Below are 57,671 nucleotides of genomic sequence, written 5' to 3'. Positions count from 1 at the left end.
CCACCACCGCGGCCGCGGCCAGTCCGGTCCACACCGTCGGCGAGGCGACGTACACGACGACCAGCCGTGCTCCCTGTCTGCGGGCGAGACCGGCCGCGTAGGACGCCGCGCGCATCCCGGTCGGCGAGGTGTCCACCCCGGCCAGGATGACCCGCGGTCCGTCGGTGCCCCGCTCGTACGGCCCCGGCTCCCAGCGGGGGCCGTACTCCTCGACCAGTTGCTCCACCCGGTCAGTATCCCCGGCCGGCCCGGCCGCGCGCAGCGTCCCCGTCCGCTCGGCACCGCGCCCCGCGGGGAAGTTCCACCAGGTTGGACGGCCGCTCGTCAGGAGTACCCCCGATCCGCCGTTTGCTGGTAGCGTGCCCCGGAACCTGAACACGCGTCCGGTAGGTACCGGGGAGCCCGACACGCGTGCGGCGGTGAGGCGGATCGCGATGCGAGACGATGTGGTCGAGGCGACTTCGGTCATCGGGCACCCACCCGGACAGGTGTGGCAGATCGTCGGAACACCCGAGCTGTACCCGAGATTCGTACCGGCGATCAGCTGGTGCGAGGTGACCGAGGCGGCTGTGCGCGGCCGCGGGCCGCGCTGTCTCGTCCGGTTGGCCCCGGACGAGAACACCCTGGTGGAAGGCACCGTGCACGCGGTGGTCTACCGCCCCGGCGAGCACGTGGTGTGGTGCGGCCTGCCGGACGAGCGCAACTGGGTGTCGCTCGAACTGCGCCCGGCCGCCCGCGGCGGCACCGAGCTGACCCTGCGGATGATGCTCCCGTCGCTGAGCGACGAGCACGCCGGCCTGCTCACCCGCAGTGCGGTCAAGAGCCTGCTCCGCCAGCTGTGCATGCGCATCGGACAGCAGCTGTCCGGCGTCCCCGCCGAACCTCCGGAACAGGACCGCGCGACCACACTGCGCGTCGCGAACATCCTGGTCCGGGCGGGCGTGCTGACCGCCGGACGGCCGGACCGGATGATCCGGCAGCTCAACTCGATCACGCAGTGGGGTGCCACGGTCGCGGGCGGCTACCTGGCGGCCACTGCCCGCGGCGCCGACGACCTCGCGGTGCACGACGAGCGGGGCAGCCGCACCTTCGGCGAGATCGATCAGCGCAGCAACCAGCTCGCGAACGCGCTCGCCTCGCTCGGGGTCGAGGCAGGGCAGCCGGTCGCGGTGATGTGCCGCAATCACGCGGCAATGATCGAGGCGTTCGTCGGCTGCAGCAAACTCGGCACCGACCTGGTCCTGCTCAACACCGGCCTCTCCCCCTCCGCGGTCGGGGAGGTGCTCGCCGAGCACCGGCCCGCCGCGGTACTGGCCGACGACGAGTTCGCCTCGACCATCGCGGGCGTGCGCGGCGATTTCCCGCGGGTGAGCACCTGGGACGACGCCGACGAGGGCTACCGCACGCTCGACGAGCTGATCCGCGAAGCCCCGCGGACCCGGCCGAAACCGAGCGCGCGGCCGGGCCGGATCGTGGTGCTCACCTCCGGCACCACCGGCACGCCGAAGGGTGCCCGGCGGCCGACCCCCAAGGGGCTCAGTACTTCGGCCAGCATCCTCGCGCGGATCCCGTTGCACGCAAGGGACAAGATCGCGGTCGCCGCCCCGCTGTTCCACAGCTGGGGGCTGGCCGCGATGCAGGTCGGCATGGCGGTGCGGGCGGAGCTGTCGCTGATCCGCCGGTTCGACGCGGAGGAGACCCTGCGGACCATCGCCGAGCACCGGTGCGACGCGCTGTTCGCGGTGCCGATCATGCTGCAGCGGATCCTCGATCTGCCCGAACGCGTGCGCAGCCGGTACGACCTGTCCTCGCTGCGGATCGTGGCCAGCAGCGGATCGGCGATGCCGGGTGCGTTCGTGACCGCGTTCATGGACACCTTCGGCGACATCCTCTACAACTTCTACGGCTCCACCGAGGTGTCCTGGGCGAGCATCGCCGATCCGGCGGACCTGCGGTGCGCGCCGACCACCGCCGGGCGGTGCCCGCCCGGCACCCGGGTCTCGGTCCTCGACGACGAGGGGCGCCGGGTGCCGCCCGGCGACGAGGGGCAGATCTTCGTCGGCAACGACATGCTGTTCGACGGTTACACCAACGGCAGCACGGTGTCGCGCGCGGAGGATCTGATGGCCACCGGCGACGTGGGCTACCAGGACGCCTCCGGACGATTGTTCGTGACCGGCCGGGCGGACGAGATGATCGTGTCCGGCGGGGAGAACGTGTTCCCGCGCCCGGTCGAGGAGGCACTGGTCGCACTGCCGGGGGTGTCCGAAGCGGCCGTGGTGGGCGTCCCGGACGACGAGTTCGGCCAGCGGCTGGCCGCCTACCTGGTGCTGGACCGCGGTGCCCGGATACACGCCGAGGACGTGCGCCACTACATCCACCAGCGGCTCGCCCGCTTCGCGGTACCCCGTGAGGTGTACTTCGTGCCGGAACTGCCGCGCAACGCCACCGGCAAGATCGTGAAGCGGCTGCTGGGCGACGAGCTCTGGCCGCTGCCGCAGTCCTGATCAGCGGGTGAGCTCGCGGGCCGCCGCGCGGGACACCGCAGCGGCCACCGCGGCCAGTGGCGGCGAGTCCAGCTTCCACTGCTGCCAGTACAACGGCACGTCGACCGGACGGGCCGGGGCCAGGTCGGTGAGCCCGCGGCCGGTCAGCTGCCGCTGCGGCACCATGCCCCAGCCGAGCCCGGCCACCACCGCGTCCACAAAGGACACCGAGGCCGGCACGTAGTGCCGCACCGGCTCCGGCAGCCGGCGCCGGGTGAGCCTGCGCAGGAACCGGTCCTGCAGATCGTCCTTGCGGTCGAACGACACCGCAGGCGCCGCCGGCAGCCGCTCGGCGAGCGGGCCGCCGGCCAGCCACCGCGCGGTGAACCCCGGCGAGGCGACCGCCCGGTAGCGCATGGTGCCGAGCCGGGTCACCGTGCAGCCCTGCACCGGATGCGGGGCCGAGGTCACCGCCGCCATCACCAGGCCCTCGCGCAGCAGTCCGGCGGTGTGGTCCTGATCGTCGCTGCGCAGGTCGAACGAGATCGGCGGCGCCGCGGGTACCTCCGCGAGCGCGCCGAGGAACCAGGTGGCCAGTGAATCCGCGTTGACCGCGATCGGCAGGGTGGCCGCGCGGGCGGACGGATCGTCGCCGAGGCCGAGTTCCGCCCTGGTGTCCGCCTCCAGCCGGGTGAGCTGCCGGGCGAAGCGCACCAGCACCTGCCCGGATTCGGTCAGCCGCACGGGTTTCGACCGCAGCACGAGCACCCGGCCGACGCGTTGTTCGAGTGCCTTCACCCGCTGGCTCACCGCGGGCGGGGTCACGTGCAGCACCGCCGCGGCCCGGTCGAAGGACTGCTCGTCGACCACCGCGAGCAGCGTGCGCACCTGGTCGAGCGGAAGATCGGACATCACGATCGCTTATCTTAGGTCAGGATCTTTACCTGGAGTAATTGCCGAAGGCGGCCGTAGCGTCGGCGGCGTGATCGCTGCACTCGCCGCCGGATTCGGCACCGGCCTGTCGCTCATCGTCGCCATCGGCGCGCAGAACGCCTTCGTGCTGCGCCAGGGGCTGCACGGCGGGCTCGTCGCGCCGGTGGTGCTGGTCTGCACGGTGTCGGACGTGCTGCTGATCGCGGCCGGCGTGAGCGGTATCGGCGTGCTGCTGCAGCGGTGGCCGGCCGCGCTCGGGGTGCTCAGCGTGCTCGGCGGGCTCTTCCTGCTCGGCTACGGCTGCCTGGCCGCCCGCCGGGTGTTCCGCCCCGCCTCGCTCGTCGCCGGACCGGATGCGCTCACCTCGCCACGGCGCGCGTTGCTCACCTGCCTCGCACTGACCTGGCTCAACCCGCACGTGTACCTCGACACCGTGCTGCTGCTCGGTTCCGTGGCCGGCAGTCACCACGGCGAACGCTGGATCTTCGGCATCGGCGCGGTCTTCGCGAGTGCCGTGTGGTTCTGCACGCTCGGATTCGGCGCACGCAGGCTGTCCGGGGTCTTCGCCCGCCCGGCCGCGTGGCGCGTACTGGACGCGGTGATCGCGGTGACCATGACCGTCCTCGGTGTCCGGATGCTGGCTGCCGCGGGATGAACCGGAAGGCATCGGGCGAACGGGACATTCGACGTTGCCCATAACTCTGACTAAGAGCTAAATTGCCGGTATGCCCCGCGCCGGATCCGCCCTCGCCGAAGACCTGATGAGCACCGTGCTGCGGATCCGCCGGGTGGTGCGCCGTCGGCTGCGCAGCGAACTGCCCGGTCCGCACCTGCCCGGCTCGCACGTCGAACTGCTGCGCGTGGTGCACCGCGATCCGGGTATCGGCGTCGCCGCCGCGGCCCGCGAGCTGCAGCTGGCCGGCAATTCGGTGAGCACCCTGGTGAACCTGCTCACCGAAGCCGGATTGCTGCGCCGTGAGGTCGACCCGGCCGATCGGCGGGCGGCCCGGCTGCACCTCACCGCAGCCGCGCGGCAGCGGCTGGAGAACTGGGGGCGGGCCAGGGCGGGCCTGGTCTCCGAGGCGCTGACCCGGCTGTCCGAAGAGGACATTTCGGCGATCACCGCCGCGCTGCCCGCGCTCGACCGGCTCACCGGGATGCTGAAGGAGGACGACAGATGAGCGAACCCGGACCCGTCCCCGAACCCCGGCCCGCAGCCGAAGCGGCCGTGCGGTGCACCGGCCTGCGGCATTCGTTCGGCGGCACCCGCGCGGTCGACGGGGTCGACCTGGAGATCCGGCCCGGCGAGGTGTTCGGGCTGCTCGGCCCCAACGGCGCGGGCAAGACCACCACGATCCGGATGATCACCACGCTGCTGCCCGCCGGAGCCGGGCACGTCACCGTGTTCGGGCTCGACGTCGCCCGGCGGCGGATGGCCGTGCGGCGGCTGATCGGATACGTGCCACAGCAGCTGTCCGCGGACGGCGCGCTGACCGGCCGCGAGAACGTGGCACTGTTCGCCCGGCTCTTCGACGTGCCGCGGGCCCGGCGTACCGGGCAGGTGCGCGGGGCGCTGGAGCTCGTCGGGCTGCTGGACGACGCGGACCGGCCGGCCGGGCGGTATTCCGGCGGTATGATCCGGCGGCTGGAACTGGCCCAGGCGCTGGTCAGCTCGCCCCGGCTGCTGGTGCTCGACGAGCCGACCATCGGACTCGACCCGGTGGCCCGTTCGGCGGTGTGGGACCGGATCTCCGAGATCCGCGAACGCACCGGCATGACGGTGCTCGTGACGACCCACTACATGGACGAGGCCGAGCAGTACTGCGACCGCGTCGCGCTGATGCACGCCGGACGGCTGCGCGCACTGGGCACCCCGGCCGAACTCGAGACCGGGCTCGGCGACGGCTCCACTTTGGACGACGTCTTCCGGTCGGTCACCGGCGACGTGCTCGAGACCGGAACAGGAGGGATCCGCGATGTCCGCGCCACTCGCCGCACCGCCCGCCGCCTCGGCTGACCCCGGCCCGTTCGGGCAGCTGCGCCTGCTGGCCGCACGGGTCGGCGCGATGTGCCTGGTGGAGCTGCAGAAGCTGCGCCGCGATCAGACCGAACTGCTGACCCGCGCCATCCAACCGGCGCTGTGGCTGCTGATCTTCGGCGAGACCTTCACCCGGCTGCGCGCGATCCCGACCGGATCGGTGCCGTACCTGGACTACCTCGCGCCGGGCATCCTCGCCCAGTCCGCACTGTTCATCGCGATCTTCTACGGCATCCAGATCATCTGGGAACGCGACGCGGGAGTGCTCGCCAAACTGCTCGTCACGCCGACCCCGCGGGCTGCGCTGGTGGCGGGCAAGGCATTCGCCGCCGGCGTGCGCGCACTCGTGCAGGCGGTCATGGTGGTGGTCCTCGCGCTGATCCTCGGTGTCGGGCTGACCGCGAACCCGCTGCGGTTGCTGGGCACCGCGGTGATCGTGGTGCTCGGTTCGGCGTTCTTCTGCTGCCTGTCCATCGTGATCGCCGGGCTCGTGCTGTCCAGGGAACGGCTGATGGGCATCGGGCAGGCCATCACCATGCCGCTGTTCTTCGGATCCAATGCACTCTATCCGGTGACTCTGATGCCCTCGTGGCTCAAGGTGCTCAGCCACGTGAACCCGTTGAGCTATCAGGTCGACGCGCTGCGCGGGCTGCTCATCGGCACCCCCGCCGACCTCGGAACCGACTTCGGTGTCCTGATCGGCGCGAGCGCGCTCGCGATCGCGGTCGCTTCGGCATTGCTGGGCAGGCTGGCCCGATGACACTTCTGTCACATCCCCGCGTGCACACAGCCGTCTCACCGGAATCGGCCTAACGTGGCGACCGTGGCTCGTCGCAGGGGGATCGCCCCGTTCTTCGGATTGTGTGTGCTGGCGGGGGTTCTCGTCGCCGGCACGATGGCGCCGGTGGCCATCGGCGCCGGGGTGCTGTCCAATCAGGTCAGTGACTCGGTCGACACCATCTCGGCCGATCTCGCGCATGCGGATCCGCCCCTGGTCACCACCGTGACCGACCGCAACGGTGCGGCGATCGCGACTTTGTACTCGCAGTACCGCATTCCGGCCACTCCGGCACAGATCGCTCAAACCATGAAGGCCGCGATCATCGACGTCGAGGACCGGCGGTTCTACTCCGAGGGCGGCGTCGACGTGAAGGGCATGCTGCGCGCGGCGGTCAACGACAGCTCCGGCGGCGATCTGCAGGGCGCTTCGACGATCACCCAGCAGTACGTGAAGAACTACCTCGTGAACGTGGTCGACCGCGGAAGCCAGACCGCGCAGCAGAAGGACCGCGAGGACTCACTGGCGCGCAAGCTGCGCGAGGCCAAGATGGCCGTGCAGCTGAACCAGACCGTGCCGAAGGAGGACATCCTCGCCGACTACCTGAACGTGGTCGAGTTCAGCGGCACGGTGTACGGCGTCGGCGCCGCGGCGAAGGCGTATTTCGGGACGACTGCGGACAAATTGACCGTTCCGCAGGCCGCATTGCTGGCCGGCATGGTGAACAACCCCAGTCTCTACAACCCGTACACGCATCCGGACAAAGCTCTCCAGCGGCGCAATGTCGTGCTCGACACGATGGTGTCCGCCGGCTCGATCCCGGCCTCCTACGCCGCTACCGCGAAGGCCTCGCCACTCGGCGTCGTCGGCACGAAGCCGCAGACGCCGTCGAGCACCTGCCTCGGCGCGGCACCGGATGCCGGGTTCTTCTGCGCTTACGCGGTGCGTTACCTCGCGCAGTCCGGGCTGACCGCGGACCAGATCGACACCGGCGGCTACACCGTGAAGACGAGCATGGACCCGCACGTGAGCCAAGTGGTGAAGGACTCGGTCGACGCGAACGTGCCGACCACCCAGGACGGTGTGGCCAACACCTTCGCCGTGGTGCAGCCGGGCAGCGACGGGCACCAGATCCTGGCGATGGTCGCGAACCGCAATTACGGCACCGATCCCGACCAGGGCGAGACGTCCACGAACATCGTGGCCGACGCGAGCAACAAATTCGGCGCGGGCTCGTCGTTCAAGATCTTCACCTCGGCCGCCGCGATGGCCGCGGGCAAGGCGGGGTTGAACACACCGTTGACGAACCCGTTCAGCGACTGCTTCACCCCGCCGAACGCGAACCAGTACACGCACTGCTACCCGGTGAGCAACGACGGCACGAGCTACCCGAACCCGATCTCGCTGTCCGACGGACTGGCGACGTCGCCGAACGTCGCGTTCGTCGGGCTGGAGGCACAGGTCGGCATGCCCGCGGTGCTGGACATGGCGAGCAAGCTGGGGCTGCGCAGCACGCTGGCCACCAACGACGCGGGCTCGGCGCCGATCACCGATCCGGCCGATCCGCGGTCGAAGAACCCGCAGTACGACGAGCCGCAGTCGAAGTACTTCCAGAACCTGCTGTCGTTCACCCTCGGCAACAGCCCGGTGAGCCCGCTGGAGATGGCGAACGTCTCCGCGACGCTGATGAGCGGCGGCACCTGGTGCCCGCCGGACCCGATCCTGTCGATCACCGACCGGTCCGGGAAACCGGTGCCGCTCAAGCAACAGGCGTGCGAACAGGTGGTACCGCCCGGCGTGGCGAACACCCTGGAAGCCGGACTGAGCCGGGACACCACCGCGGGCACGTCCGCGGCCGCGGCACGGGCCGCGGGCTGGACCCGGCCGGACATCGGCAAGACCGGAACCACCCAGCAGAGCGAGTCGGTCGCGTTCGTCGGCGGGGTGGACCACTACGCGGTGTCCTCCATGGTCTTCGCGGACGGCCCCCGTCCGCAGGAGATCTGCCCCGGCACCCCGGTCCACCTCGGCAACTGCGGGCACGGCGCGTTCGGCGGCACGGTCGCCGCGCCGCCGTACTTCCGCGCGATGGGCACCCTGCTGGCCGGACAGCCGGACGTGCCGATCCCGCCACCGGACCCGCAGTACCTGAACGCGCACTCCTGACCCGCCGAGAGCACACCCGCCGCCGGGCCGCGCCGGCCCCGGCACACCGGAGCCGGACCGACTCGATCCTTGTTGCGTCTTCCTGACGGTCGTAATGCGTATTACAGTAGCGGTCTCAGGACGGGCGTCGCCAGGAATGAGGTCAATCGTGCGGTTGCAGCCGAGTGCGCATGTGGACACCTTCTGCCGGGACCACCTGCCGCCCTTCGGGCAGTGGCCCGGCCTGCGGTTCGAGCTGCCCGAGCTGCAGTATCCGGACCGGCTCAACGCGGCCACCCGGCTGATCGACGGTGCCGTCACACGGTGGGGCGCGCAGCGGCGTGCGGTGCTGTCGCCCGGCACTTCCTGGACCTACGGCGAGCTGCTCGCCCGCGCGAACCAGGTGGCCGGTGAGCTGACCGCGCTCGGCGTGGTGCCCGGCAACCGGGTGCTGCTGCGCGGGCCGAACACGCCGTGGCTGGCGGCGTGCTGGCTGGGCGTGCTCAAGGCCGGTGCGGTCGCGGTCACCACCATGCCGATGCTGCGCGCGCACGAACTGGCCAAGATCGTCGAAGCCTGCGCACCGACGCTGGCGCTGTCCGACCACCGGTACCCCGCCGAACTGCGTGCCTTCGACCTCCCGATCGTCACCTACGGCGGCGACGGGCCGGACGACCTCGCCGCGCGCTGCCGGGCCCGGCCGGCGGTCTTCGAAGACGTGGACACCGCGGCCGACGACGTCGCGATCCTCGCGTTCACCTCCGGCACCACCGGAGCGCCCAAGGCGACCATGCACTTCCACCGCGATCTGCTCGCCGTCGCCGACACCTTCTCGCGGCACCTGGTGAAACCCGAGCCGGAGGACCTGTTCTGCGGTACTCCCCCGCTGGCGTTCACCTTCGGGCTCGGCGGGCTGCTGGTGTTCCCGCTGCACGCCGGAGCGGCGACGTTGCTCGTCGAACGCGCCACTCCGGCGGAACTCGCCGATCTGGTGGCCGAGCACGGGGTGAGCGTGCTGTTCACCGCACCCACCGCGTACCGGGCGATCCTCACCTCGGACCGGCGGCCGCTGCTGGCCGGACTGCGCCGCGCCGTCTCGGCCGGGGAGGCGCTGCCCGCTTCGGTGGCCACCGACTTCCACGATGCCACCGGCCACTGGCTCATCGACGGCATCGGCAGCACCGAGATGCTGCACGTGTTCATCTCCGCCGCCGACGAGGACGTCCGCCCCGGCGCCACCGGCCGGGTCGTCCCCGGTTACCACGCGCGGATCGTCGACGCCGAGGGCAAGCCGGTCCCGGACGGCACCGCAGGCAGGCTCGCCGTACAGGGCCCCACCGGTTGCCGGTACCTCGCCGACGACCGGCAGACGGTGTTCGTCGAGGACGGCTGGAACCTCACCGGCGACACCTACGTGCGCGACACCGAGGGCTATTTCCACTACCGCGCACGCAGTGACGACATGATCGTGTCGTCCGGGTACAACATCTCCGGGCCGGAGGTGGAAGAGGTACTGCTGCGCCACCCGGCCGTGCTGGACTGCGCCGTGGTCGCCGCACCGGACGAGGCGCGCGGCTCGGTGGTGGCCGCGTACGTGGTGCTCGCCGAGGGCGCCGAAACCGGTCCCGCCACCGTGACCGAACTCCAGGATTTCGCGAAATCCCTTGCCGCGCCGTACAAATACCCGCGGCGGGTGGAGTTCGTCACCGACCTGCCCCGCAATCCGAGCGGAAAGGTGCAGCGCTACCTGCTGCGCCGGCGCGCGGCAGGCGAACCGGAGCCGGCCGGCCCCGCCCCGGCCTGACCATCACCCCCGGCCCGCCCGGGGCACTCAGCCCCGGACCGGCTCCAGGTCCCAGCGCAGCGTGACCACGGTGCCGTCCGCGCCGGTGCGCACGTCCGTGTGGTCGGCGCTCGCGCGCAGCAGCAGAAGACCCCGGCCGCGGACCGGGATCGTGGCCTCCTCGTCCTCCCGGGGACGCCAGTGGCCGTGGTCGGTGATCACCACCTCGACCCGGTTCTCCCGCAGTGCGGCGTCCAGGTCGACCCGGCCGGGTTCGCCGTCCCGGTAGGCGTGATCGGCGACGTTCGCCAGTGCCTCGTAGCCGGCGAGCACGATGTCGTGTGCGCGGTCGCCGGGGACGCCCGCGTCCAGCGCCCAGGCCAGCAGACGGTGCCGCAGCGTGCGCAGCGCAGCCGGTTCGGCGGGCACGCCGTGGCAGCGCAGCCGTTCGGCGCCGGGATCGGCCGGCACCGCTCAGCCGTCCGTTCCGGCGACTCCGGCCAGTGCCCCTTCGACCGAAGGGAACAAGCCGATCCACTCGTCGAGGCCGGTCGTGGTGAACGGCCGCGACGTGACCGCCGACGTGCTCACCACGCGCAGCGCGCCCGCGTCCATCCGCCGGTGCGCGCCCGCCAGCACCTGCAGGCCGGGCGAGCTGAGGAAGCCGACCTCGCGCAGGTCCACGACGAGCACGCCGGGCCGCCCGTCGAGCACCCCGCCGACCACCTCGTCCAGCTCCGGCGCGGTGACCAGGTCGAGTTCCCCGCCCACGGTCACCACCGCGGCCCGTCCACGCCACCGCACGGTGACCGCGAGGTCGCCCGTCTCTTCACCGGTACCCGTCACAAGACCCGATGGTGCCCCACTCCTGCAGTGCACCGCCAGATTTCACGCCGGCAGGCCGAACCGGTCCGGGTCCGCCGCGGCCCAGTCGGGCGCCCAGTCCGGCGGCGGTTCCGCCAGCAACTGACCGGGTTCGAGCCATTCGCACCACTGCGCGTAGGACAGCACGGTCCGCGCGTCCAGCCGACGGCGCAGCATCGCCGGGGTGAGCCGAGCCGGATCGTCCACACCCATCGCGGCCATGATCCGGAGCGCGCTGGCCACCGTCGCCTGCTGGTACCGCCACACCCGCTCGGTCTTGTCGCCGACGTCGAGCGCCCGCGCCCGGCGTGCGTCCTGGGTGGCGACACCGACCGGGCACTTGTTGGTGTGGCAGCGCTGGGCCTGGATGCAGCCGAGGGCGAACATCATCGCGCGCGCCGCGTTCGTGTAATCCGCGCCCTGCACGAGCCGCTTCACCAGATCCGCACCGGTGGCCACCTTTCCGCTCGCACCGATCCGGATCCGGTCCCGCAGCCCGGTGCCGACGAGTGCGTTGTGCACGACGTGCAGCCCTTCGGTGAGCGGCGTGCCGAGGTGGTCGGCGAACTCCAGCGGCGCGGCCCCGGTCCCGCCCTCCGCGCCGTCGACCACGATGAAATCCGGCGTGACGTCCTCGTCCAGCATCGCCTTGCACACCGCGAGCACCTGCTGCCGCGAGCCGACGCACAGTTTGAACCCGGTGGGCTTGCCATCCGCCAGCTCCCGCATCCGCGCCACGAACCGGACCAGCTCGCGAGGGGTGCGGAAAACCCGGTGGTACGGCGGGGAAATCACCGTCTCGCCGATCGGTACCTCCCGCACCCGCGCGATCTCGGCGTTGACCTTGCCGCCCGGCAGCACCCCGCCGATCCCGGGTTTGGCGCCCTGCGACAGTTTCAGCGAAACCGCCTTCACCGCCTCGTGCGCTGCCTGGCGGGCGAACTCGTCCGGGTCGAAGCCGCCGTCCGGCGTCCGGCAGCCGAAGTACCCGGTGCCGATCTCCCAGACCAGGTCCCCGCCGCCACGCAGGTGGTAGCCGGAAAGCCCGCCTTCCCCGGTGTCGTGCGCGAATCCGCCGCGCGCCGCACCCCGGTTCAGCGCGAGGATCGCATTCGCCGACAGCGCGCCGAAACTCATTGCGGACACGTTCAGCAGCGCCATGTCGTACGGCCGGGTGCAGCCGGGGCCGCCGAGCCGCACCCGTGGCGGCGTTTGCGGCTCCGGCACCGGGCTGAGCGAGGGCACGAAGAACTCGTACCCGACGACGTTCACGTCCCGTTCGGTGCCGAAGGGCTCTTCCGCTGCGGTGCCCTTCGCCCGCTGGTAGACCAGCGTACGCACGTCGCGGTCGTAGGGACGGCCGTCGAAGTTGCGCTCCACGAAGTACTGCTGCAGCTCCGGCCGCAGGCTCTCCAGCAGGAACCGCAGGTGCCCGAGCACCGGGTAGTTGCGCAGCACCGAATGCCGCCGCTGGCCGAGGTCGTGGACCCCGGTCACGGCGAGCGCGAGCACCGGCCCGGCGAGCAACCACCACCACGGCGACAGCACGGCCGCGAGCACCACCGCCCCCGCCGCGAGAAGCACGAACACCGCGACCACGCCGAACCGGACCGCATTGATTCTCACCACGGCGTCGAAACTAACCGCCGCGCCCGGACCACGCAGGTCCAGGCCGCGGGGCAGGTCAGGCGAGAACGGCTCGGCTCGGGCGGCGGACCGGGTCGGGCGGCGGGTCGGGTCGGGCGGTCGGTCGGGTCGGGCGGTCGGGTCGGGTCGGGCGGCGGGTCGGGTCGGGTCGGGTCAGTATGCGAGGTTCGGCCGCAGCCAGCGCTCCACCTCGGCCAGGTCGAGGCCGCGCCGGCGGGCGTAGTCCTCGACCTGGTCGCGGCCGAGCCGCCCGACGGTGAAGTAGCGCGCCGCCGGGTGCGCGAAGATCAGGCCGCTCACCGCCGCGGCCGGGGTCATCGCGTAGGACTCGGTGAGACCGATGCCGAGCGTGTCCGCGTCGAGCAGGGTGAACAGGTCCTTCTTCTCGCTGTGGTCCGGGCTCGCCGGGTAGCCGAGTGCGGGGCGGATACCGCGGAAGCGTTCGGCGTGCAGGTCCGCCAGCACCGGCTCGACGTCCGGCTCGAACCAGCGCCGGCGCGCTTCCAGGTGGATGTACTCGGCGAACGCCTCGGCCAGCCGGTCGGCCAGCGCCTTCACCATGATCGCGCGGTAGTCGTCGTTCTCCGCCTCGTAGTGGGCGGCCAGGTCCTCCGCGCCGTGGATGGCGACCGCGAACCCGCCGAGGTGGTCGCCCTCGGGCGCGATGTAGTCGGCGAGGCTGCGGTTGGCCCGGCCTTCCGGCTTCTTCGTCTGCTGGCGCAGCATCGGGAACGAGAAATCCGCGTACTCGCCTTCGAGCAGGATGTCGTCCCCCTCGGCGTGCGCAGGCCAGTACCCGTAACCACCGCGGGCGTGGAACGAGTCGTTCGCGATGATCTCGTCGAGCAGCTGGTTCGCGTCGTCGAACAGCTCGCGGGCCACCGGCTGGTCGAGGATCGCCGGGTACTTGCCCTTGAGTTCCCAGGCCAGGAAAAGGAACTGCCAGTCGACCATCTCGCGCAGCTGTGCGATCGAAGGCTCCAGCACCCGCACCCCGGTGAACTCCGGCACCGGCAGTTCCCCGAACGACACCTGCTCCGCGTTCGCCCGCGCCTGCGCCACGGTCAGCAACGGCGTCGCGTGCCGGTTTTCGTGCTGCTCGCGCAACCGCTGCTGCTCGGCGCGGTTCTCCGCGTCCAGCAGGTCGGACCGGTCGGTGTCGAGCAGCTTGGAGACCACACCGACGACTCGCGAAGCGTCGAGCACGTGCACCGTGGTGTGGTCGTACTCCGGCGCGATCTTCACCGCGGTGTGCTGCTTCGACGTGGTCGCCCCGCCGATGAGCAGCGGCAGTTTGAGCCCGCGCCGCTGCATTTCGGTGGCCACCGAGACCATTTCGTCCAGCGACGGCGTGATGAGCCCGGACAGCCCGACCACGTCCGCGTGCTCGGCCACCGCGGTGTCGAGGATCTTCGCCGCGGGCACCATCACGCCGAGGTCGATCACCTCGTAGTTGTTGCAGCCGAGCACGACGCCGACGATGTTCTTCCCGATGTCGTGCACGTCGCCCTTGACCGTGGCGAGCACGACCTTGCCCTGGCCGCGGGCGGTGTCGATGCGGCCTTCCAGGCGCATCTTCTCCTTCTCCGCCTCCATGTACGGCTCCAGGTAGGCGACCGAGCGCTTCATCACGCGCGCGCTCTTGACCACCTGCGGGAGGAACATCTTCCCGGAGCCGAACAGGTCGCCGACGATCTTCATACCGTCCATCAGCGGGCCCTCGATCACCTCCAGCGGCCGCGCGAACGACTGCCGCGCCTGCTCGGTGTCGTCCTCGATGAAGTCGACGATGCCGTGCACCAGTGCGTGCGAAAGCCGTTCGGCGACCGGCGCCTCGCGCCAGGACAGGTCGACCACGCGCTTGGTCCCGCTGCCCTTCACCGTCTCGGCGAACTCGACCAGCCGGTCGGTCGCGTCCGCCCGGCGGTCGAAGAGCACGTCCTCGACCAGCTCGAGCAGATCGGCCGGGATGTCCTCGTACACCGCGAGCTGGCCTGCGTTGACGATGCCCATGTCCAGTCCCGCGCGCACCGCATGGAACAGGAACGCCGAGTGCATGGCTTCGCGCACGACGTTGTTGCCGCGGAAGGAGAACGACAGGTTCGAGATGCCGCCGGAGGTGTGCGCGCCGGGACAGCGCTGCTTGATCAGCGGCAGCGCCTCGAGGAACGCCTTGGCGTAGCCGTTGTGCTCGCTGATGCCGGTGCCGACGGCGAGCACGTTGGGGTCGAAGATGATGTCCTCGCCGGGAAAACCCGCCTGGCGGGTGAGCAGATCGTAGGCGCGGGCGCAGATCTCCACCTTGCGCTCGGCGGTGTCGGCCTGGCCCAGCTCGTCGAAGGCCATCACCACCACGCCCGCACCGTAGTCGCGGATGCGCCGGGCCTGCTCGAGGAACGGGCCCTCGCCCTCCTTGAGGCTGATCGAGTTGACCACGCCCTTGCCCTGCACACAGCGCAGCCCGGCCTCGAGCACGCTCCAGCGCGAGCTGTCCACCATCACCGGGATGCGCGCGACCTCGGGTTCGGTCGCGATCAGGTTGAGGAAGGTGGTCATCGCCTGTTCGGACTCGAGCAGATCGGCGTCGAAGTTCACGTCGAGCAGGTTGGCGCCGCCGCGGACCTGCTCCAGTGCGACGTCGACGGCCGCCTGGTGGTCGTCGGCCTCGATCAGCTTGCGGAACTTCGCCGATCCGGTCACGTTGGTGCGCTCGCCGATCATCACGAAACCGGTGTCCGGGCCGAGGACGAACGGCTCCAGCCCGGAGAACCGGCTGGCGGGCTCGCGCGTGGGCACCGTCCGCGGGGCGAGTCCCTCGACCGCCTCGGCGATCTTCGCGATGTGCTCGGGCGTGGTGCCGCAACAGCCGCCGACGATGTTGACCATCCCGGCGCCGGCGAACTCGCCGAGCATGCCGCCGGTCTCCTCGGGCGTCTGGTCGTAGCCGCCGAATGCGTTGGGCAGGCCCGCGTTCGGGTAGCAGGCGGTGTAGGTGCCCGCCAGCCGGGACAGCTCCGCCACGTGCGGGCGCATCTCGGCCGCGCCGAGTGAGCAGTTCACGCCCACGATCAGCGGTTCGGCGTGCGCGATGGAACTCCAGAACGCTTCCACGGTCTGCCCGGACAGCGTGCGCCCGGACAGGTCCACGATGGTCACCGAAATCCACAGCGGCAGGTGTGGCGCGACCTCGCGCGCCGCGGTGATCGCTGCCTTGCAGTTGAGCGTGTCGAAGATCGTCTCGATCATCAGCACGTCCACACCGCCGTCGGCGAGCGCCTGGATCTGCTCCGCGTAGGCCGCCTTCACCTGCTCGTAGGTGACCGCTCGGTAGGCCGGGTCCTCGACCCGGGGGGACAGCGAGAGGGTGACGTTCAGCGGGCCGATCGAGCCCGCCACGAACCGGCCGCCGAACTCGTCCGCGGCCCGGCGCGCCAGCTCGGCCGCGCGCAGGTTCATCTCGCGCACATGGTCCTGGAGGCCGTAGTCGGCCTGGCCGATGGAGGTGGCGGTGAACGTGTTGGTGGTGGTGATGTCCGCACCCGCGGCCAGGTACTGCCGGTGCACGTCGAGCACCACGTCCGGGCGGGTGAGGTTGAGCAGGTCGGGGTCGCCGGTGACGTCCTGGGGGTGGCCCTCGAGCCAGCCTGCGCGGTAGTCCTCGGGGGTGAGGCCTGCACCCTGCAGCATCGTGCCCCATGCACCGTCGAGCACGACGACACGCTGGTCGAGCAGGGCCCGCAGATTCTCGGTCATGCCACCTCCGCAGCTGAAGTCACGGAGGCGCCCTTCGGATCGTGCTGCGACCGGCCGAGCGTGGCGGACCGCCGGGTCCGTTGCAGCGCCTCTCGACCTGGCCACCGAGGCTACCGGATGTGACCGTCCGGTGGGCAGGCGTGTTCACTCCGCGGGACGGATAACGGCGTTACGGACGCGTTCTCGAGCTGTCCTCGAGCGGCTCTCCATGCCAGGCCCATTCCCCGCGCCGGGGACGGCCCGGCAACGCGATCCGGCCGGTGCACCAGCGCAGCGCGTCCCAGGCAGTGGCTGCACCGCGCAGCGCCGGTTCCTGCTCCGGGAACAACCGTGCGACGACCCGGGCGCAGACCTCGCCCGGCGCGTCGAGCACCGTCTCCTGACCGCGCTGACCCCGTGCGATGTCTTCGGCGTGCATCAGGAGTTCGGCACAGCCCATGGCCGCGAAGCCGGCCGGATCGGCCGACCCGCTCGGATGGTAAGCCCGCGCCTGCGGCCCGGCGGTGCGCACGGCCGATGCGAGCAGCCGTCCGGCGGCGACCACGAACTCGAGCAGATCCGCGGGCGACGCCCCGGCATCGGCAGTGGCGAGGAACCGCACGTAGTGGTCGGCCGGACCGCTGACCACCTGGCTCGCGTACGACAACAGAACGTCACCGAGGTGTTCGGCGGTCGCCCGGCAGTCCCAGTCCAGCTCGCCTGCCGGACGCGTCCAGTCACCGTCCCCGAGCGGCCCGAGCGTCGCCGCCGCGAATCCGATCGCCTCGTCCAGGTCGGCTGCGGTCACCGTCATGGCGTCACTGTGGCAGACCACCCGCGGAAGGACCCGCAGCCACCGGCCCGGGGCCGAGGGGCGCGGGCGCTCGGCGGCCGTCACGATCGGGCAGCCCAGAACCCGCACTGGTGATGGTGGGTGAAACCGGTGAGCGGACGGGCGCCCTCCTGGCGGTAGGACACCGCGGTCCCGCCGGCCCGGCCGCGCACGAACGCGGTCCAGTCGTCCACCATCCGGTCCGCCAGCCGTTGCTGGGCCGGGGTGAACGCGGGCGGCTTGCCGTCGAAGTCGAACAGGTACGGCAATTCGGCAGTGTGCGGTGCACCGAGCGGGAACGGCGCGGAGACCGCCTTCGCGGCCGGCGAGGTGGGATCGGCGAACTCGTAAGTGGACACCGACGGCAACGAGCCCGCCATCCGGGCGGCGGGGCAGGCGAACCCCCAGTCGGTGACCGCCGCGGCGTAGGCCAGCGAAGCGTTCCCGCTGAACGCGTCCACCGGGTACGTCGCGGCGACCGCGGCGGCGTCCGGGAAGACCTTGGCGAGTGCCGCGGGATAACTGTGCCGGGTGACCGCCTTCCCGGAGGCGGTTTGCTGGGCGAGGAAGTAGGTGAACTCGTCGTGCGTGGTGCCCAGCAGTACCGGCACCGGCACCGCGGATCCGCCGCGGGCCCCGTCCGGCGGCGACACCGGGATCACCGACCCGCCGGTGACCGGACCGGGCATTTCGATGCCGGCGACGGACACGTAGGCGGGCGAGTCGAGGAGTTTCGCCGCGGGCAGCGCCCGCAGACAGGCGGCTGCGGTGGCCCGGTCCCGGCAGCCGAGCGCGGCCGCGTAACGCACACTGGTCTCTTCCGCCGCGACCATGCTCGCCTGCGCCTGGCAAGGTCCACTTTGGATGATGGCAGCGCGGAACAGCCCGCGTGAGCCGGGTGCCACCAGGTGGTCGCACACCGACATGCCACCCGCGGACTCACCTGCGATCGTCACCGCCGCCGGGTCCCCGCCGAAGGCCGCGATGTTGTCCCGCACCCAGCGCAATGCCTGCTGCTGGTCGAGGAATCCGTAGTTGCCCGGCTGCGCGCCGAGTGCCGGATCGGCGAGGAATCCCAGCGTGCCGAGCCGGTAGTTGAGGGTGACCACGATCTCGTCGCCGCGGGACACCAGCCGCTCGGCTCCGTAGCGGTCGCCGCCGCCGTTGACGAACGCGCCGCCGTGCAGCCACACCAGCACCGGACGGCCGGTGGCCCCTGCCGTCGGGGTCCAGACGTTGAGGGTCAGGCAGTCCTCGCTCGTCGCCGCGCCACCGGCGGGCGCCTGGGGACAGCGCGGCCCCGGTTTCGTCGCGTCCCGCTCCCCCGGCCACGATCCGGCAGCCGCCGGCGGCTGCCAGCGCCGCTCGCCGACCGGCGCGGCGGCGTACGGAATGCCTTGGAACAGCCGGTGATCCGGGGTGGACGTGCCGCGCACGAGACCCGACGCCGTGCGCACGACGTCCCCGGCCCGGCCGACCGCCGCATCCGAGGCCACGCACGCCGAGGTCACCAGCGTCAGCGCGAGCACCAGCACACCGGGCCAGCACCGCCGCGCCGCACCGAAGACCGCCTCCACCACCGGCCGGACGATACCGGGCAGGCACACTCTGGGTGGTGCCGGACCACCACCACCGGGCACCCCGCCCACCACCTGGCCGAACGACCCCAGCGCACCCCGGAAGACACCCGCACCTGCGGTACCCGATCGCACGCCCGGGTGAACAGGCAGCTGTGCCCCCGAGCCGCCACCCCGAAGCCCGAACGCGGGTCACGCCCACCCCCACCGGCACCGATCACGCCCCGACGCACCGGCCACATCCACCCCCACCGGCACCGGGTCACGTCCGACGCCCACGGGGTACCAGCCGGCCGCCTCCGGCTTCCGCGGATCGGCTCGGTTCTCCTCCGGTCACGGCAGTGCGCGGCCGAGCCGGGCGGCTGCGGCGGGCCATCCCTCCAGCGTGCCGGCTCGGGTGCGGGCCGCGGTGCGCAGCCGGTTCCGGAGGCCGGGTTGCTTCGTCCAGCGCCGGAGCGCGCCGGCCAGCTCCGCCACGTCGCCGGGCGGCACGAGCAGGCCGGGCACCTCTCCGCCGGGCGCGTGGCCGAGCGCACCCGCCACGCCGCCCACGTCCGAAGCCAGCACGGGGATCCCGCGGGCGAGCGCTTCGGTCACGACCATGCCGTAGGTCTCCGCGCGCGAGGGCAGCACGAGCAGATCGGCCCGTTCGTAGGCCGCATCGAGCCCGGGGCCGGTCCGCGGTCCGGTGAACCGGATCCGGTTCCCGGGCCCGGCCGTCCCGCGCAGCCGCTCGACATACGCCGGGGCACGGGTGAGCGAACCGACGAGATCCACCGTCAAACCGTCCACTTCAGACAGTGCGGACAGCAGGACGTCCTGTCCCTTGCGGGGAATCACCGCAGCGACGCACAGCAGCCGCGACACCCCATCGGTGCCCGCGGCCGGCCGCGCCGAATCCACCCCCGGCGGCACGACGTAGACCGAACCGGCGGCAAGATCGTGGCGTGCACGCAGGTCGTCGGCGGCCGCCGGGCTCGTGACGACGATCCGGTCGGCGAGCCGCAGCGTTTCGCGCTCGCGCTTGTCCAGGACGGCGGCCTGCCGCGGGGCGAGCCCGGTTTCGTCGGCCAGCGGCAGGTGCACGAGCACCACAAGCCGCAGCCTGCGTGCGTGCGGCGCCAGTACGTCCGGCACCCCGCAGGCGACCAGGCCGTCGAGCAGCACCACGGACCCGGCCGGGACAGCAGCGAGCACGCGGCCGAGCCGGGCGCGGGCCGCCGGGTCCGGCTCCGGCCAGTCCCCAGCCACGGAGACCGGACGCGCCGGCAGGTGCTGCGCCATGCGGTGGTCGTAGGTGTCGCCCCCGCTGGGCGCGGCCCGATCGGCCACTGGCACCACGAACACCGGCGGTTCCGGATTTCCTCGCACACCATCGACACGCAGCAGGACGCCGTCCGGTTCACCGCGGTGCCGACCGGGTAACCGGACGGCGGCAGAAAGGAGCTTGTCATGCCCCAGCGAAGCTGGTCTTCGAAACGGGAACGCCAGTACGAGCACATCAAGGGCGCCGAACGGGAACAGGGCGCGAACGAGGGCCGCGCGGAGGAGATCGCCGCCCGCACGGTCAACAAGAACCGCGCCCGCTCCGGGGAATCCCGGCAGGCGAGCCGCACCTCCACCCAGGACGTCTCGCCCCAGCACCGCGGCGGCAAACGCTCCGGGAACCGGCTGGGGCCTGGCGGCCCGACGAAGGAACAGCTGTACAACGAAGCGAAACAGCGCAACGTGCACGGCCGCTCGGCGATGACCAAGAAGGAACTCGAGAAAGCACTGGGCCGCTGAGCCGGATTGCGAAAACACCGCTGAAGACCAATCACACAAAACCCGGCGGACCACCGGATTCCGGTGGTCCGCCGGGTTTCTGTCACGAGATGTGCGGTGCGGTTTCCCTGCGCGCAGCCCGGCTGCGAAATCCCGCTCAGGACGCCGAATACGGCGCGCGATTCTCCAAGGACGGGCTCACGTCCGGATTCCGGCCGTCCTGGCCGGGTACCGGAGTGACGGTGGTCGTGGGCATCCGGTCGGCTTCCCGCGCGGAGATCCGGCGGTTCGCCACCGCCGCCTCGCCCACCTGTTCGCCGCGCATCCGGCCGAGCAGCGCCAGCGTGATCGCGTGCACGAGGGCCAGCACCAGCAGCAGCACGCCGAGCCTGCCGACCACTCCGGGCAGGTCGCCGTCACCGAGCGGGATGGTGGACAGCAGCGCCAGCAGGCCCAGTGTCACCAGGTGGAACAGCACGGTGACCAGCCTCGTCATGGAGGCACCGGCTGCCGCGTCGCCGTAGGAGTTTTCCAGGTAGCCGCGCCCGCTTCGGTAGATGATCTGCCCATCGATCAGGACCAGCGCGATCCCCACCGCGAGAAACGCGAGGTAGGCTTCGGTCGTCATCCGACGCTCCTTCCAGGCTTGTCCCTGCCTGCCGGATACCCGTGCGGGCCCGGCGGAAACCAGGTCAGCCGCGGAAGGTGGCCGGATCGGGGCCGAAGTGCCTGCCTGCCTCCAGCCCGCCGATCGCGGCCAGGTCGGCGTCCGCGAGCTCGAAGTCGAACACCGCGATGTTCTCGCGGACCCGCTCCGGCGTGACCGACTTCGGGAACACGATGTTCCCGATCTGCAGGTGCCAGCGCAGCACGATCTGTGCCGCGGTCTTACCGTATTTGCCTGCCAGCTCGCTCAGCAGCGGATCGGCCAGCAGCTCGCCCTGCCCCAGCGGGCTCCACGCCTCCGTCGCGATTCCCCGCGACTGGTGGTAGGCGCGCAGTTCCGCCTGCTGCAGTGCGGGATGCAGTTCGATCTGGTTCACCGCAGGCACCACCGACGATTCGCCGGCAAGCCGTTCCAGCTGCTCGACCTCGAAGTTCGACACCCCGATCGCGCGGGTCTTGCCGGCCCGCAGCAGCTCCTCGAATCCCTGCCAGGTCAGCACGTACTTGTCCTGGTTGGGCAGCGGCCAGTGGATCAGGTACAGGTCGACGTAATCCAGCTCGAGCCGCTGGAGGCTGCCCTCCAGTGCGGTGATCGCGTTGTCGTGCCCGTGCGCGTCGTTGGCCAGCTTCGTGGTGACGAAGATTTCTTCGCGGGGCACCCCGGACTGCCGGATCCCTTCACCGACGCCTTCCTCGTTCTCGTACGCCTGCGCCGTGTCGAAATGCCGGTAGCCCGCTTCCACTGCGGTGCGCACCGCCGCCGCGGTGTCCGCCGCCGGGATGGTGAAGACCCCGAAGCCGAACTGCGGAATGCGCACCCCGTTGTTGAGCTCGATCTGCGGGACATGAGACGTCTGAGAAGTCATATCCACGGAATTACCCGAGCGGATCAACGCCGAAACGGACCGGCCGTTGGTTCAGGGGGTCAGCATCGTCCGGTCGAGGGATTCCCGCACCGGAAGCAGGTCTGCGGCGCCGGAGAGCTCGACGCACCGGCGCACCCCGGGCGCCGAACCGAGGAACACCGTCAGCGACGGCATCCGCTCATATGCGACGAGCAGCGCGCGAATGCCCGCGCAGCTGAGGAATTCGACCGAGGACAAGTCGACGAGCACCGGCTCGCGCACTGCCCGCAGTGCCTCTTCCAGTGCTGGCGTGGTGGCCGAGTCGACCTCGCCGACCGGGGCGACAACCATGGTGTCGCCGCGGCGAATGCTGGTGACAGTCAGTTGTGCCGGTGCGGAGTGCACCGAAAACGGGACGTTCATGCGTTGCGCTCCTCTCGCAGGGTGCTGCTCGAAAGCGCTGACCGCAGCAGTGTCTGGACAACAGCCAACGACTTCTGACCGTACGCACTTTCCAAGTGCGGTCAACCCCGGCCACCCGTCGTGACGAATGCCTTCGCACCGTCCACAGTAGAGCGAACGTCAGTCGCGGGACGCCAGCTTGGTGAGCTCGTGGTCGAAGTCGAACCAGAGCGCTTCCTCGCCGACCGGAACCTCGTCGTAGGTGCGGTCGAGGAAATCGGCCAGCTCGCTCGCCTCCGCCTCCAGCACGGCCGAACCGTCCGGCGCGTTCAGCTCCACCACGACGCGGCTGTCGTCGTCGGCCGCGGGGCGCACCTGGACGTCCCCCTCCCCGGCAGGGGCCAGCAGTCCGTCGGCGAGCAGATCGCGGCCGAACAGCCACTGCACCACCCCGGCACCGGCGTAGTAGCCGACGGACACCGCGTACGGGTCCGCCGCGTCGTATTCGAGGTCGGCGCGCACCGGCAGCGGAACCGCTCCGAACGTGCGCAGACCGAAGATGATCGTCGCCCGGACGACCGGTGGCTCGATATCCATGCCCGCCACCTCCTTGTCTCTCCCGATCTCCCATGAATTCTCTTCCATGAGTAACGCGCGGTGAGAGTCCAAGCTGCCCGACTGGCGATCTTTCACCCCTTTGGTGGAGACATAGCTCTCAACTGCTCACTCCCAGGGCAAACCGAGGGACACGAACGGGCAAAGTGCGTCCCGCTCATCGGGCCCACTCCTCGAGCCGCACGCCGAGCTGCGCGGCTGCCGCACGCAGCTCCCGGCGCCGGTCCCCCGGCACCGCGTGCACGTGGTTGGCGCCGAATCCGGACAGGAAGGTGGCCGCAGGCACGTCGAGCCGGGCGAACGCGTGCGGCCATTCCGGCGTGGACCTGGCGACCAGCTCCCCGGTCGTCGCCTCGTCGAAGGTCTCGAAGTCGGCGAGCATGAGCTGAAGCCGGTAGTGGCCGTCCAGGCGGCTCAGCCGCGCCACCGTCATCTCCCCCGGTGCGGCGATGTGCTGCACCGAGGCGCCGCCCGCGGGGAAGAAGAACACCTCCGGGTACAGGTGCACCTTCGCGAGGTTCTCCGCCGGGTCGTCACTGCGTGCGGCGAACCAGGTCGCGTGCTGCCCGGAGTTGCACAGGTCCCACACGTCCCGGTCCGGGTGGTAGTGGCGCACGTCGGCGAACAGCACCGGGGTGCCGGTGATCCGGTGCAGCAGCTGCATGGTGAGCGCGCCGTCCATATCCGCCTCGGTGGCGGTGACGTGCACGGCCTTCGAACCGTTCCAGTCGTAGGGGTCGTTGAGCAGCGCCTCGGCGACGTCCGCGGTGGCGAAGTTCTCGGTCAGCTCCGGCTGCGCCTTGATCCCGGAGAAGTCCAGGTGCCGCTCGGCCACCACGTCGCGCACCGCCAGGTACAGCCGCAGCTGCCGCTCCAGCAGCTCGGGCGTGAGCCGGTCGCCGTCGTAGTGCACGCTCGCGTGGCGTTCCAGCCACTCCCGCCCGCGCCCGGCTTCGACGGCGGCGTTCCGGTCGTCCGATTCCGCCCGGCGCACCAGCTCGTACTGGTCGATCTCCTCCACGTCGATCCCGAACGTGCGCATCCACTGGTCGGTGTTCGCGACCGCGGTGTTCATCCCCATCGGCCGCCCGCCGAACCGGCCGAAGGTCGACCCGCGCAGCGAGCTCACCGCGGCCGCGGCCCGCGCGTACGCGCCCACCTCGCCGACCAGCTCCGCGTCGTCGGGCGCACCCCACAGCCGGGTGTGCGAGCGGCCGATCTGGTCGAGCGCGCCACCCGCGGCGAGCATGCCGACCAGGCCCGGCTCCGCCGGATCGGTGCTCGCGACGAGCAGCAGCGGCGAGCGCGTCGCGTCCGCAGCGAGCATGGTGAAGTGCGGGAACGCCCACACCGCGTAATACAGCACGGTCACGTCGACCGACGCCGCGGCCACCGAACGGGCCGCCGCGGTAGCGGTGGTGTTGGTGTCCACCAGCCCGCCGTTGACGACCTCGTGCCCGGCCGCTTCGAGCGCCGCCACGAGCGCGTCCGCTTTGGACCGGATGAAGCCGGTGTTCCGCCGGTGCACGTGGTCCCTGCCGTCCGAGACGGCGAGAATGCCGATGCGCGCCATCGTCCTCAGCTCCGGTTCAGTTCGGCGTAGACCTGCTCCGCGTTGGCACGCGTGACCAGGCGAGTGGGCAGGGTCTGCTTCTTCGCCACCTGCTGGCAGTCGAGCAGGAGCTTCTTCGCCGCGGTGATCGCCTCGGCGCCGCCGGTGGGATACACGAAGGTGGCCGCGAGCCGTCCGGCTTCCACCGCCTTGATGCCGCCTTCCGGCACCGGCAGACCGTCGATACCGGTGATCGGCAGGTCGCCGAGGCCGGCGTTCTGCGCGGCGAGCCGCGCGCCCTCGGCCATCGGGTCGTTCGCGGAGAACAGCGCCTGCGCGTCGGGATGGGCCTTGAGCAACGCGTCGGCCTGCTGCTGTCCCTTCTCCCGCAACCAGTCCGCGTCCGCCGAGCCGACCACCGTGATGCCGTGACCTGCGATGCCCTGGTCGAAGCCGTCGCTGCGTTCCTTGGCCGGGGTGGCCCCGGCGAGGCCCTTCAGTTCCACGACCTTTCCGCCCTTGGGCAGCAGCTTCTCGGCGAAGTACCGGCCGGCCTGGCGTCCGATGTCCACGTTGTCCGCACCGATGAACGAGGTGTAGCCGTCGCCGTCCACCTTGCGGTCCAGCACGAGTACCGGGACGCCCTGGTCGTAGGCCTTCTTCACCACCGCGGTGAGCGGCGTGGCCTCGTTCGGGCTGATGATCAGCAGGTCGATGCCCTGGGTGAGGAAGGTGTTGACCTGTTCGACCTGCTTCGCGTTGTCCTGTGCGGCGTCGGCGAAGTTCACCGTGAACTGCGGTACCCCGGCCGCGGCCTTGCGGATGTCGTCGTCCATCCGCACCCGGTAGGGCTCGGCCAGGTTCGCCTGGCTCATGCCGATGGTGTATTTGCCGCCTGCGCCTTCGCAGGCCCGCGTCGACGGGGCTCCGCCTGCCGACGCGCCGGGCGCGTTTTCGTGGGTGGTGCCGCAGGCCGTGACGGCCGAAACGAGGGCAAGACCCACGAGGGCCGCCCCGCGGCGGATGGTGCCGGACATGCGCTCCCCTTCCTTGGACGAATCCCTAGACCGTGGCCGGGCGCAGCCGCTGCAGTCCCGCGGCGAGCACGATCACCACGCCGACCACGATCAGCTGCACGTTCGAATCGATGTCGTTGAGCTGGAGGATGTTGTCGAGCACGCCGACGAGCAGCGCACCCGCGACGGTGCCGAACACCGATCCGCGACCGCCGGAGAGACTGGTGCCGCCGATCACGACCGCGGCGATGGCGTTGAGCTCGTACCCGGTGCCGTCGTTGGGACCGCCGAAGTTGAGCTGCCCGGCGTGCACGATCCCGGCCAGCGCGGCGAGCAGCCCGCACAGCCCGAAGACCGCCACCTTGACCCTGGTCACCGGAACCCCGGACAGCAGTGCGGCCTTCTCGTTGCCGCCGATCGCGTAGACGTGCCGGGAGAACGCACTGGCCCGCAGCAGCAGCACGGCCAGCGCGGCGACCACCACGAACAGCAGCGCCGGGATCGGCACCACCCCGCCGAAGGTGCGTTCCCCCAGCAGCGAGAACGGCACCGGCGCCTGGCCGGGCCCGTCGCCGTAGGTGATCGACACTCCCTCGCCGCCGGACCACATCCGGGCAAGACCGCGCGCGATCTGCATGCCCGCGAGCGTGACGATGAACGCCTGGATCCGGAACCGCGCACTCGCGATCCCCTGCAGCACCCCGAAAACCAGGCCCAGCGCGAGGATCAGCAGTACCGCGGGCACCAGCCCCCAGTCGTTCGCGGTCAGCAGCTCGGCGACGCCGACGCTGGCCAGCCCCACCACCGAACCGACCGAAAGATCGATACCGCCGACCAGGATCACCAGCGTCATGCCGACCGCGATGATGCCGATCTCGGAGATCGCCCGTACCACGTTGAACAGGTTCCCGCTGTCGAGGAACACCAGATCCCCGTTGTGGTGCGGCGAAAACACGATCGCCGCGGCGAACACGAGCACCAGCCCGAAAACACTCTGGAACCGGAACACCACCGCGAGCGCTGCCCGCCCGGTCACCGCGCGTCCTCCATCGGCACCTCTCCCATCGATGCGGCCAGCAGGTCGGCCTCACCCGCCGCGGCCGTGTCCAGTTCCCGCAACCCGCGCCCGCCACGCAGCACCAGCACCCGGTCGCACACGCCGACCAGTTCGGCCGGTTCGGACGACGCGAGCAGCACCCCGACCCCGGACCGCGCGGCCTCGCCGAGCAGCCGGTAGATCTCCGCCTTGGCACCGACGTCGACCCCGCGGGTCGGTTCGTCGAGCAGCAGCAACGCGGGTTCGCTCAGCAATGCCCTGCCCAGCACCACCTTCTGCTGGTTCCCGCCGGAGAGCGAACCCACCGGCGCACTCAGCGAACCGGCCTTGACGCCGAGCCGTTCCGCCGATCCCCGTGCCGCATTGCGCTCCCTGCGGGCGGAGACCATGCCGAACCGGGCCAGCCGGTCCACAATGGACAGCACAGTGCCCGCCGTCACCGAATGCTCCAGCGCAAGCCCGGAGATCCGCCGGTCCTCCGGCACGAAGGCCAGCCCCGCGCGCAGTGAGCGGCGCGGCGAACGCGGCCGGAACTCCTTGCCGCGCAGCAGTATCCGGCCGCCGGTCAGGGTCGCGCCCGATGCCCCGTACAGCGCCTCCAGCAGTTCGGTGCGCCCGGCACCGAGCTGTCCGGCGAGGCCGACGATCTCACCGGCCCGCACGGTCAGGCTGATCCCGGCAGGCTCCCGTCGCCCCGGCCGCGGCCGGACCACCAGGTCCTCGACCCGCAGCACCTCGTCCCCACCCGGATCCGACGACCCGGCCGCGCGGAACATCTGGTCCACCGGACGGCCCACCATCGCCTCCGCGGCCCGCGCCGCACTCAGCTCGCGGGCGGCGAAGGCGGCCACCACTTCCCCGTTGCGCAGCACCGTCGCCCGGTCCGCGACCCGGCCGATCTCGTCCATCCGGTGCGAGACGTAGACGACCGCGGCCCCGTCCTTGCGCAGCTGGTCCACCACCGTGAACAGCCGATCCACCTCCCGTGGCGAGAGCGCCGAGGTGGGCTCGTCCATGAGCAGGATCCGGGCCTGCAGCGACAGTGCCTTGGCGATGGTGACGAGCTGCTGTTCCCCGGTGCGCAGCCGTTCCACCGGCACCCGCGGATCGAGGTCCACTCCGGATCGGGCGAGCACCTCGCGGGTCCGCTCGACCATCCCCCGCCGGTCCACCGCGCCCGCGCGGGTGTGCGGCTCACGGCCGAGGAACACGTTCTCCGCCACCGACAACGCGGGCACGAGATCCAGTTCCTGGTGGATCATCGCGACCCCGGCGCGGCGCGCGTCCGCGGGACGGGTGAACCGGACCGGCTCGCCGCCGATCCGGACCACCCCGGTCCCCGCGGCGACCTCCCCGGAGAGGATCTTCAACAGGGTCGACTTGCCTGCCCCGTTCTCCCCGAGAAGAGCGTGCACCTCCCCCTCGCGCACGGTGAAATCCACCGAGCGCAGTGCACGCACGCCGCCGTAGGTCTTGCCGACGCCGGCCAGTTCGACCAGTACGCCGTCGTCGCCCATACCCGCCCTCTCGGCCCCGCTCCGCGCGTCGAGAAATCGATTACCGACGTAACGTAGGGGTGGGCCTTGAGTGTGTCAAGGGTCACAAGTACCGCAGTTCGGGCGCCGAATCCGGGCCCGAGCCCGGTTCGAGTGCGGCCCGAGCCCGGTTCGAGTGCGGCCCGGCGCAGGTTCGAGTGCGGCTCGGCGCAGGTTCGAGTGCGGCTCGGCGCGGGTTCGAGCTCGATTCCAGCCGGCCGCCGCACGGTGCGGGACGAGCCCCGGCCACCGCGGGTTCAGCCGGCCGTCACGCATTCGTCGGCTCCCGGCGACCGGAGGCGTGATTTGTGGCATACCTCGCGTGAAACGGGGCTGTGACCGTGTGTTTTCGAGTCTTTTTGGCAGGTTCCTACAAACCGGTGGGTCCGGCATGCGTCATCCACGACATTGGTGCGGCGGCCGGTGGAGGAGCAGGGTGTAGGGCGAGCACAGGCGGCGTTCCGGCGAGCCGGACGCCGCCTGCGGCGCGTGGTACTCGGGGTAATTGGGAGGGTCAGTCCGTGTTCAGTCGGGTCGCCATCGTCAACCGCGGAGAGGCCGCGATGCGGCTGATCCACGCGGTCCGGGATCTCTCCGCGGAGACCGGTGAGCGGATCGAGACGATCGCGCTGCACACCGACGCGGACGCCACCGCGACGTTCGTGCGGGAGGCGGATGTCACCTACTCGCTCGGCCCCGCTGCCGCGCGCCCGTACCTCGACCTGGCCAAGCTGGCGACCGCGCTGGTCGAGACGAAGGCCGACGCCGCCTGGGTCGGCTGGGGTTTCGTGGCGGAGGATCCGGCGTTCGCCGAGCTGTGCGACAGGATCGGCGTCACCTTCGTCGGGCCGAGCGCGGAGGCGATGCGCAAGCTCGGGGACAAGATCGGCGCGAAGCTGATCGCCGAGGAGGTCGGCGTCCCGGTCGCGCCGTGGAGCCGCGGCGAGGTGGCCACGCTCGAGGACGCGCTGAGCGCGGGCGAGCGGATCGGCTATCCGCTGATGCTGAAGGCCACCGCGGGCGGTGGCGGGCGTGGTATCCGCAAGGTGTCCTCCGGCGACGAGCTGGCCGACGCCTACGAGCGCACCAGCCAGGAGGCGCTGCGCGCGTTCGGCAGCGGCGTGGTCTTCCTGGAGCGGCTCGTCACCGGCGCACGGCACGTCGAGGTCCAGGTGATCTCCGACGGCGAGACGGCGTGGGCGCTCGGCGTCCGCGACTGCTCGGTGCAGCGGCGCAACCAGAAGATCATCGAGGAGTCCGCGTCGCCGGTACTGGCGCCGGCGCAGACCGCGGAGCTGAAGAACTCGGCCGAACGGCTCGCGGTCGCGGTCGGCTACCGCGGCGCGTGCACTGTCGAGTTCCTCTACCACCCCGGCGAGAAGCTGTTCGCCTTCCTCGAGGTGAACACCCGGCTGCAGGTGGAACATCCGATCACCGAGATCACCACCGGCACCGACCTGGTCCGGCTGCAGCTGCAGGTCGCCTCCGGCGGCAAGCTCGAAGGCGCGCAGCCGGCCGAATCGGGGCACGCGGTGGAGGCCCGGCTCAACGCCGAGGACCCGGATCGCGACTTCGCACCGTCGCCGGGCCGGATCGCGCGGCTGCTGCTGCCGGCCGGCCCCGGCATCCGGGTCGACACCGGGGTCAGCGCGGGCGACACCATCCCCGCCGATTTCGACTCGATGATCGCCAAGATCATCGCCTACGGCCGGGACCGGGACCAGGCGCTGGCGCGGCTGCGCAGGGCGATGGCCGAGACGTCCGTGCTGATCGAGGGCGGCGCGACCAACAAGAGCTTCGTGCTCGACCTGCTCGAGCAGCCCGAGGTGATCGACGCGAGCGCGGACACCGGCTGGATCGACCGGGTCCGTGCGGAGGGCAGGCTCGTCACCACCCGGCATTCCGCGGTCGCACTGGCCGCCGCGGCCATCGAGGCCTACGAGGACGACGAGGAGATCGGCAGGCAGCGCCTGCTGTCCACCGCACACGGCGGCCGCCCGCAGGTGCGTCACGAGATCCGTCCGCTCGATCTCAAGCTGCGCGGCGTCCCCTATCGCGTCACGGTCGCCCGCACCGGGCCGAAGCGGTTCCGCACCGGGGTCAGCGGTGGCGGCGAGGTGTACCCGGCGGACGTCGAAATCGAGCGGTACGACGAATACAGCGGCCAGATCACCGTCAACGGCACGCGGTTCCGGCTCGTCACCGGCACGCACGGGCCGATCCACCTGGTGGAGGTCGACGGCGTGACGCACCGCGTCAGCCGCGACGAGGGCGGTGTGGTCCGCTCCCCTGCTCCCGCGCTCGTGGTCGCGACACCGGTGGCGGTGGGCGACGAGGTCGCCGCCGGCAGCCCGGTACTCGTGCTGGAAAGCATGAAGATGGAGACCGTCCTGCGCGCGCCGCTGCGGGCCAGGGTCAAGGAACTCCCGGTGTCGGTGGGCAGCCAGGTGGAAACCGGTGCGGCACTGCTGCGGCTCGAGCCGCTTGCCGACGACGACGCAGCCGAGGCGGTGGAAGCCGCGCAGGTCGCGGAGATCGACCTGCCCGCCGAACCGGCCGGGACCACCGCGGCCGCACGGGCCGAACGAGGCCTGCAGGACCTGCGCAGCCTGCTGCTCGGCTTCGACGCCGACCCGCACGACGAGGCCCGCGTGCTCAGCGGCTACCTCGCCGCGCGCGCCGAACTCGGCGCGGACCGCCCGCTCGGCGGTGAGGTCGGACTGCTGGCGGTGTTCGCCGATCTGTCCGAGCTGAGCCGTACCAAACCGGCCGCGGACGATCTGAGTGCGACCGGCCACGTGCACAGCTCACGCGAGTACTTCCACACCTACCTGCAGAGCCTCGACGTGGAACGGGCCGGGCTGCCGGAGAAGTTCCAGGCCCGGCTGCGCCGGGTGCTCGGGCACTACGGCGTGGCCGACCTGGAGCGCACGCCGGAACTGGAGGAGGCGGTCTTCCGGATCTTCCTCGCCCAGCAGCGGGCGGCGTCCGACGTCGCGATCGTCTCGGCACTGCTGCGGCAGTGGCTCACCGAGGCCCCGCCCACCGGCGAGCTGCGCGAGGAGGCCGGCCTGGCGCTGGAGCGCCTCGTCGCCGCCACCCAGGTGCGGTTCCCGGCGATCGGCGACCTCGCCCGCGGCGTGGTGTTCCGCTGGTTCGCACAACCGCTGCTGCGCCGGGCGCGCGCCGAGGTGTACGCGGACGTGCGCGGGCATCTGCGGTACCTGGACCGGAATCCGGACGCCGCGGACCGCCCGGAGCGGATCGCCTCCATGGTGTCCAGTTCGGAACCGCTCGTGCGGCTGCTCGGCCAGCGCATCGGCCGCGCGGGGGCCGATCCGGCGCCGCTGCTGGAGGTGCTGACCCGGCGTTACTACGGCAACAAGAGCCTGTCCGACGTCCGCACGCGGACCGTCGCCGGATGTGTGTTCGTCACCGCGGAGCACGGCGAACCGGCCAGGGTCCTCACCACCGCGGTGGACTTCCCGCAGCTGCCGGACGCGATCCGCGCGCTCGCCGAACTGTCCGCCGACGCGATCGGTGCCGTCGTCGCCGACGTGTACCTGACCTGGGCGGACCAGCCGGACACCGACGCGATCGCGGCACAGCTGGAACAGGTGCTCGCCGCGCAGCCGCTGCCGGCGCACCTGACCCGGATCACCACCACCGTCGCAGGCGGGGGCGGCGCGGTGATGCACCACCACTTCACCTTCCGCCGCAGCGGCGGATCCGGCGACGGGTTCGCCGAGGACCGGCTCATCCGCGGACTGCACCCGCGGGTGGCCGAGCGCATGCAGCTCGAGCGGCTGCAGGAGTTCGACCTGACCCGGCTGCCCTCGGCCGACGAGGAGGTGTACCTGTTCAACTGCACCGCGCGGGCCAATCCGGCCGACGAGCGGCTCGTCGCGATGGCGCAGGTGCGCGACCTCACCCCGCTGCGCGAGACGGACGGGCGGCTCGTGTCACTGCCTGCGGCGGAGGACACGCTGGCCGCGTGCCTCACCGCGATCCGCACCGTGCAGGCACAGCGGCCGGCGCGGAAACGCTTCGACACCAACCGGATCGTCCTCTACGTGTGGCCGCCGAGCGAACTGACCCTCGACGAGCTGAACCTGCTCGCCGAGCGCGTGCTGCCCACCACCGCGAGTGCCGGGCTGGAGGAGATCCAGTTCCTGGCGCGGCGGCGCGACCCGGAGACCGGGGAGCTGAGCGACGTTTCGGTGACCGTCCGCAACGAGGTCGGCGCGGGCGTGCGGCTCGCCGTCGGCACCCCCGACCTCGAACCGGTGCAGCCGCTGGACGACTACCGGCAGAAGGTGCTGCGGGCCGCCCGCCGCGACACCGTGTACCCCTACGAGCTCACCGATCTGCTCGCCGGCGGGGGCAGCTTCGTGGAGCACGACCTCGACGACACCGGCGCGCTGGTGCCGGTCGACCGGCCGAAGGGGCGCAACAAGTCCGGGATCGTGGCCGGGGTGGTGAGCACGCCGACCGCGCTCGTACCGGAGGGCGTGCGGCGCGTGGTGCTGCTGGGCGACCCGACGAAGGCACTCGGTGCATTGTCCGAACCGGAGTGCGCCCGGGTGATCGGCGCACTCGATCTGGCGCAGCGCCTGCAGGTGCCGCTGGAATGGTTCGCACTGTCGGCCGGTGCGCGGATCTCGATGGATTCGGGCACCGAGAACATGGACTGGGTCGCGGCTGCGCTCAAGCGGATCGTGGAGTTCACCCAGGACGGCGGCGAGATCAACATCGTGGTCGCCGGGATCACCGTGGGCGCGCAGCCGTACTGGAACGCCGAAGCGACCATGCTCATGCACACCAAGGGCATCCTGGTGATGACACCGGATTCGGCGATGGTGCTCACCGGCAAGCAGTCGCTGGACTTCTCCGGCGGGGTGTCGGCCGAGGACAACTTCGGCATCGGCGGGTACGACCGGGTGATGGGCCCGAACGGGCAGGCCCAGTACTGGGCGCCGAACCTGGCCGGTGCGCGGGACGTGCTCATGACGCACTATGCGCACACCTACGTGGTGCCCGGCGAAACCGGCCCGCGGCAGGCGGTGACCACCGACCCGGTCGGCCGGGACATGTCGGACTACCCGCACGCCGTGGTCGAGAGCGAATTCACCACGGTGGGCCAGATCTTCTCCGCCGAGCACAACCCGGACCGCAAGAAGCCCTTCGACATCCGCACCGTGATGCGTGCACTGTCCGATCAGGACCATCCGGTGCTGGAACGCTGGGCGGGGATGGCCGATGCGGACACCGCGGCGGTGCAGGACGTGCACCTCGGCGGGCATCCGGTGTGCCTGCTCGGGATCGAATCGCGGTCGGTGCCGCGGCGCGGGTTCCCGCCCACCGACGGACCGGACTCGTTCACCGCGGGCACGCTGTTCCCGCGGTCGTCGAAGAAGGCGGCCCGCGCGATCAACGCGGCCAGCGGCAACCGTCCGCTCGTGGTGCTGGCGAACCTGTCCGGCTTCGACGGCTCCCCGGAGTCGATGCAGAAACTGCAGCTGGAGTACGGCGCGGAGATCGGCCGCGCGATCGTGAACTTCCGCGGCCCGATCGTGTTCACCGTGATCTCCCGCTACCACGGCGGTGCGTTCGTGGTGTTCTCCAAGGCACTGAACCCGAACATGACGGTGCTGGCGCTGGAGGGCTCGTTCGCCTCGGTGCTCGGCGGCGCCCCGGCCGCGGCGGTGGTCTTCGCGGGCGAGGTGAACACCCGCACCGCGAACGATCCGCGGGTGACCGCGCTGCAGCCCCTGCCCGGCGAAGCCGGCGGCGCCGAACGGGCCGCCCGCGCGGCCGAACTGGCCGAGGTCCAGGCGTCCGTCCGCGCCGAGAAACTGGGCGAGGTGGCCGCCGAGTTCGACCGCGTGCACAGCATCGAGCGCGCCGTGCAGGTGGGCTCGGTGGACGCGATCGTGAGCGTGGCCCAGCTGCGCCCGCGCATCATCGAGGCGATCGAGCACGGACTGAAGCACTGACCCGGATCGGGGCCGCCGAAGCACCCGGCGGCCCCGATACCCGGTGGTTTCGGCGTCGCGGCGGCTTCGGTACCGCCGGCGACGGTGGTCCGGTCGTTTCAGTCGCGCCGGCGACGGCGGTCCCGGTGGTCTCCTTGGTCCACAGTGGATCTCCGCAGTCCGGATGGGACCGTCACCGGCCACAGTGGCCGGTCAGATCCGGCACCGTTGCACGGTTTCCTCGTCCAGGTCGATCCCGAGTCCCGGGCGTTGCGGTACCTCGACGGTGCCGTCCGCGGTGATCGGCACCGGTTCGGCGAGCATGAAGTCGCGGCGCTGCGGGGTCCAGCCCGGCGGGTCGTAGGGGAACTCGAAGTACGGTCCGCCGCCGACCCCCGCCGCGACCGCGAGGTTCGCGAGCAGGCCGATGCCGTTGGTCCAGCTGTGCGGGGTGAACGCACGGTGCTTGAGTTTCGCCAGCTCACCCAGTGTGCGGGCGCGGTGCATGCCGATCGCCAGCACGACGTCCATCTGGTACACGTCGAGCACGTCCTCGTCGAGGTAGCGCAGCAGTTCCGGGACCGAATGGTGCATCTCGCCCGCCGCGATGCGCACGCCGGGGCTGTCCGCGCGCAGGGTGCGGAATCCGTCCGGATCGGCGTAGGGCAACGGTTCCTCGACCCAGAACACCTCGAGTTCGGCCAGCTGCCGCACCAGTTTCCTGGTCGCGGCCAGATCGGTGGCGTCCGCGGTGTCGCCTGCCATCCGCCAGGACTGGTTCAGGTCGACCATGATCTCGAAGCCGGGGCCGAGCGCTTCCCGTACCGCACGGACCGTCTCGACGCCTTCGCGCACGCGGGCGCGGTCGATCCGGATCTTCATCGCACGGAACCCGGCTTCTCGCACCTGGAACGCGACCTCGACGCGTTCGGCGGGTGGTTTCGACTCGGCCGTGGACGCGTACGCGGGCAGTGCACGGGCAGCGTTGCCGAACAACGTCGCCACCGGCAGACCGGCCACTTTGCCGGCCAGGTCCCAGAGTGCGGCTTCCAGCGGCCAGTAGCTGCCGCCGTGGAAATTGGCCGTCTCGATGGCTTTCACGTGCCGCACGAGGTCAAGCGGATCCTGCCCGACGAACAGGTGCTGCACCTGTTCGAAACCCGCCATGGTGTCCCCCGAACCGATGCCGGTGACGCCCTCGTCGGTGTGCACCCGCACGATGGTCGCGTCGAAGTGCCGGCGTGGTTCGGGATCCCACGCGGCATGCAGCGGCGGGTCGAGCCGCAACCGCAGCCGATCGAGCGTGATGTCGGTGATCTTCACCGGGCCTCCAGCGTCGCGGGAATGTCTGCCGGCACCGAAGTTACGAGCACCTGTCCACGGTGGCAACGGTGCGGGCAAACCTCGCCCGGTGCGCTGGGCAAGCCCGGTACGACGGCGGGGCGGGTCCACTGTGGATCCGCCCCGCCGTGCTCAGTCGTCGGTTTCGTCCGGGTCCGCGGCGAGCAGCGCGTACAGCCTGCGCCGGGCTTCACGCAGGACCTTGCGCATCTCGGTGACCTGCGACTCGGTTCCGACGTGCGCGACCTGTGCCGCAGCTGCAGCCAGTTCGCTCATCTGCTGGTGCACGGCAGCGAAACGGTCCGCACCGGGCGAATCCTCCGGAGTGCGGGATTCCCACAGCGCCGCGAATTCCTCCGCACGCCCGGCGACGTGTTCGCGGCCCGCCTCGGTGAGGTGCGCGACGCGACGGCCGCCCTCGTCCGCGGTGCGCACCAGCCCCTCGTCCTCGAGCTGCTGCAGGATCGGGTAGATCGACCCGGGACTCGGACGCCACTCGTCGTTGGTACGGCGGCGGATCTCCTGCATCAGCTGGTAGCCGTGCCGTGGCTCCTCGGCGAGCAGGGCAAGCACCGCGGGCCGCACCGGACGTGCCGGCGCCCGGCCACCGCGCGGACCACCGCGGCCGAAGAACCCGGCCGGTCCCCCGGGAAAGCCCGGAAAACCGGGGTACCCGCCGAATTCCGGCCCCGGCGGCCCCGGCGGCATCGGCGGGAACCAGCCCGGCCCGCGCGCCTCGGCCCCGAACGGCACCCCGTCCTCGTCCCCGCCCGGCGGCCGGTGCCCACCGAAGCCCCCGCGCTCCCCGCCCCACGGTGGAACCTCGAACCCACCGTGGTCTCCGGTGCCCGGTGGAACCCCGAACCCGCCATGCTCTCCGGCCCTCGGATCGCGCTCGAACCCACCGTGTTCCCCGGCAACCCCGAATTCCCCGGGCCCGCCGAACCCATGCCGCTCCCGTGCCCCGGGGGGACCACCGAAGCCACCGTGCCCATCGAAGCCGTGCTGCTCTCCTGCACCCAGCCGAGCACCGAATCCGATGTGCGCGCCGAGGTCCCCGTGTTCCCCCCGGGGGCCGCCTGGCCCGCCGGGCACCCGGTGCCGGTCCGTGCCCGGTGGAAATCCGAAACCACCGGGTCCACCGGGTCCCCGGCGTGCACCGAAGCCGCTGCGCTGGTCGAAAGCACCGCCCGCGCCGAGGTCTCCGTGCACGTCGAAGTCGCCGCGCCTGCCGAAGCCGTGGTGACTCCCGTGCCGACGCTGCCCCTCGCGTCCCCCGTGCCCGCCGAACCCGAAGCCGAAGCCTCGCTCCGGTCCGCCGAAACCGCCGAAAACGTGGTCGCCGCCCGCTGTCCTCGTCATGTCGTTCTCCTATCGTAGCTGTATCGCCGACATGGCCACGATATATCGCCAATAACTCGACGGCAAACCCCCAGGTCAACGCCCTGAGGGGGACCTGGGGGTGGCCGGAAATCAGCTGCCGGGGGTCGCCGGAGCGGTGGTCGCCGCCTCCCCGCCGAAGCGGATCGCCTTGGCCTCCTTGCCCACCGCGGTCAGCACCGCGACCGCGACCAGCACCGGGATCACCGTCCAGAGCAGAGCCGCGGAATAGCCCTGCGACTGTGCGATGCTCTCCTGGATCGGCAGGTTCAGCGCGGCCAGCAGGTTGCCCAGCTGGTAGGTCACGCCGGGGAAGAACCCGCGGATTGCGTCCGGCGACATCTCGCTCAGGTGCGCCGGGATCACGCCCCACGCGCCCTGCACCATGATCTGCATGAGGAACGAGCCGAGTGCGAGCATCCCGGCACCGTGGTCGAACGCGAAGATCGGGATGATCGGCAGGCCGAGCACCGCGGCGCCGACGATCGTCAGCCGCCTGCCGAAGCGTTCCGACAGCGAGCCGAACGCCAGCCCGCCCACGATCGCGCCGATGTTGTAGATCACCGCGATCCACGTGCTCGTCGCCGCGCTCAGGCCGGCGCCGCCGTGCTCGGTCGCCTTGAGGAAGGTCGGGTACAGGTCCTGGGTGCCGTGGCTCATCCAGTTGAACGCGGTCATCAGCAGGATCAGGTAGCCGAACCGGCGGATCACCTTCGGGTTGAGCAGCACGTCGCGCACCGAGGTCCGGGTGACGCGCATCTTCTCCCGCGTCGACTGCCAGACCTCGGATTCCTTGACCCGCGCCCGGATCAGCAGACTGATCAGCGCCGGGATCACGCTCAGCACGAACAGCCAGCGCCAGCCGAGGCCGAACGCGGTGTGGAACAGCAGGTACGCCAGCGCCGCGAAGAGGTAGCCCGCGGAGTAGCCGGCCTGCAGCAGGCCGGAGAAGAACCCACGCCGCTGCACCGGGATCTTCTCCATGGCGAGCGCGGCGCCGAGACCCCATTCGCCGCCCATGCCGATGCCGTAGACGAAGCGCAGGATCAGCAGCACGGTGAAGTTCGGCGCCACCGCGCACAGCACGCCGGCGGCCGAATACAGCAGCACGTCCACCATCAGCGGGATGCGCCTGCCCACCCGGTCCGCCCACAGCCCGAACACCAGCGCGCCGACCGGGCGCATCACCAGCGTCGCGGTGGTGATGAAGGCCAGCTGTGTGGCGCTCGCCCCGAACGAGGCGTCCTTTTCGATGTCCACGAGCACGAACACGACGAGGAAGTAGTCGAACGCGTCCATGCTCCAGCCGAGCCAGGCGGCGAGGAAGGAGTTCCGCTGGTCCGCGGAGAGCTTGCGCTTTTCCGGCGCGGGGGCAGCACTTTCGGTCACCGGCTTGGTCTACACCTGGCCGGGCGGATCGGCAACAGTCGCACCGAAGCCGAAAAGCCTGTCATATCAAGCAAAACGGGCGAACCGGATCAGGTCTGGGCGGGTGCGCGGACGCGACGGCCGATGTCGCGCGCCCACGCACGGATGCGGTGCCAGTCCCGGAAGTCGCCTGCCCGCCTGCCGCCGGCCAGTATCCGCGCGGCGAACCCGCGTGCGGTGGCCGGATCCAGCCTGCCGCCGAAGGTCGCGGTGCGCTCGGCATCGATCGCGGCGGCCAGCAGCGCCACCCTGGCGGGCAGGCTCACGCGGGGTGGCAGTACGTCCGGGCCGCACGGGCCGCTGTGGAACAGCCACACCGGTCGCGAACGCAGCGCCTCGGTGTGCCGTTCCAGCAACCGCACCGCCTCCGGCCGCCAGCGCCAGTAGTAGAGCGCACTCCCCACGACCACCGCGGCGTACTCCCGCACGTCGTCGACCTCGGCCGCGTCGCGCACGTCCACGGTCAGGCCGCACGCGCGCAGCTCCTCTGCGATCACCTCGGCGATCCCGCGCGTGCCCCCGTGCTTGCCGGCGGAGGCGACGAGGACTGCGGTCATGCACCCCATTGTCCGCCCTCGGCAGCTGCCCGGCCACGGGATCCGGACGATAGGGTCGGTGCCGGACCGGGAGGAGGGACAGTGGCCAGGCAGCGGATTCCGGTGGTGCTCGTCACGGGGTTCCTCGGCGCCGGCAAGACCACGGTGCTGAACCACCTGCTCGCCAACCGCAAGGGTGCCCGCGTCGGCGTGGTGGTCAACGACTTCGGCCGGGTCAACGTGGACGCGCTCGCGGTGGCGGGTCAGGTCGACACGATGGTCTCGCTCGGCAACGGCTGCCTGTGCTGCGCCGTGGACGCGAGTGGTCTCGACGCCATGCTGGGCAGGCTGTCCCGGCCCGAAGCGGGCATCGACGTGATCGTGGTCGAGGCGAGCGGCATCGCCGAGCCACGAGATCTGCTGCGGCTGATGATCGCCAGCGAGAACCCGGACATCCGCTACGGCGGACTGGCCGAGGTCCTCGACGCCGCCGAGTTCGAGCCGACCCGGGCACGGCATCCCGAGCTCACCGAGCACCTGCGCATCGCCGACCTGGTGATCCTCAACAAGGCCGACCGGGTGGACGCCGGCAACCTGGCCAAGGTGCGTGCCACCGTGGAGGAGTTCGCACCCGGGGTGCCGCTGCTGGTGACCGACCACGGCCGGGTCGAGCCCGAACTGTTCTTCGACCCGCGCCCTCGCGAAAGCTACGGCCAGCTGTCCTTCGACGATCTGCGGGCCGACGAGCACGACCACTCCCGGCACCTGCACACGCAGTACGAGAGCGTCACGTTCACCGCGGACCGCCCGCTGTCACCGCGGCGTTTCCTGGCGTTCCTGGAACAACGCCCGCCCGGCCTGTACCGCGTGAAGGGACAGCTCGACCTCGGCTCGGCCGATACCCGGTCACGCTTCGGACTGCACACCGTCGGCGCTTTCGTGCAGCTCGACCGCTCGGCCTGGCCACCCGGTCCGCGCCGCACCGAACTGGTGCTGATCGGCGCCGGCATCGATGCCGATGCGGTGACCCGCCGCCTCGAGGCCTGCCTGGCCGACGACGACACCCCGGACGAGCGTGGCCTGCTGCGCATCCTGCGCTACCTCGACGAACCGGCCGCCGAGGACTGAGCGCCCGGCCGAACCGGGTCGAGAGCGCTTTCCCGGTACTGCACCGCAGCCGCCACGAACGACGCGACCAGCGCACGACGGTCCCGTTCGTTCCACGCGAGCACGAGCCGGCTGCGCGGCGCATCGGTGACCGGCACGCAGACCAGGCCTGCCGGAACCGGTTCGACCAGGGACCGGGGCAGCACCCCGACCATCCGGCCCACGGCGATCATCTGGAACAGCTGGAGCACGTCGGTGACCTCCGGTCCGGTGCCGTCCCCGCCGGGAATGCCTTTCCAGCGCGGCAGGATCTCACCGTCCAGATCGGACAGACGGACCGCGGGCCGAGCGGCCAGCCGGTGCGTGGCCGGGACGATGACGACGCGCTCCTCGGTGTGCAGGGTCTCGTGGGCCAGTCCGTCGAGATCGTCGAAGGGCGCGTAGAGCAGTCCGACGTCGGCCCGGCCGTCGAGCAGGAAATCGGTGCGGTCGACGGCGCCGCTGAACAGGATGTCCACCCGGCGGGCGTCGGGCTGGTGGGAGTACTCGCCGAGGATCCCGGACAGCAGGCCGGCATCGCCGCCGGGCTTGAGCACGAGCCGCAGGTGGGCGTCGGCGTCGCCGGCCCGGCGCGCGCTGCGCACCGCGGCGCTGAGCGCATTGAGCGCGTGCCTGCCGTGCTCCTGCAGTGCCCGTCCGGCCGGGGTCAGCTCGACGTGCCTGCTGGAGCGGAGGAACAGCGGGACGCCGAGCCGGACCTCGATCCGGCGGATCGCCTTCGACAGCGCCGGCTGGGCGATCGAGAGCCGGGTCGCGGCCCGGCCGAAGTGCAGCTCGTCGGCCACCGCGAGGAAGTACCCGAGTTCGCGGGTTTCCAGTTCGGTCATGCCTGCAGGTTATCGCCGAAGAGCGAAGCGGTCTTGGACACCGGGGCCGTGACGCGCCGAAAATCGAGGCATGGTCATGCACACGATGATTGTTTCGTTCGATCAGCCCGTTCAGGACAGCGAGCTGGATCAGTATCTCAAAGACATCGAACAGGTTATGCTCGGCACCGGTCTCACGCAGTCGGTCACCACCGGGCGCCACCTTCCGATCCCCGGTGAGGAGGCCATCCCGGCGCTGATCGCGACCGCGATCGTGCAGGTCTCGGTCGCCGACACGGACACGCTGGCGAAGACGTTCGCCGCACCCGGGGTGCACGAGGTGATCGCACGCTGGCAGGCGCGGCATCCGTACCGGGTCGCCTGGGCGAACCACGAGCCGCTGTCATGACCGGCACCCGCAAAACCGGACTGGTCACCGGTGCCGGCAGCGGCATCGGGCGCGCCGCGGCACGGGAATTCGCCCGGACCGGCGCCGCGGTCGCGGTGCTCGACCTCGACGAGGCCACCGCGGCCGAGACCGTGGAAATGATCACCGAGGACGGCGGTGAAGCGCTGGCGATCGCGGTCGACATCGCGGACGAAACCTCGGTGCGCTCGGCCGTCGAGCGCACGGTCGAGACCTACGGCGGACTGGACTTCGCAGTGAACAACGCCGGACGGGCCGCGCACCACCGGCAGCTCGACGAGATGCCCCTGGACGAGTTCGAGCGCGTGGTCCAGGTCAACCTGACCGGGACCTACCTGTGCATGAAGTACGAGCTGCCGCTGCTCGACGGCGGCGGCGGCGCGATCGTCAATGTCGCTTCCAACGGCGGCCTGTACGCGATCCCGAGTGCCCCTGCCTACGTGGCCGCCAAGCACGCGGTCGTCGGGCTCACCAAGGCCGCCGCGCTCGACTACGCACCGGACGGCATCCGGGTCAACGCGGTCTGTCCCGGCCCGACCCGAACCCCCGGTTTCGAGAAGGTGGCAGCCGGCACCGACATGATCGCGCAGCAGGAGGCGATCACCCCGCTGGGCCGGCTGGCCACACCTGAGGAGGCGGCGGCCGCGGCGGTCTGGCTCTGCTCCGACGCCGCGTCCTACGTCACCGGGATCGCGCTGTCGGTCGACGGCGGGAGGCGGGCGTGAAGGTCGTCGCGGTCGAGGAGCACCTGTCCACCGAAGCATTCCTGCGGGTCGCACACGGGCTGGCCGTCGCAGCCGGCGACGAGACCGAGGTCGGCCTGATGCGCAGGGTGGAGACGCTGCCCGCGCTCCGCACCCGGCTCACCGACCTCGACCTCCGGCTGCGGGACATGGACGCCCTCGGCCAGGACGTGGCGGTGCTCAGCCTCAATCCGCCCGGGGTCCAGCCCTATCCCGGCCCCGATGCGGTGCCACTGGCCGTCCAGTTCAACGACGCGCTGGCCGCGATCGTGCGACGGCGGCCGGACCGGTTCGGCGGGCTGGCCACGGTGGCCCCGCAGGATCCGTCCGCCGCGGCCGCCGAGATCGAGCGGGCCGTCGGCCCGCTCGGACTGCACGGCGTCATGATCAACTCGCACACCGGCGGGCGGTACCTGGACGAACCGGGCTTCGCGCCACTGCTGGCGTCCGCCGAAGCGAACCGGGCACCGATCTACCTGCACCCGCGCGCTCCGGGCAGCTCCGAGGGTTACCGCGACCACGGCCTGTCCGGCGCGATCTGGGGCTACCAGGCAGAAGCCGGGCTGCACGCCATGCGGCTCATCCTCAGCGGCACCCTCGACCGCTTCCCGGAGCTGACCGTCGTGCTCGGTCATCTCGGCGAAGGCATCCCGTACTGGCTGCGGCGAATCGACAACCGGCACGCGTTCGCGGCGCGCACAGCCGGTGCTGCCACCCCCATGCCGCGGCTGTCGCTCACCCCGAGCGAGTACTTCCGGCGCAACTTCGTGATCACCACGAGCGGCATCGACGATCCGGACGTGGTCGAACTGGCCCTGCGCACGGTCGGCGAGGACCGGATCATGTTCGCGATCGACACCCCGTACGAGGATCCGGCGGCGGCACTGACCTTCCTGCGGGACACCCCGCTGACCGAGGACCAGCGATCCGCAATCAGCCACCGCACGGCCGAACGGGTGTTCGGGATCGGCCAGGGGGTGTCTTCAAAGCCAGATGAGCAGCGTGGCCAGGGCGATTCGGCCGGGCCGGCGGATGCCCCGGACCCGGTCGATGGAACTCGACTCCCGCCATGACCTGGGTGAACATCGTGCAGCCGTGCACATTGCCCCCGGTCAGCACGATCGATCACGGTCGTCGGTGACCGTCGCAGGCGAGGTGGATCGTGGTGGTGGGTCCGCCGCGGGACCGATCGATGGCATGATCACCTGGCTCGCTGTGTCCACCGCACGAGCGTGCTTCCCCTGTGTGGGACGCAGTCACGCGGCGGGCGCCGGCAGCGTGCTGATCCGCCCGCACGATGCTGGAGCCGACCGAGACCTCGCGGTCGAGTTCGTCCATCGCCCCGGCGATCACCTGCACCTGCGCTACCGGCGCGGACAGGGTGCCGATGCGTGACCAGCGCCAGAACCGGTTGCAGACCGTCTTCCACGGCCCGTAGCGCTCCGGCAAGTCCCGCCACGCCGAACAACCGCAAACGCGTCGATCCGCGCGGTGCCGGACGCACGATGGACGGGCGTGTACAGCTCGAACCGGCCTCCCAGGAGGACAGTTCCATGGTGGAGACGAGCACGACCCGGTGGTACCTCGTCGGCGCACTGCCCGACGAACGCCCCGTCGCGCACCTGATGACCCGCTCGGACGACCTGCGTTACCGCCGCTCCGCATGCGGGGAGCGGGACTCGCGCAGCTGGACCCCGATCGACCTCACCGCACCGGGCACCGGGCACGTCACCCCGTGCCCGGACTGCGCGGCCACGCTCTCCGGCACCCCGCATCCGGCGGACGGCCTGGAGCAGCTGGCCTTCGACCTGCCACTCGGCTGAACGCGGTCACCGGCAGCGAGCCGAACGTGCCCAGCAGCACCACGAACGCTGCGGTGCGGATCGGCATGCGTTCTCGGCCCGCCCGGCCACGACGGCCTTGCCCGGCCCTGCATCGACCCGCTGCCGGCTCAGCGTGCTTCGCGGAAGAGGTCCGCGAGCTCGGTCGGCGGCGCCTCGTCGAGCTGCGCGTAGGTGCACGAGGCCGGGTCGCGGTCCGGCCGGAAGCGGACCAGCCGCCCGCCGTGCCGGAACCGGCCGCCTTGCAGGTGCTCGTAACGCACTTCAGCCACCCGCTCCGGACGCAACGGCTCCCAGGACAGGTCCTTGTCCGGCGCCCACCGGCTGTTCGCGCCGGGCCGGCGCGCAGCAGTGCCTTGCTCCCGCCCCGCCGACGCACTCTCCCCCGCCGACGCACTCTCCCCCGCCGACGCACTCCCTCCCGCGGAGGCGGCATTCCACCCCGCCGACGCACTCCCTGCCGCGGAGGCGGCATTCCACCCCGCCGACGCACTCCCTCCCGCGGAGGCGGCATTCCACCCCGCATTCCACTCTGCCCAGCTGCGCCAGGGGTGCCCGTCGAGTGCGTTCTCCCGCCATGGCGCCAGTTCGTCGACCAGTTCGCCGCGCCGGGCTCGGGTGAAGCTGCTGGCGACGCCGACGTGGTGCAGCGTCCCTTCGTCGTCGAACAGTCCGAGCAGCAGTGAGCCGATGCCCTGGCCGTCCTTGTGCCAGCGGAATCCGGCGACGACGCAGTCGGCGGTGCGTTCGTGTTTGACCTTCCACATCACCCGCCGGTCCTGTTCGTAGGGCTGGTCGGCGGGTTTGGCCATGACCCCGTCGAAGCCGGCGCCCTCGAAGCGGGTGAACCAGTCCTGCGCGACGTCCGGATCGGCGGTGAGCGGGGTGAGGTGCACCCGCTGCAGTTCGCCGCCGGGTTCGCCGCCGAGGAGCTGTTCCAGCAGCTCTCGCCGCCGTGAAAACGGCTCTCCGGTGAGGTCCCGGTCCTCGAGTGCGAGCAGGTCGAACGCGACGAAGCTGGCCGGCGTCTCCGCGGCGAGCTTCCGTACCCGGCTGGCCGCCGGGTGCAGCCGCAGCTGCAACGCCCCGAAGTCGAGGCCACGGGGGGTGACCAGGACGATCTCACCGTCGACCACACACCGCGGCGGCAGTGCGGCAGCAAGCAGTTCGACGAGTTCCGGGAAGTAGCGGGTGAGCGGCCGGTCGTTGCGGGAGCCCAGTTCGACCTCGTCGCCGTCGCGGAACACCACGCAACGGAAGCCGTCCCATTTGGGCTCGTACCGGAGCCCGGCGGCCCGCGGCACCTCGCGCACGGCTTTGGCGAGCATCGGCCGCACCGGCGGCATCACGGGGAGCTGCACGTCGGCGATCCTAGGCGGAACGGATGCTGACCTGCACCTTCTCCTCCCCCGGCCGCAGTGCTCACAGTTCGGCGAGCACCAGGCCGCCGCGGGGTTTCGGGGTGAAATACGTGGCCTTCCGCGGCATCCGCCGCCCGGCTGCGTGCACCGCGCGGACCGTCTCGAACGGCACCGGCGCGAGCTGCACCACGGCGTCCGCCTCCGGTGGCACCGGCGCACCCGGCGGCAGCGGGCGCACCTGCGGACCGTCCGGGGCGAGGTCCAACGCCTGGGAGAACAGCATCCGCTCCACCACCTCGTGGTCGATCACCAGCGGGTCGTCCGCCGGAAGCCGCACCCGCAACGCCGTCTCGCCCGCCAGGACCACCGCGATGCCGGGCGACGAGGGCGGGCTGCGGTCCGGCGACGGCGTCACCTCCAGCCCGGCCGTGCGCCACGCCTCGGTCAGCCGGTCCGCGGTGAGCCCGGTGCCGGCGAGCACCCGGTGGATCGCGCCGATCCCCAGTCGCGGACCGTCGGTGATCAGGGCGAGCAGGGAGCCGGTGGCGGCCGCCGCGGCGACCCGGTGGTTGCCGTCGGCCACCAGCAGATCGCGGGCGGAGGCGGCCCGCACCAGTCGTTCCTGCACGGTGCCGGACGGGACCACCCACAGCTCGTGCACCCGTCCGGCACGATCCACAGTGGACACGTCGGGACGGCCGGCGCAGGCGGATTCGACCGCGCCGCTCAGCCCGGCACCGTCGTCGACCGGCACGAGCAGTGCGGCGCTCGTCGCGCAGCCCAGTCCGGCGAGCACCGCGGCCCGCTCCGCGACCACTTCGGGGTAGACCTCCTCGGTGTGCCGCACGTGTGCGGCTCCCGCAGTGAGCCCCCGCACGTCGACCATGCCCAGTACGCCGGACGCGGCGGCGTCGCGCCCCTCGATCCGGTACGCCGCCACGAACCCGCTCAACGACCGGTAGTGCCGCGCCCGCAACCGCGCCAGCGTCGCACGGGCCTGCGGCACCGCGTCGGCAAGGCCGAGGCCCTTGGCCAGCGCGTTCGGCGTGCGCGCCGGATGCTGCGCGGCCAGCAGCGTGTCTCCCGCACCGGCCGGGGAGGCCAGGGCCGCGGTCACCGCGCCGGGTTCGGCGAACTCGTCGACGTCCGGTCCGGGCACTTCGCCGCGCACCACCCATCCGCGGCGGATCGGCCGCACCCACGTGTCCATCGCCCCATCATGGCGGCCGGTTCCGCGAGCCGGTCCGTGCAACGCCGCCCGATCGCGCTCAGTTCTGCAACGGCGCCAGCTCGCGCAGGAATCCGTCGAGGAACCGCCGGTAGTCGCCGGGGGTCGCGGGCCGGATGACGAACTTCGACAGCCCGGCGTCGATGTGCTGCTCCAGCAATCGCCGGGCCTGCGCCCAGTTCGTCGGCACGAGCTCGGTCAGCGGTACGTCCGGGTTGCGCCGGGCGGCGACCTCGCCCAGCCCGTGCGGAACGCCGTCGGCCGCCACCGCGAGACTCAGGCCGAAGTGGTCGGCCTCGATCTCGCGCCCGGCTTCGGCGGCCGCCCGCTGGATCGCGATCCGCGCGCCGCGGGACTGTTCCGGCGAGTGGAAACTGCCGAGCCAGCCGTCGGAAAGCCGTCCCGCGCGGCGCAGTCCGGCGGGTGCGCTGCCACCCAGCCACACGTCGAGCCGCTTCGCCGGCCGTGGCCCGATGGTGGCGCCCTCGACCTGGAAGAACTCACCGTGGAAGTCCACCTCGTCGCGTTCCAGCAGCTGCCGCAGCAAGGTCAGCGACTCGTCGAAGACGGCCGCACGCCTGCCTTTCGGCACCGGGAAGAGGACGTTTTCGGCCGGTCGGGCCGGACCGAGGCCGAACACCGGCAGCACTCGTTTCGGCGCCAGCCCGGCCAGCGTCACGAGCTGCTTGGCGACCAGCACCGGATGCCGCCCCGGCAGGATCGTCACGCCGGTACCGACCTTCAGCCGGCCGGTCCGCGCCAGCGCGTGCGTCATGCCGATCATCGGGTCCACGTCGCGCGCGTAGATCTGTTCCGACAGCCACAGCGAATCGACGCCTGCCTCCTCCAGCGTCCCGGCCAGCTCCGCGAACTCCGCGGGCCCGGTACCCGGCGCCGGGGCCACCCCCAGCCGGATCTTCAGTTCCTCGCCCACCCGGTGCTCCTTCCGCTCCACTGGGGCAACACCGGGCCCGGCCCGGCTATGCCCCAGCGGGCAAGCCCGCCGGCTCGCGGCGGACCGCACGCCGGGCGTTCGGACCGGCTCAGCCGGTCGCCTCGATCACCCGGCCGAGCGCGGTGTGCAGTGCCTCCAGCTCGGCGACCTCCATCCCGAGCGTCGCGACCACGCGGTACGGGATCTTCTCGGCCTCGGCGCGCAGTGCGCGGCCCCGGTCGGTGAGGTCCACGGTCAGCTGCCGTTCGTCGGCCCGGCTCCGGCCGCGGGTGACGTATCCGATTGCCTCCAGCCGTTTCAGCAGCGGAGACAACGTGGCCGGTTCGTGGCGCAACGTCGCACCGAGTTCCTTCACCGAGCGCGGCGCGGTCTCCCACAGCGCCAGCATCACCAGGTACTGCGGATGCGTGAGCCCGTACGGTTCGAGCAGCGGACGGTAGATCGCGATCACGCTGCGCGAGGCGACCGACAGCGCGAAGCACACCTGCCGGTCGAGCTTCAGCGGGTCCTCACCCAGGTCGATCTCGGCCACTCGTCCTCCTCTGTGCTGCCGGGACGTCACTCTAGCGCGGTCCGGACGCGATCCTCGCCACGCTAATGGTTAGTGTACTAATCATTAGGGTACGCTGATCCGGTAGTGGAGGGAGGCACGATGACGGACCGTCCCGGGGTGCTCCGCTGGTTCCGGTATGCGGTGGGCGGGCGGCTGCCCGAGCGTTACCACGACTGGCTGCTGCACGACACCACGTCGAAACACTGGAAGGCGCGGCACGTGCTGCGCAGCAGTGTCGGCATCGCCCCGCTCTGCCTGGTCTGGCTGCTGCTGCCGGGGCCGATCCAGCTGCGGCTGGCGATCGTGCTGATGGCCGCGCTCGTGTCGTACTTCTACTCCTGCGCGTACATGGAGGAGAGCATCGACCACCGGTTGTCCCGCAACGGTTTCCCGCCCGGCACCGGTAAGCGGATCCGCCGCGAGAAGGCCGCGGAGGCAGACGCCGAGGCGAAGGCGCGCTACATCGCGATCTACCGGCAGTCCGGCGACTAGACTCGGGGCCGATGAGACGCAAGCTGCCCGCCCCGATCCCGCCACGGCACGGCCTCGAGCCCGCGCGGCTGCGGATGCCGGACGAGGGCCCGTGGACGAGCTTGCTGGAGCACCTGGTGGCACGGCTGCCGCGGGCGGCCCCGGAACGGGTCGAGCAGATGCTGCGTGACGGGCGGATCTTCGGCGCGCACGGGCCGCTCGGCGTGGACGCCCCGTTCGAACCGGGCACATTCATCTGGTTCCACCGTGACCTGCCGGACGAGGTGCCGGTGCCGTTCGGGATGACCGTGCTGCACCGCGACGAGCACCTGCTGGTGGCCGACAAACCGCATTTCCTCGCCACGATCCCGCGCGGCAGGCACGTACTGGAGACCGCGCTGGTGCGGCTGCGCCGGGACCTCGGACTGCCCGAGCTGTCCCCGGCACACCGGCTCGACCGGGTGACCGCGGGGCTGGTGCTGTTCGTGATCACCCCGTCCGCGCGCGGGGCGTACCAGACGATGTTCCGCGATCGCCTCGTGCACAAGGAATACGAGGCGATCGCGGGGTACGAACCGGAGCTGGAACTGCCGCGCACGGTGCGCAGCCGGATCGTGAAGGAACGGGGAGTGCTGGCCGCCCAGGAGGTGCCGGGTCCGGTCAACGCGGAGTCCACAGTGGAGCTTCTGGAGCACAGGGACGGCCTCGGCCGCTACCGGCTCGTACCCGCCACCGGGCGCACGCACCAGCTGCGCCTGCACCTGAGCGGACTGGGGATCCCGATCCTCGGCGACGACTTCTACCCACGGCTGCGGGAGAAACCACTCGACGACTTCACGAAACCGTTGCAGCTGCTGGCCAAAACGCTCGAGTTCGACGATCCGCTGACCGGCGAGCACCGGCGATTCACCAGCCGTCTCCGGCTGTCCGCATGGGACTCGCCGGACGAGTGGAGAGCGGCCCCGGCGAACGACCGGGACCGCCGCACGGTCGTCGCGTCCGGACCCTGACGCCCCGCGGCACGGTGCTCGGGCCGGACCGTGGAGCGGACGGTCCATCGCGCGGGCGGCAGCGGCGCTGGATCCGGCCCTGACCCGGTTGCTCGCGGCACTCACCGAACCCGCGTCCGCCGCGGCACTCGCCGGCCGGATCGGTCGGCCCGACAGAAAGTGAACTACCACCTGCGGGCACTCGCCTCGCACCGCACGCTGCTGACCGATCTGGTGTCGCGCTACCACGACGAGTCCTCCCCCGGACGCCCGCGCGCATCGGCTCGTCGTGCTCGCCCACCCGAAACCGCCGGAGTAACGTCACTCGAACAGGTGTTCGATCATGGGGTACGCTGGACGGCATGGGGCACGCACTTCAGGGATCACTGTTCGGCGAGGACGAACCGACGGCGCTGGGCTCGCTGTCCGCCGTCCGGCGCACCGAGCTGAGCCGCGGCGCGTGGATCGACGTCCTGCCGGGCTGGCTGGCGGGGTCCACGGACCTGTTCACACACCTGGCGGCCGACGTTCCGTGGCAGGCCGAGCGGCGGAAGATGTACGACCGGGTGGTCGCCGTACCCCGGTTGCTGTGCTTCTACCCCGAACACGCGCCACTGCCGCACCCGATCCTGACCGAGGCAAGGGCGGCGCTGTCCGCGCACTACTCGGCCGAGCTGGGTGAACCGTTCCGCACCGCGGGCCTGTGCTACTACCGCGACGGCCAGGACAGCGTTGCCTGGCACGGCGACAACCTCGGCCGGGGCAATGTGGAAGACACGATGGTCGCGATCCTCTCGGTAGGCGCCGAACGCCACCTGACCCTGCGCCCCCGAGGCGGCGGAGACTCCCACCGCTACCCGCTGGGCCACGGAGACCTGATCGTCATGGGCGGCTCCTGCCAGCGCACCTGGGAACACGCAATCCCGAAGACGACCCGCACCGTGGGCCCCCGCATCAGCATCCAGTTCCGCCCGAGAGGAGTGCGCTGAGAACCCTTCCACCTCCCGGCGAGGCCCGCGGCCCCCGCGCCGCGCGAGGCACCCCGAACCCGAGCCAGACAACCCCAGCCCAGCGGAGGCCGCCACACCTGCGGCAAGGCAACCACAGCTGGGCAAAGCGACCACTCCGGGACGAAGCAACCGCACCTAGGCAAGGCAACCACGCCGAGCAAGGCGACAACCCCTGGCAAGGCGACCACGCCGAAGCCAGGCAGCCACGCCGCAGCAAGGGTGGCCACCCATGCAAAGGCGACCACTCCTGGCAAGGCAACCACTCCTGGTAAGGCGGCCACACCGCAGCAGGGCAGCCACGCCGCAGCAAGGGTGGCCACCCATGCAAAGGCGACCACCCCTGGCAAGGCGGCCACGCCGGGGCCAGGCGACCGCATCCGGACAAGGCAGCCGCACCTGGATAAGGCGGCCACACCTGGGCCAGGCGACCACCCTTGGTAAGGCGGCCACACCGCAGCAGGGCAGCCACCCTGGACACGCCAGACCCACCGGGGCAACGCAACCGCGTCCGGGCAAGGCAGCCCCAGCCGGGCAACGCAGGCACACTGCGGCCAACTGGTCCGACCGCGCGCGGCAGGCATACCGGGCCAACGCTGGCCCACCTAGCCAAGGCAGCTCACCCGGACAAAGCAGCTCACCCGGACAAGGCGGCCGCGCCCAGCCGAGATCTACTCCAACAACACAACTCTCACCCGACCCACACAACCGCACCCACCAACCCACACCGACCCGAACGAAAACTGCCCCACCACCACCAACCCACCACACCCCGCCAAACCCACTCCAACAACACAACTCTCACCCGACCCACACAGCCACACCCACCAACCCACACCGACCCGAACGAAAACTGCCCCACCACCACCAACCCACCACACCCCGCCAAACCCACTCCAACAACACAACTCTCACCCGACCCACACAGCCACACCCACCGACGCGCACCGACCGGGGTGGGCTGCCCCGCCGCGGCGGGGCCGTTCTGCGCTGCGGCGCCGTGCCGTGGGCCAGGTGGGCCCGTTTCGGCAGATGCACTGGCGCCGCGCTTAGCCAGCCTTGGCCTCGGCGGCGGACATGTCACCCGGCGGGTCGCGCGATCCGGCGAATGACGGTGTCGTTCCGGCAGTACGGCCTCGACCCGGCAGTCAACGTTGGTGCTGTCCCTGCCTTGCAGCCATCGTCACCCGGGAGTTGTCGTGCTGGCCAGCATGTCGGCGGTCGTCGTGCGTTCGGCGGCCGTCGCGCGGGCCGGGCGTTGGCCTCGGCGCCCTGCGGCTAGCCACAACGGACCATCGAACCCGGTAGCGGTGCACCGCCTGTCCGGCAACGTAAGGTGCGCGGCTGCCGTCCGCGGCCGGTCGTCGCAGCCCGGCTGCCGACGTCTTGCGCGGTATTTCCGTCTGCCGTCGGTCGTTGCGCTGTCGCGCCGTGGGTGTCGTCGCTCCACCCCGGGTGGTTGCGATGCCGTTGGGACACCAGGACACCAGGACACCAGGACACCAGGACACCAGGACACCAGGACACCAGGACACCAGGACACCAGGACGAGTATCCCCGACTGGTGCGGGGGAACGTCCTCTCAGCGGAACGAGGGGCGCCGACCCGCTACTGCCTCGTTCCGTTCGCTGTGTTCGCGGTCGCCGCGCCGTAGTGTCCGGTTGGCGTTGTGGTGTGGCTGCGGATGGCCCATCGACGCGTGGCTGCCGGGCGCTCGACGCTGTCGCGCCGGGGGGGTTCGGTGCGCGGTGGTGCAGTGCTCGGACGGGGGCGTGGTGGTTGCGCCCGGTGGCTGTTGAACGGTGCGTGGGCCGGAAGGGCGGGACCCCGCTCCGGCGGTGCCCGGCGCGGCGCACCGCTGGGGAGCCGGGCCGGGGCCACACCCCGCCGGAGCCGGCCTTGGTCAGTTCACCAGGACGGGCAGTGAGTCGAGTCCGTACACGATCGACACCTTGCGGAAGGCCAGCTCCTCCGGGGCGACGGCCAGCCGGAGGTTCGGGAAGCGGCGGACCAGTGCCGGATAGGCCGTGCGGAGTTCCATCCGGGCCAGTTCGGCGCCGATGCAGCGGTGGATGCCGTAGCCGAACGCCAGGTGGGACGACGGTTCGCGGGTCGGGTCGAAGCGGTCCATATCGCCGGTGCCCAGCGTGGCGTCGCGGTCGGCCACCGACAAGGACACCAGCACGATGTCGCCCTCGCCGATGTGCACGCCCCCGATGTCCAGGTCCTGCTTGGCGAACCGCGGGAACGCCATCTGCACCACGGTCAGGTACCGCAGCAGCTCCTCGACGAACCGGTGCACCGACTCGTCGTCACCGCGCACCGCCTCGAACGCGGCCGGATCGCGCAGCAGCACCAGTGCACCGAGCGCGAGCATGCTGGCCGTGGTTTCCAGCCCACCGGTGAGCACGCCGTCGGCGAGACCGGCCAGTTCCCGATCGTCGATCTCGTCGCCGTGTTCCTTGATCAGCATGCCGAGCAATCCGTCGCCGGGCTGTTCACGCTGCTTCTTGACGATCTCGAGCAGGTACGCCAGCGACTCCGAGATCGCCCCCAGCGACGCACCGGCGCCGCCGAACAGGTCGAACCGCGCCGTGCTCAGCCGCTGGAAGTCGGCGCGGTCCTCATAGGACACCCCGAGCAGCTCGCAGATGGTCAGCGACGGAATCGGCAGTGCGAAGGCCTCCCACAGATCCACCGGCCCCTCGGTCGCGGCCATCGCGTCGAGCTGGTCGGTCACGATCTCGTCGATCCGCGGGGTCAGCCGCGACAGCCGCCGCATGGTGAACTCGGGCGTGAGCAGCTTGCGCAGCCGGGTGTGCACCGGCGGGTCGGCGAACCCGAGTCCACCGGGGTCCTGGTCCTCGGTGACGCCCGCGCTGCCGACCAGGTTGGTGAAGTCGTTGCTGAACTCGGAAACCTTGCCGAGCACGGCCTTGGCCTCGTCGTAACCGGTGACCAGCCAGGCGTTCATGCCGAACGGCAGGTCCAGTTTGCTGATCGGCGCCTCGTCCCGGCGGCGGCCCAGTTCGGGCACCGGGTCGAGCCCCTCGCGGCGCAGCGGGGCCAGCGCGGCGTCCGGCAGCAGCGCCATCTTCTCGAGGTCGAAGCCGCGTTTCTGCTGACGGGCGAGGTACCGGCGGCCGGCCCAGGCGAGGACACGAGAACGGAGACTCCCCATGCCATCGACCCTACCCCACCGGCGTCCGCGCCCGACCGGGGACGGAGACGGCGGTCACCCCGTGACCAGCAGTTCGCCGGGGCGCGGCCGTCCCGGCGAACCGGGCGCGGGGAGGGGTCAGAAGGCGGCCGGGCCGGCCGGGCTCCCGTTGCCGGTGGGCCCGTCGTAGCCGGCGACCGCGGTGCAGAGGTAGTCGCCGCCGCATTCCTGGGTCCCGGCGTTGTCCCCGCCGACGACGTCGTTCAGCTGTGCGGCATGCGCGTACAGCCGCGACGCGTCCGGATACTGGTCGTGGTGCCCGGCCAGCGCGATCACCCCGGCCACGAACGGCGCCGACGCACTCGTCCCGCCGACCACCGTCCAGCCCGTCTCGACAGTCGTCTCGTAGACCGCGAGCCCGGTCTCCGGATCCGCGACCGCGGAGACGTCGGCGACCGTGCGGCCGGGGCAGTTCGGATCGGTCTGCCAGGCCGGTTTGCCCACCCAGGCCGAGCACCCGCTGGTCGCATCGTGGTACGCCGATTCGGTCCAGCCCCGTGCGTTGCCGGCCTTCACCAGCGACGTGCCGCCGACCGCGACGACACTGTCGTACGCGGCGGGCGCGTTCGGCACGGCGAACCCTTCGTCGCCGCTCGACGCGAGAACGGCCACGCCGGGATGCCGGTAGTGCGCGGCGAAATCCCCGCTGGCGCTGCTTTCCGGGGCCCCGTAACTGTTCGACACGATCGTCGCGCCCAATCCGACCGCCGTGTCCACCGCGGCACCCAGCGAAGCGAATTGCGCGTCGTCCCCCTCCACCAGGAGGAGTTTGCACTGCGGGCAGGCCGCCGAAGCCAGGTCGAGGTCGAGTGCGGTCTCCACCGGCCAGTCCCCGTCCCGCGGGGGCAGCGGTTTCGCGTCCCCGCGCTGATTGACCTTGCGGAAGCAGCCGTTCTCCGTGGTGCACGGGGCGAGACCGTAGGTCTTCCGGTACACCGCCAGGTCCGCCTCCGCGTTCGGCGCATCCCCCGAGTCGACGACCGCGATGGTCTCCTCGGCCCCGCCGGTGGCAGGCAGGCGATAGGCCGAACGCAGATCGGCCGGTCCGTAGCCGTCCGGCAGTGCCGTGCCCGCCGTAGTGCCCGCCGCCCCCCGCACCCCGAACCCGCCGGACGGGCGGCTGTCCACTTCCGCGAAACACCGGGCGAACCCGGCCGCGGCCGGACCGCAGACCTCCTGCGGCAGTGGTTCCGCCGCGGCCGGGACAGCCGAAACTGCCGGGACGAACGCGACCGCCGTGGCGGCAACCGCAGCCACGGCCGCGAAACGACGGCGAATCCGGTGCATGCTCTTGCTCCCCACGGTCAGGCCCCCGCCTTCGCAACGGTGTAGGCACCGGTGATCGTCTGGGTGATCGCGTCACCGGCCCGGTCCTGCGCGGTCACCTTCAACGACGGCGATTTCCCGGCTGACTCCGGCGGGTTCTCCCACGTGGCCCGGTAATCGCCGGGCGTCCCGGTCACCTTCGCGGGCTGCCAGGTGGCACCGTCGTCGAAGGAGACCGAAACCGCCGCGGACGTGACCGGCGATCGGGATCCGGCACCGCTGAACGCTGCATGCCCGACGTGCAACGCGAGCGCCTGGCCGCCGACCTTCGAGGTGGTGGTGAGGTCCGCGTCCAGCCGGTAGTCCACGGTCAGCGCACCGAGGATCCGGCACGGCTGCGCCGAATCGGCGGGCTGGCACACGTGCGGTGCAGGCAGCACGGGGTTCTCCGCAGCCGGGTCGTACCGCACGCTCAGCTCGGTCCGGATCTTGCCCGCCTGGCTGACGCCGGGCACCGCAGTCCGGTCGACGTCCAGCACGCCCCGGAACACCGCCGGTGTCTTCGGCGCCTCGACGACCGCGCCGGTGGCACCGTCCTGGTCGAAGACCTGCTTGTCGTCCTGGTACAGCGAATAGTGCACCTTCGGTGCGTAAAACAGCGGGAGCGCGGTGTGGTCCGGCATGCTGTCGCGCAGTGCCGGGATGGCCAGTGACACCGTGCTCCCGGAGTAGCAGGCCTCGCAGGTCTGCTGCCGGTTCCACTGTCCGAGGCCGGAGGAGAGCGGGCCACGGGACCAGTCCGTGGTCGTGGTGCTGCCGGCCGGGTACCGGCGCGGATCGGCGAGCATCAGCTGCCGCGAGGAGCTCTTCACCTCCTCCTGCCCCCACTGCGAGGTGTGCGTGGTGCCCAGGTAGTCGATGAGCGTGCCGGGTGCCGGGAGGTAGAAGCCGGATGCGCCGAACCCGTGCCGTTCGATCACCGGATCGACCGGGCCGTTGTCGATCGCCACCGGCATCGTGTCGGCCGGGTCGGCGTGCAGTACGTCCCGCACCGTGGCGAGCTCGCTTTCCTTGGTGGCGAACGACTGATCGGCCGGAATCCCCTCGGCGGCGAACGAGAGGTCGACGCGGTAGCGGTCCTCGGCCTTCGGCGGTGCCCCGCCCCATTGCACGACGTAGTGCAGCCGCCCGGAGGACGGTTTCGCGACCGGGGACACGTACTGCGGCGTCTCCGGGCCCACGACGATCAGGCCGAGCCCCCGGCCGGTCGGGTCCTCCCGGTAGACGGAGGTCTGGAGTTGCTGCTGGGCGGCCGGTTTCGGCGAGCTCACCCGGATCGGCGCGGTCGCGGTCCGCTCGTCCACGGTGAGGGTTGCGGTGGCCGCGGAGTCGTCCACGGCGAACCCTTCCACCGCGACGGTCCGGATGGCCTTGACGTTCCCGTCCGCGTCCCAGTCGACGAAGGTCGAGTAGGCCGCGTAGTGCCCGGCGGGCACCGCGACCCTGGCGACGCCCTCGACGTCGACGCTCAGGTTCGCCCGGCTCGCCGAATCCGTGTCGATCAGGCTGATCGAGCCGTTCACCGGTTTGCCGTCGAGATCCTTGAGGCCGAGTTCCAGGTCGTGCATCGGGTACCGGGGCTGCTCCGGGACCTGCTGCGCCGCCCCGGCCGCCCGGATGGTGACCGGCAGGCCGCTGCTGCCGGCAGGCCGTCCGGCGGCCACGTCCGCGACGATCCGCCGGTGCAGCTCGGCACCGAAGGCGGTGGCCGATTCCGGGGTGAAGTACCCGGTCGCGGTGTTCCCGGACCGCGAGGTCAGCGTGATCCCCGGCAGCGCGGCAGGCGCCGCACCTTCGGGAAAGGACAGTTCAAGCCCGATCCGGCCGGAGTTCTGCTTCGCCGGCGCAGTCACGTCGAACAGCGAACGGTCCAGTTTTCCCAGATACGGCAAGGCAACGGCCGGAATGACGTAACGGTGGCCGCCGTCGGCCTGAAAGGACTGCACCGGCTGCCGGTTCGCCGGCGCGAGCGCAAAACCGGTACTGCCGCCCGGCCGCGGAAAGACGGTGACCTCGTCCCCGGTGATCAGCGAAACCTGCTGTGCCGCTGAAGTGGCCTCGGTGAACGCAGTGCCCGCCGGGGGCTGCGCACTCACCGGCGCGGTCACCGCGATGGACGCGCCTGCCACGATCGCGATCAGCACCACGGCGCGGTGCGGTATCCGCCTGCCGAGTCCCGGTCTTCTCACAGCCGCTCTCCTTTTCGTCACGACGACGCACGGGGAAAAACCCCGTGATCCGAGCTGGCGGACCCGAAGACGTGATCGATACTGGACTGGACCATTCAGCACTGTCAACGGACGTTCGAAGGGTCTTTCCGGGAAAACGGCCCGGTCACCCGGACGGCAGCGGTGCCGTTACGAATTCCGGCGTTCTTGCCCTGCCCAACAGAATTGTCCGGAGCAAACCACCCGGGGCAGCACGCGGGATCAGTCGGCGCCGAAGGGCACCACGCAGCGTCGGCCCCGCCGAGGGCCGGCGCCACGCGGGGTCAGCCCGCGCCGAGGGCCAGCGCCACGCGAGGTCAGCCCGCGCCGAGGGCCAGCGCCACGCGAGGTCAGCCCGCGCCGAGGGCCAGCGCCACGCGAGGTCAGCCCGCGCCGAGGGCCAGCGCCACGCGAGGTCAGCCCGCGCCGAGGGCCAGCGCCAC

At 71.3% G+C, this 57,671-nt stretch carries 47 protein-coding genes (1 of these 47 only partly in view); 18 read left to right on the top strand and 29 right to left on the bottom strand.

Features of this window, described 5'->3' with window-relative positions:
* Positions 1-226: the 5' portion of a universal stress protein gene (locus tag ABD793_RS01165; RefSeq protein ID WP_344854334.1), read on the bottom strand. It extends 260 nt beyond the left edge of the window; the window shows 226 of its 486 coding nt (coding positions 1-226); the start codon lies at positions 224-226; its stop codon lies beyond the left edge, outside the window.
* A gap of 208 nt (positions 227-434) precedes the next feature.
* Here ABD793_RS01165 and ABD793_RS01160 point away from each other — a divergent pair, with 208 nt between their 5' ends.
* Complete coding sequence (locus ABD793_RS01160; RefSeq protein WP_344854333.1) at positions 435-2,507, top strand: AMP-binding protein; 2,073 nt, start codon at positions 435-437, stop codon at positions 2,505-2,507.
* On the opposite strand, the gene ABD793_RS01155 is transcribed toward ABD793_RS01160, so the two are convergent.
* Positions 2,508-3,398 carry a LysR family transcriptional regulator ArgP gene (locus ABD793_RS01155; protein ID WP_425548639.1) on the bottom strand — a complete coding sequence of 297 codons (891 nt, stop codon included), beginning with the start codon at positions 3,396-3,398 and terminating at the stop codon, positions 2,508-2,510.
* Between the two features lie 70 nt (positions 3,399-3,468).
* Between ABD793_RS01155 and ABD793_RS01150 the strand changes: the two genes are divergently transcribed.
* The 6 genes from ABD793_RS01150 (at position 3,469) to ABD793_RS01125 (ending at position 10,184) form a co-directional block, all read left to right on the top strand.
* Positions 3,469-4,074, top strand: a complete 606-nt coding sequence (locus ABD793_RS01150; protein ID WP_344854331.1) for a LysE/ArgO family amino acid transporter — start codon at positions 3,469-3,471, stop codon at positions 4,072-4,074.
* 70 nt (positions 4,075-4,144) lie between these two features.
* A complete protein-coding gene (locus ABD793_RS01145) occupies positions 4,145-4,600 on the top strand; it encodes a MarR family winged helix-turn-helix transcriptional regulator (RefSeq protein ID WP_344854329.1) in 456 nt (151 codons plus the stop codon).
* Positions 4,597-5,436: an ABC transporter ATP-binding protein gene (locus ABD793_RS01140; protein ID WP_344854328.1), complete on the top strand. Its 840-nt coding sequence runs from the start codon at positions 4,597-4,599 to the stop codon at positions 5,434-5,436. Before ABD793_RS01145 ends, ABD793_RS01140 begins: the two co-directional genes overlap by 4 nt.
* Positions 5,396-6,217 (top strand): ABC transporter permease, encoded by an 822-nt coding sequence (locus ABD793_RS01135; RefSeq protein WP_344854327.1) that lies wholly within the window; start codon positions 5,396-5,398, stop codon positions 6,215-6,217. Before ABD793_RS01140 ends, ABD793_RS01135 begins: the two co-directional genes overlap by 41 nt.
* A 135-nt stretch (positions 6,218-6,352) precedes the next feature.
* Complete coding sequence (locus tag ABD793_RS01130) at positions 6,353-8,401, top strand: transglycosylase domain-containing protein (RefSeq protein WP_344855743.1); 2,049 nt, start codon at positions 6,353-6,355, stop codon at positions 8,399-8,401.
* Between the two features lie 148 nt (positions 8,402-8,549).
* Complete coding sequence (locus ABD793_RS01125) at positions 8,550-10,184, top strand: AMP-binding protein (protein ID WP_344854326.1); 1,635 nt, start codon at positions 8,550-8,552, stop codon at positions 10,182-10,184.
* Positions 10,185-10,211: 27 nt separating this feature from the next.
* Here the strand turns inward: ABD793_RS01125 and ABD793_RS01120 are convergent, their stop codons facing one another.
* The 7 genes from ABD793_RS01120 to ABD793_RS01090 all read right to left on the bottom strand — a co-directional run bounded on the left by ABD793_RS01120 (position 10,212) and on the right by ABD793_RS01090 (position 20,162).
* Positions 10,212-10,634 (bottom strand): ATP-binding protein, encoded by a 423-nt coding sequence (locus tag ABD793_RS01120; RefSeq protein WP_344854325.1) that lies wholly within the window; start codon positions 10,632-10,634, stop codon positions 10,212-10,214.
* A gap of 3 nt (positions 10,635-10,637) precedes the next feature.
* On the bottom strand, positions 10,638-11,009 hold the full coding sequence (locus ABD793_RS01115; RefSeq protein WP_344854324.1) for an STAS domain-containing protein: 372 nt from the start codon (positions 11,007-11,009) through the stop codon (positions 10,638-10,640).
* A gap of 42 nt (positions 11,010-11,051) precedes the next feature.
* The gene (locus ABD793_RS01110; RefSeq protein WP_344854323.1) at positions 11,052-12,656 is read right to left on the bottom strand and encodes an FMN-binding glutamate synthase family protein; all 1,605 of its coding nucleotides are present in this window, start codon (positions 12,654-12,656) and stop codon (positions 11,052-11,054) included.
* A gap of 171 nt (positions 12,657-12,827) precedes the next feature.
* Entirely contained in the window at positions 12,828-16,427 is a 3,600-nt protein-coding gene (gene metH / locus ABD793_RS01105) for a methionine synthase (protein WP_344854322.1), read from the bottom strand.
* 169 nt (positions 16,428-16,596) lie between these two features.
* Positions 16,597-17,220: a maleylpyruvate isomerase N-terminal domain-containing protein gene (locus tag ABD793_RS01100; RefSeq protein WP_344854321.1), complete on the bottom strand. Its 624-nt coding sequence runs from the start codon at positions 17,218-17,220 to the stop codon at positions 16,597-16,599.
* A gap of 80 nt (positions 17,221-17,300) precedes the next feature.
* Positions 17,301-18,818 (bottom strand): carboxylesterase/lipase family protein, encoded by a 1,518-nt coding sequence (locus ABD793_RS01095; protein WP_344854320.1) that lies wholly within the window; start codon positions 18,816-18,818, stop codon positions 17,301-17,303.
* Positions 18,819-19,148: 330 nt separating this feature from the next.
* Positions 19,149-20,162 (bottom strand): glycosyltransferase family 4 protein, encoded by a 1,014-nt coding sequence (locus ABD793_RS01090; RefSeq protein ID WP_344854319.1) that lies wholly within the window; start codon positions 20,160-20,162, stop codon positions 19,149-19,151.
* 105 nt (positions 20,163-20,267) lie between these two features.
* Between ABD793_RS01090 and ABD793_RS01085 the strand changes: the two genes are divergently transcribed.
* Positions 20,268-20,600 carry a plasmid stabilization protein gene (locus ABD793_RS01085; RefSeq protein WP_344854318.1) on the top strand — a complete coding sequence of 111 codons (333 nt, stop codon included), beginning with the start codon at positions 20,268-20,270 and terminating at the stop codon, positions 20,598-20,600.
* 136 nt (positions 20,601-20,736) lie between these two features.
* Here the strand turns inward: ABD793_RS01085 and ABD793_RS01080 are convergent, their stop codons facing one another.
* The 8 genes from ABD793_RS01080 to ABD793_RS01045 all read right to left on the bottom strand — a co-directional run bounded on the left by ABD793_RS01080 (position 20,737) and on the right by ABD793_RS01045 (position 28,249).
* Positions 20,737-21,207, bottom strand: a complete 471-nt coding sequence (locus tag ABD793_RS01080; RefSeq protein ID WP_344854317.1) for a hypothetical protein — start codon at positions 21,205-21,207, stop codon at positions 20,737-20,739.
* 64 nt (positions 21,208-21,271) lie between these two features.
* The gene (locus ABD793_RS01075; RefSeq protein ID WP_344854316.1) at positions 21,272-22,111 is read right to left on the bottom strand and encodes an aldo/keto reductase; all 840 of its coding nucleotides are present in this window, start codon (positions 22,109-22,111) and stop codon (positions 21,272-21,274) included.
* Positions 22,112-22,162: 51 nt separating this feature from the next.
* A complete protein-coding gene (locus ABD793_RS01070) occupies positions 22,163-22,513 on the bottom strand; it encodes an STAS domain-containing protein (protein ID WP_344854315.1) in 351 nt (116 codons plus the stop codon).
* A 159-nt stretch (positions 22,514-22,672) separates the two neighbouring features.
* On the bottom strand, positions 22,673-23,089 hold the full coding sequence (locus ABD793_RS01065; RefSeq protein WP_344854314.1) for an SsgA family sporulation/cell division regulator: 417 nt from the start codon (positions 23,087-23,089) through the stop codon (positions 22,673-22,675).
* A 175-nt stretch (positions 23,090-23,264) separates the two neighbouring features.
* Positions 23,265-24,680 (bottom strand): L-fucose/L-arabinose isomerase family protein, encoded by a 1,416-nt coding sequence (locus tag ABD793_RS01060; protein WP_344854313.1) that lies wholly within the window; start codon positions 24,678-24,680, stop codon positions 23,265-23,267.
* A 5-nt stretch (positions 24,681-24,685) separates the two neighbouring features.
* Complete coding sequence (locus ABD793_RS01055) at positions 24,686-25,696, bottom strand: substrate-binding domain-containing protein (protein ID WP_344854312.1); 1,011 nt, start codon at positions 25,694-25,696, stop codon at positions 24,686-24,688.
* A gap of 25 nt (positions 25,697-25,721) precedes the next feature.
* Complete coding sequence (locus ABD793_RS01050; RefSeq protein WP_344854311.1) at positions 25,722-26,711, bottom strand: ABC transporter permease; 990 nt, start codon at positions 26,709-26,711, stop codon at positions 25,722-25,724.
* On the bottom strand, positions 26,708-28,249 hold the full coding sequence (locus tag ABD793_RS01045) for a sugar ABC transporter ATP-binding protein (protein WP_344854310.1): 1,542 nt from the start codon (positions 28,247-28,249) through the stop codon (positions 26,708-26,710). The genes ABD793_RS01050 and ABD793_RS01045 overlap by 4 nt, the downstream gene beginning before the upstream one ends.
* A gap of 539 nt (positions 28,250-28,788) precedes the next feature.
* Here ABD793_RS01045 and ABD793_RS01040 point away from each other — a divergent pair.
* Positions 28,789-34,263, top strand: coding sequence for an ATP-binding protein (locus ABD793_RS01040; RefSeq protein WP_344854309.1), 5,475 nt, complete (start codon positions 28,789-28,791; stop codon positions 34,261-34,263).
* Positions 34,264-34,455: 192 nt separating this feature from the next.
* Here the strand turns inward: ABD793_RS01040 and ABD793_RS01035 are convergent, their stop codons facing one another.
* Both ABD793_RS01035 and ABD793_RS01030 read right to left on the bottom strand, forming a co-directional pair.
* Entirely contained in the window at positions 34,456-35,565 is a 1,110-nt protein-coding gene (locus ABD793_RS01035) for a mandelate racemase/muconate lactonizing enzyme family protein (protein ID WP_344854307.1), read from the bottom strand.
* Positions 35,566-35,715: 150 nt separating this feature from the next.
* The gene (locus ABD793_RS01030) at positions 35,716-36,336 is read right to left on the bottom strand and encodes a PadR family transcriptional regulator (RefSeq protein ID WP_344854306.1); all 621 of its coding nucleotides are present in this window, start codon (positions 36,334-36,336) and stop codon (positions 35,716-35,718) included.
* A gap of 27 nt (positions 36,337-36,363) precedes the next feature.
* Here ABD793_RS01030 and ABD793_RS01025 point away from each other — a divergent pair, with 27 nt between their 5' ends.
* Positions 36,364-36,963: a hypothetical protein gene (locus ABD793_RS01025; RefSeq protein ID WP_344854304.1), complete on the top strand. Its 600-nt coding sequence runs from the start codon at positions 36,364-36,366 to the stop codon at positions 36,961-36,963.
* 93 nt (positions 36,964-37,056) lie between these two features.
* Here ABD793_RS01025 and ABD793_RS01020 read toward each other — a convergent pair whose 3' ends face one another.
* Together ABD793_RS01020 and ABD793_RS01015 are read right to left on the bottom strand one after the other, a co-directional pair.
* Positions 37,057-38,352 (bottom strand): MFS transporter, encoded by a 1,296-nt coding sequence (locus ABD793_RS01020; RefSeq protein ID WP_344854303.1) that lies wholly within the window; start codon positions 38,350-38,352, stop codon positions 37,057-37,059.
* Positions 38,353-38,441: 89 nt separating this feature from the next.
* On the bottom strand, positions 38,442-38,948 hold the full coding sequence (locus tag ABD793_RS01015; RefSeq protein WP_344854302.1) for a flavodoxin domain-containing protein: 507 nt from the start codon (positions 38,946-38,948) through the stop codon (positions 38,442-38,444).
* 81 nt (positions 38,949-39,029) lie between these two features.
* On the opposite strand from ABD793_RS01015, the gene ABD793_RS01010 reads away from it, so the two are divergent.
* Positions 39,030-40,055 carry a CobW family GTP-binding protein gene (locus tag ABD793_RS01010; protein WP_344854301.1) on the top strand — a complete coding sequence of 342 codons (1,026 nt, stop codon included), beginning with the start codon at positions 39,030-39,032 and terminating at the stop codon, positions 40,053-40,055.
* Here the strand turns inward: ABD793_RS01010 and ABD793_RS01005 are convergent.
* Positions 40,025-40,921, bottom strand: a complete 897-nt coding sequence (locus tag ABD793_RS01005; protein WP_344854300.1) for a LysR family transcriptional regulator — start codon at positions 40,919-40,921, stop codon at positions 40,025-40,027. The two genes, ABD793_RS01010 and ABD793_RS01005, sit on opposite strands and share 31 nt — an antisense overlap.
* Positions 40,922-40,991: 70 nt before the next feature.
* Between ABD793_RS01005 and ABD793_RS01000 the strand changes: the two genes are divergently transcribed.
* From ABD793_RS01000 to ABD793_RS00985, 4 genes are all read left to right on the top strand, one after another.
* Entirely contained in the window at positions 40,992-41,309 is a 318-nt protein-coding gene (locus ABD793_RS01000; protein ID WP_344854299.1) for a hypothetical protein, read from the top strand.
* Positions 41,306-42,052: an SDR family NAD(P)-dependent oxidoreductase gene (locus ABD793_RS00995; RefSeq protein WP_344854297.1), complete on the top strand. Its 747-nt coding sequence runs from the start codon at positions 41,306-41,308 to the stop codon at positions 42,050-42,052. Before ABD793_RS01000 ends, ABD793_RS00995 begins: the two co-directional genes overlap by 4 nt.
* On the top strand, positions 42,049-43,143 hold the full coding sequence (locus ABD793_RS00990) for an amidohydrolase family protein (RefSeq protein ID WP_344854295.1): 1,095 nt from the start codon (positions 42,049-42,051) through the stop codon (positions 43,141-43,143). Before ABD793_RS00995 ends, ABD793_RS00990 begins: the two co-directional genes overlap by 4 nt.
* 480 nt (positions 43,144-43,623) lie before the next feature.
* Positions 43,624-43,893 carry a hypothetical protein gene (locus ABD793_RS00985; protein WP_344854293.1) on the top strand — a complete coding sequence of 90 codons (270 nt, stop codon included), beginning with the start codon at positions 43,624-43,626 and terminating at the stop codon, positions 43,891-43,893.
* A 128-nt stretch (positions 43,894-44,021) separates the two neighbouring features.
* Here the strand turns inward: ABD793_RS00985 and ABD793_RS00980 are convergent, their stop codons facing one another.
* The 4 genes from ABD793_RS00980 to ABD793_RS00965 all read right to left on the bottom strand — a co-directional run bounded on the left by ABD793_RS00980 (position 44,022) and on the right by ABD793_RS00965 (position 47,987).
* Positions 44,022-45,272, bottom strand: a complete 1,251-nt coding sequence (locus tag ABD793_RS00980; RefSeq protein ID WP_344854292.1) for an ATP-dependent DNA ligase — start codon at positions 45,270-45,272, stop codon at positions 44,022-44,024.
* Positions 45,273-45,333: 61 nt separating this feature from the next.
* Positions 45,334-46,482, bottom strand: coding sequence for a DUF1015 family protein (locus tag ABD793_RS00975; RefSeq protein WP_344854291.1), 1,149 nt, complete (start codon positions 46,480-46,482; stop codon positions 45,334-45,336).
* A gap of 58 nt (positions 46,483-46,540) precedes the next feature.
* Positions 46,541-47,434: a TIGR03854 family LLM class F420-dependent oxidoreductase gene (locus ABD793_RS00970; protein ID WP_344854290.1), complete on the bottom strand. Its 894-nt coding sequence runs from the start codon at positions 47,432-47,434 to the stop codon at positions 46,541-46,543.
* A 109-nt stretch (positions 47,435-47,543) separates the two neighbouring features.
* On the bottom strand, positions 47,544-47,987 hold the full coding sequence (locus ABD793_RS00965) for a MarR family winged helix-turn-helix transcriptional regulator (protein WP_344854289.1): 444 nt from the start codon (positions 47,985-47,987) through the stop codon (positions 47,544-47,546).
* Between the two features lie 120 nt (positions 47,988-48,107).
* Here ABD793_RS00965 and ABD793_RS00960 point away from each other — a divergent pair, with 120 nt between their 5' ends.
* The 3 genes from ABD793_RS00960 (at position 48,108) to ABD793_RS00950 (ending at position 50,457) form a co-directional block, all read left to right on the top strand.
* Entirely contained in the window at positions 48,108-48,500 is a 393-nt protein-coding gene (locus ABD793_RS00960; protein WP_344854288.1) for a DUF5313 domain-containing protein, read from the top strand.
* A gap of 11 nt (positions 48,501-48,511) precedes the next feature.
* Entirely contained in the window at positions 48,512-49,489 is a 978-nt protein-coding gene (locus ABD793_RS00955) for an RluA family pseudouridine synthase (protein ID WP_344854287.1), read from the top strand.
* 341 nt (positions 49,490-49,830) lie between these two features.
* A complete protein-coding gene (locus tag ABD793_RS00950; protein ID WP_344854286.1) occupies positions 49,831-50,457 on the top strand; it encodes an alpha-ketoglutarate-dependent dioxygenase AlkB in 627 nt (208 codons plus the stop codon).
* 1,921 nt (positions 50,458-52,378) lie between these two features.
* Here ABD793_RS00950 and ABD793_RS00945 read toward each other — a convergent pair.
* From ABD793_RS00945 to ABD793_RS00935, 3 genes are all read right to left on the bottom strand, one after another.
* Positions 52,379-53,656: a cytochrome P450 gene (locus ABD793_RS00945; protein WP_344854285.1), complete on the bottom strand. Its 1,278-nt coding sequence runs from the start codon at positions 53,654-53,656 to the stop codon at positions 52,379-52,381.
* A 117-nt stretch (positions 53,657-53,773) separates the two neighbouring features.
* Positions 53,774-54,982, bottom strand: coding sequence for a S53 family peptidase (locus tag ABD793_RS00940; RefSeq protein ID WP_344854284.1), 1,209 nt, complete (start codon positions 54,980-54,982; stop codon positions 53,774-53,776).
* Positions 54,983-54,999: 17 nt separating this feature from the next.
* The gene (locus tag ABD793_RS00935) at positions 55,000-57,210 is read right to left on the bottom strand and encodes a hypothetical protein (protein WP_344854283.1); all 2,211 of its coding nucleotides are present in this window, start codon (positions 57,208-57,210) and stop codon (positions 55,000-55,002) included.
* Between the last annotated feature and the right edge of the window lie 461 nt (positions 57,211-57,671).

Source organism: Amycolatopsis ultiminotia, from assembly GCF_039536925.1.
GTDB classification, from domain to species: Bacteria; Actinomycetota; Actinomycetes; order Mycobacteriales; family Pseudonocardiaceae; genus Amycolatopsis; species Amycolatopsis ultiminotia.
The sequence above is the reverse complement of the archived record's forward strand: the minus strand, read 5'-3'. Positions and strand labels throughout refer to the sequence as shown.

Bases quoted from the DNA above. Each gene is read 5' to 3' on its own strand.
- ABD793_RS01140 (WP_344854328.1), top strand. From the start codon at position 4,597: ATGAGCGAACCCGGACCCGTCCCCGAACCCCGGCCCGCAGCCGAAGCG.
- ABD793_RS01070 (WP_344854315.1), bottom strand. From the start codon at position 22,513: ATGAACGTCCCGTTTTCGGTGCACTCCGCACCGGCACAACTGACTGTC.
- ABD793_RS01060 (WP_344854313.1), bottom strand. From the start codon at position 24,680: ATGGCGCGCATCGGCATTCTCGCCGTCTCGGACGGCAGGGACCACGTG.
- ABD793_RS01085 (WP_344854318.1), top strand. From the start codon at position 20,268: ATGCCCCAGCGAAGCTGGTCTTCGAAACGGGAACGCCAGTACGAGCAC.
- ABD793_RS01135 (WP_344854327.1), top strand. From the start codon at position 5,396: ATGTCCGCGCCACTCGCCGCACCGCCCGCCGCCTCGGCTGACCCCGGC.
- ABD793_RS00950 (WP_344854286.1), top strand. From the start codon at position 49,831: ATGGGGCACGCACTTCAGGGATCACTGTTCGGCGAGGACGAACCGACG.
- ABD793_RS01065 (WP_344854314.1), bottom strand. From the start codon at position 23,089: ATGGATATCGAGCCACCGGTCGTCCGGGCGACGATCATCTTCGGTCTG.
- ABD793_RS00975 (WP_344854291.1), bottom strand. From the start codon at position 46,482: ATGGACACGTGGGTGCGGCCGATCCGCCGCGGATGGGTGGTGCGCGGC.
- ABD793_RS00995 (WP_344854297.1), top strand. From the start codon at position 41,306: ATGACCGGCACCCGCAAAACCGGACTGGTCACCGGTGCCGGCAGCGGC.
- ABD793_RS00985 (WP_344854293.1), top strand. From the start codon at position 43,624: ATGGTGGAGACGAGCACGACCCGGTGGTACCTCGTCGGCGCACTGCCC.
- metH (WP_344854322.1), bottom strand. From the start codon at position 16,427: ATGACCGAGAATCTGCGGGCCCTGCTCGACCAGCGTGTCGTCGTGCTC.
- ABD793_RS00955 (WP_344854287.1), top strand. From the start codon at position 48,512: ATGAGACGCAAGCTGCCCGCCCCGATCCCGCCACGGCACGGCCTCGAG.
- ABD793_RS00960 (WP_344854288.1), top strand. From the start codon at position 48,108: ATGACGGACCGTCCCGGGGTGCTCCGCTGGTTCCGGTATGCGGTGGGC.
- ABD793_RS01015 (WP_344854302.1), bottom strand. From the start codon at position 38,948: ATGACCGCAGTCCTCGTCGCCTCCGCCGGCAAGCACGGGGGCACGCGC.
- ABD793_RS01100 (WP_344854321.1), bottom strand. From the start codon at position 17,220: ATGACGGTGACCGCAGCCGACCTGGACGAGGCGATCGGATTCGCGGCG.
- ABD793_RS00940 (WP_344854284.1), bottom strand. From the start codon at position 54,982: ATGCACCGGATTCGCCGTCGTTTCGCGGCCGTGGCTGCGGTTGCCGCC.
- ABD793_RS01155 (WP_425548639.1), bottom strand. From the start codon at position 3,398: ATGTCCGATCTTCCGCTCGACCAGGTGCGCACGCTGCTCGCGGTGGTC.
- ABD793_RS01075 (WP_344854316.1), bottom strand. From the start codon at position 22,111: ATGACTTCTCAGACGTCTCATGTCCCGCAGATCGAGCTCAACAACGGG.
- ABD793_RS01045 (WP_344854310.1), bottom strand. From the start codon at position 28,249: ATGGGCGACGACGGCGTACTGGTCGAACTGGCCGGCGTCGGCAAGACC.
- ABD793_RS01005 (WP_344854300.1), bottom strand. From the start codon at position 40,921: ATGACCGAACTGGAAACCCGCGAACTCGGGTACTTCCTCGCGGTGGCC.
- ABD793_RS01055 (WP_344854312.1), bottom strand. From the start codon at position 25,696: ATGTCCGGCACCATCCGCCGCGGGGCGGCCCTCGTGGGTCTTGCCCTC.
- ABD793_RS01145 (WP_344854329.1), top strand. From the start codon at position 4,145: ATGCCCCGCGCCGGATCCGCCCTCGCCGAAGACCTGATGAGCACCGTG.
- ABD793_RS01160 (WP_344854333.1), top strand. From the start codon at position 435: ATGCGAGACGATGTGGTCGAGGCGACTTCGGTCATCGGGCACCCACCC.
- ABD793_RS01130 (WP_344855743.1), top strand. From the start codon at position 6,353: ATGGCGCCGGTGGCCATCGGCGCCGGGGTGCTGTCCAATCAGGTCAGT.
- ABD793_RS01080 (WP_344854317.1), bottom strand. From the start codon at position 21,207: ATGACGACCGAAGCCTACCTCGCGTTTCTCGCGGTGGGGATCGCGCTG.
- ABD793_RS00945 (WP_344854285.1), bottom strand. From the start codon at position 53,656: ATGGGGAGTCTCCGTTCTCGTGTCCTCGCCTGGGCCGGCCGCCGGTAC.
- ABD793_RS01000 (WP_344854299.1), top strand. From the start codon at position 40,992: ATGGTCATGCACACGATGATTGTTTCGTTCGATCAGCCCGTTCAGGAC.